Origin of the sequence: Cupriavidus sp. BIC8F (genome assembly GCF_032465815.1) — a bacterium.
Taxonomy (GTDB): Bacteria; Pseudomonadota; Gammaproteobacteria; order Burkholderiales; family Burkholderiaceae; genus Cupriavidus; species Cupriavidus necator.
On sequence record NZ_CP136097.1, the window covers coordinates 229,027 to 286,178 of the forward strand.

Annotated in this window: 48 protein-coding genes and 10 pseudogenes (1 of these 58 running past the window's edge); 26 read left to right on the forward strand and 32 right to left on the reverse strand. The window is 62.5% G+C overall.

All coding sequences use genetic code 11. The features are described 5' to 3' along the window. Positions 1-400 precede the first annotated feature (400 nt). The 3 genes and pseudogenes from RS901_RS37595 to RS901_RS37605 form a co-directional block, all read left to right on the forward strand. The gene (locus RS901_RS37595) at positions 401-928 is read left to right on the forward strand and encodes a helix-turn-helix domain-containing protein (protein ID WP_316155128.1); all 528 of its coding nucleotides are present in this window, start codon (positions 401-403) and stop codon (positions 926-928) included. Further along, a complete protein-coding gene (locus RS901_RS37600; protein ID WP_316155129.1) occupies positions 883-1,401 on the forward strand; it encodes an IS630 family transposase in 519 nt (172 codons plus the stop codon). Before RS901_RS37595 ends, RS901_RS37600 begins: the two co-directional genes overlap by 46 nt. A gap of 15 nt (positions 1,402-1,416) precedes the next feature. After that, positions 1,417-1,899 (forward strand): annotated as a pseudogene (locus tag RS901_RS37605) (reverse transcriptase domain-containing protein); the annotation flags it as partial. Here the strand turns inward: RS901_RS37605 and RS901_RS37610 are convergent. Beyond that, a complete protein-coding gene (locus tag RS901_RS37610) occupies positions 1,816-3,567 on the reverse strand; it encodes a recombinase family protein (protein ID WP_316157681.1) in 1,752 nt (583 codons plus the stop codon). The pseudogene RS901_RS37605 and the gene RS901_RS37610 sit on opposite strands and share 84 nt — an antisense overlap. A gap of 97 nt (positions 3,568-3,664) precedes the next feature. Here RS901_RS37610 and RS901_RS39015 point away from each other — a divergent pair, with 97 nt between their 5' ends. Together RS901_RS39015 and RS901_RS37615 are read left to right on the forward strand one after the other, a co-directional pair. Continuing rightward, the gene (locus RS901_RS39015) at positions 3,665-4,480 is read left to right on the forward strand and encodes a reverse transcriptase domain-containing protein (RefSeq protein ID WP_410054266.1); all 816 of its coding nucleotides are present in this window, start codon (positions 3,665-3,667) and stop codon (positions 4,478-4,480) included. Positions 4,481-4,594: 114 nt separating this feature from the next. Beyond that, on the forward strand, positions 4,595-5,860 hold the full coding sequence (locus RS901_RS37615; RefSeq protein WP_316154236.1) for an IS256 family transposase: 1,266 nt from the start codon (positions 4,595-4,597) through the stop codon (positions 5,858-5,860). On the opposite strand, the gene RS901_RS37620 is transcribed toward RS901_RS37615, so the two are convergent. Continuing rightward, positions 5,839-6,258, reverse strand: coding sequence for a hypothetical protein (locus tag RS901_RS37620; RefSeq protein ID WP_316157682.1), 420 nt, complete (start codon positions 6,256-6,258; stop codon positions 5,839-5,841). The two genes, RS901_RS37615 and RS901_RS37620, sit on opposite strands and share 22 nt — an antisense overlap. Before the next feature lie 485 nt (positions 6,259-6,743). Between RS901_RS37620 and RS901_RS37625 the strand changes: the two are divergent. Next, positions 6,744-6,980: pseudogene (locus RS901_RS37625) on the forward strand (IS110 family transposase); the annotation flags it as partial. 285 nt (positions 6,981-7,265) lie between these two features. On the opposite strand, the pseudogene RS901_RS37630 reads toward RS901_RS37625, so the two are convergent. Continuing rightward, positions 7,266-8,593 (reverse strand): annotated as a pseudogene (locus tag RS901_RS37630) (IS3 family transposase); the annotation flags it as partial. Positions 8,594-8,731: 138 nt separating this feature from the next. On the opposite strand from RS901_RS37630, the gene RS901_RS37635 reads away from it, so the two are divergent. The 3 genes and pseudogenes from RS901_RS37635 to RS901_RS37645 all read left to right on the forward strand — a co-directional run. After that, on the forward strand, positions 8,732-9,271 hold the full coding sequence (locus RS901_RS37635) for a group II intron maturase-specific domain-containing protein (protein ID WP_316157683.1): 540 nt from the start codon (positions 8,732-8,734) through the stop codon (positions 9,269-9,271). 431 nt (positions 9,272-9,702) lie between these two features. Further along, positions 9,703-10,965: an IS110 family transposase gene (locus tag RS901_RS37640; RefSeq protein ID WP_425476464.1), complete on the forward strand. Its 1,263-nt coding sequence runs from the start codon at positions 9,703-9,705 to the stop codon at positions 10,963-10,965. Positions 10,966-11,204: 239 nt separating this feature from the next. After that, a pseudogene (locus RS901_RS37645) lies at positions 11,205-11,714 on the forward strand (IS3 family transposase); the annotation flags it as partial. A gap of 312 nt (positions 11,715-12,026) precedes the next feature. On the opposite strand, the gene RS901_RS37650 reads toward RS901_RS37645, so the two are convergent. From RS901_RS37650 to RS901_RS37660, 3 genes are read right to left on the reverse strand one after another with little or no spacing between them, the layout of a single operon-like run. After that, positions 12,027-12,719, reverse strand: a complete 693-nt coding sequence (locus RS901_RS37650) for an IS6 family transposase (protein WP_316149632.1) — start codon at positions 12,717-12,719, stop codon at positions 12,027-12,029. A gap of 48 nt (positions 12,720-12,767) precedes the next feature. Beyond that, complete coding sequence (locus tag RS901_RS37655; protein WP_316157684.1) at positions 12,768-14,333, reverse strand: recombinase family protein; 1,566 nt, start codon at positions 14,331-14,333, stop codon at positions 12,768-12,770. Then, positions 14,323-14,490, reverse strand: coding sequence for a hypothetical protein (locus RS901_RS37660; RefSeq protein WP_316157685.1), 168 nt, complete (start codon positions 14,488-14,490; stop codon positions 14,323-14,325). The genes RS901_RS37655 and RS901_RS37660 overlap by 11 nt, the downstream gene beginning before the upstream one ends. A 318-nt stretch (positions 14,491-14,808) precedes the next feature. Between RS901_RS37660 and RS901_RS37665 the strand changes: the two are divergent. Beyond that, positions 14,809-15,258 (forward strand): annotated as a pseudogene (locus tag RS901_RS37665) (reverse transcriptase domain-containing protein); the annotation flags it as partial. Between the two features lie 390 nt (positions 15,259-15,648). Here RS901_RS37665 and RS901_RS37670 read toward each other — a convergent pair. The 8 genes and pseudogenes from RS901_RS37670 to RS901_RS37705 all read right to left on the reverse strand — a co-directional run. Continuing rightward, complete coding sequence (locus RS901_RS37670; RefSeq protein WP_316157686.1) at positions 15,649-16,758, reverse strand: S-(hydroxymethyl)glutathione dehydrogenase/class III alcohol dehydrogenase; 1,110 nt, start codon at positions 16,756-16,758, stop codon at positions 15,649-15,651. Positions 16,759-16,814: 56 nt separating this feature from the next. Next, positions 16,815-17,090 (reverse strand): formaldehyde-responsive transcriptional repressor FrmR, encoded by a 276-nt coding sequence (gene frmR / locus RS901_RS37675; RefSeq protein ID WP_316157687.1) that lies wholly within the window; start codon positions 17,088-17,090, stop codon positions 16,815-16,817. A gap of 393 nt (positions 17,091-17,483) precedes the next feature. Further along, on the reverse strand, positions 17,484-18,053 hold the full coding sequence (locus tag RS901_RS37680) for a methyl-accepting chemotaxis protein (protein WP_410054267.1): 570 nt from the start codon (positions 18,051-18,053) through the stop codon (positions 17,484-17,486). Beyond that, positions 17,939-18,703, reverse strand: a complete 765-nt coding sequence (locus tag RS901_RS37685; RefSeq protein WP_316157689.1) for a HAMP domain-containing protein — start codon at positions 18,701-18,703, stop codon at positions 17,939-17,941. The genes RS901_RS37680 and RS901_RS37685 overlap by 115 nt, the downstream gene beginning before the upstream one ends. A 56-nt stretch (positions 18,704-18,759) precedes the next feature. Continuing rightward, positions 18,760-19,638: a phosphoribulokinase gene (locus tag RS901_RS37690; RefSeq protein ID WP_316157690.1), complete on the reverse strand. Its 879-nt coding sequence runs from the start codon at positions 19,636-19,638 to the stop codon at positions 18,760-18,762. An 11-nt stretch (positions 19,639-19,649) separates the two neighbouring features. After that, positions 19,650-20,741: pseudogene (locus tag RS901_RS37695) on the reverse strand (class 1 fructose-bisphosphatase). A gap of 51 nt (positions 20,742-20,792) precedes the next feature. Further along, positions 20,793-20,951, reverse strand: a pseudogene (locus tag RS901_RS37700) (ribulose-phosphate 3-epimerase); the annotation flags it as partial. 227 nt (positions 20,952-21,178) lie between these two features. Then, positions 21,179-21,910: pseudogene (locus tag RS901_RS37705) on the reverse strand (IS630 family transposase); the annotation flags it as partial. Between the two features lie 287 nt (positions 21,911-22,197). On the opposite strand from RS901_RS37705, the gene RS901_RS37710 reads away from it, so the two are divergent. The 3 genes and pseudogenes from RS901_RS37710 to RS901_RS37720 all read left to right on the forward strand — a co-directional run. Next, complete coding sequence (locus RS901_RS37710) at positions 22,198-22,377, forward strand: hypothetical protein (RefSeq protein WP_316149314.1); 180 nt, start codon at positions 22,198-22,200, stop codon at positions 22,375-22,377. Positions 22,378-22,390: 13 nt separating this feature from the next. Next, positions 22,391-24,007, forward strand: a complete 1,617-nt coding sequence (locus RS901_RS37715) for an IS66 family transposase (RefSeq protein WP_316149312.1) — start codon at positions 22,391-22,393, stop codon at positions 24,005-24,007. 86 nt (positions 24,008-24,093) lie between these two features. Next, a pseudogene (locus tag RS901_RS37720) lies at positions 24,094-24,393 on the forward strand (Tn3 family transposase); the annotation flags it as partial. Positions 24,394-24,502: 109 nt separating this feature from the next. On the opposite strand, the pseudogene RS901_RS37725 reads toward RS901_RS37720, so the two are convergent. The 4 genes and pseudogenes from RS901_RS37725 to RS901_RS37740 all read right to left on the reverse strand — a co-directional run. Continuing rightward, positions 24,503-25,165 (reverse strand): annotated as a pseudogene (locus tag RS901_RS37725) (DUF4158 domain-containing protein); the annotation flags it as partial. Positions 25,166-25,189: 24 nt separating this feature from the next. After that, complete coding sequence (locus tag RS901_RS37730; protein WP_316150588.1) at positions 25,190-26,158, reverse strand: IS1595 family transposase; 969 nt, start codon at positions 26,156-26,158, stop codon at positions 25,190-25,192. Between the two features lie 269 nt (positions 26,159-26,427). Beyond that, positions 26,428-27,246, reverse strand: coding sequence for a c-type cytochrome (locus RS901_RS37735; protein ID WP_410054268.1), 819 nt, complete (start codon positions 27,244-27,246; stop codon positions 26,428-26,430). Positions 27,247-27,367: 121 nt separating this feature from the next. Next, on the reverse strand, positions 27,368-28,633 hold the full coding sequence (locus RS901_RS37740) for an IS256 family transposase (protein ID WP_316154236.1): 1,266 nt from the start codon (positions 28,631-28,633) through the stop codon (positions 27,368-27,370). Between the two features lie 175 nt (positions 28,634-28,808). On the opposite strand from RS901_RS37740, the gene RS901_RS39020 reads away from it, so the two are divergent. The 3 genes from RS901_RS39020 to RS901_RS37750 all read left to right on the forward strand — a co-directional run bounded on the left by RS901_RS39020 (position 28,809) and on the right by RS901_RS37750 (position 30,780). Then, entirely contained in the window at positions 28,809-29,291 is a 483-nt protein-coding gene (locus tag RS901_RS39020) for a FlhC family transcriptional regulator (protein ID WP_410054273.1), read from the forward strand. A 96-nt stretch (positions 29,292-29,387) separates the two neighbouring features. Continuing rightward, complete coding sequence (locus RS901_RS37745; RefSeq protein ID WP_316157693.1) at positions 29,388-29,717, forward strand: hypothetical protein; 330 nt, start codon at positions 29,388-29,390, stop codon at positions 29,715-29,717. Between the two features lie 232 nt (positions 29,718-29,949). Next, positions 29,950-30,780 (forward strand): hypothetical protein, encoded by an 831-nt coding sequence (locus RS901_RS37750; protein WP_316157694.1) that lies wholly within the window; start codon positions 29,950-29,952, stop codon positions 30,778-30,780. Positions 30,781-30,827: 47 nt separating this feature from the next. On the opposite strand, the gene RS901_RS37755 is transcribed toward RS901_RS37750, so the two are convergent. The 5 genes from RS901_RS37755 to RS901_RS37775 all read right to left on the reverse strand — a co-directional run bounded on the left by RS901_RS37755 (position 30,828) and on the right by RS901_RS37775 (position 36,734). Next, the gene (locus tag RS901_RS37755; RefSeq protein ID WP_316157695.1) at positions 30,828-32,114 is read right to left on the reverse strand and encodes an adhesin; all 1,287 of its coding nucleotides are present in this window, start codon (positions 32,112-32,114) and stop codon (positions 30,828-30,830) included. A 166-nt stretch (positions 32,115-32,280) separates the two neighbouring features. Continuing rightward, entirely contained in the window at positions 32,281-32,919 is a 639-nt protein-coding gene (locus RS901_RS37760; protein WP_316157696.1) for a type 4 pilus major pilin, read from the reverse strand. Between the two features lie 61 nt (positions 32,920-32,980). Further along, positions 32,981-34,201 carry a pilus assembly protein TadE gene (locus RS901_RS37765; protein WP_316157697.1) on the reverse strand — a complete coding sequence of 407 codons (1,221 nt, stop codon included), beginning with the start codon at positions 34,199-34,201 and terminating at the stop codon, positions 32,981-32,983. After that, the gene (locus tag RS901_RS37770) at positions 34,198-36,042 is read right to left on the reverse strand and encodes an ATPase, T2SS/T4P/T4SS family (protein WP_316157698.1); all 1,845 of its coding nucleotides are present in this window, start codon (positions 36,040-36,042) and stop codon (positions 34,198-34,200) included. The genes RS901_RS37765 and RS901_RS37770 overlap by 4 nt, the downstream gene beginning before the upstream one ends. A gap of 8 nt (positions 36,043-36,050) precedes the next feature. After that, entirely contained in the window at positions 36,051-36,734 is a 684-nt protein-coding gene (locus RS901_RS37775; RefSeq protein ID WP_316157699.1) for a hypothetical protein, read from the reverse strand. A gap of 67 nt (positions 36,735-36,801) precedes the next feature. Between RS901_RS37775 and RS901_RS37780 the strand changes: the two genes are divergently transcribed. Next, positions 36,802-38,031, forward strand: a complete 1,230-nt coding sequence (locus RS901_RS37780; protein ID WP_316149395.1) for an ISAzo13 family transposase — start codon at positions 36,802-36,804, stop codon at positions 38,029-38,031. A gap of 30 nt (positions 38,032-38,061) precedes the next feature. Here RS901_RS37780 and RS901_RS37785 read toward each other — a convergent pair whose 3' ends face one another. The 9 genes from RS901_RS37785 to RS901_RS37825 all read right to left on the reverse strand — a co-directional run bounded on the left by RS901_RS37785 (position 38,062) and on the right by RS901_RS37825 (position 47,311). Next, positions 38,062-39,405: an ATPase gene (locus RS901_RS37785; RefSeq protein ID WP_316157700.1), complete on the reverse strand. Its 1,344-nt coding sequence runs from the start codon at positions 39,403-39,405 to the stop codon at positions 38,062-38,064. After that, positions 39,402-41,210, reverse strand: a complete 1,809-nt coding sequence (locus tag RS901_RS37790; RefSeq protein WP_316157701.1) for a protein PilN — start codon at positions 41,208-41,210, stop codon at positions 39,402-39,404. Before RS901_RS37790 ends, RS901_RS37785 begins: the two co-directional genes overlap by 4 nt. A gap of 11 nt (positions 41,211-41,221) precedes the next feature. Beyond that, positions 41,222-41,848, reverse strand: a complete 627-nt coding sequence (locus tag RS901_RS37795) for a toxin co-regulated pilus biosynthesis Q family protein (protein ID WP_316157702.1) — start codon at positions 41,846-41,848, stop codon at positions 41,222-41,224. A gap of 34 nt (positions 41,849-41,882) precedes the next feature. Next, on the reverse strand, positions 41,883-42,332 hold the full coding sequence (locus RS901_RS37800) for a lytic transglycosylase domain-containing protein (protein ID WP_316157703.1): 450 nt from the start codon (positions 42,330-42,332) through the stop codon (positions 41,883-41,885). Further along, entirely contained in the window at positions 42,329-43,633 is a 1,305-nt protein-coding gene (locus tag RS901_RS37805; protein WP_316157704.1) for a pilus assembly protein PilL, read from the reverse strand. The genes RS901_RS37800 and RS901_RS37805 overlap by 4 nt, the downstream gene beginning before the upstream one ends. Next, complete coding sequence (locus RS901_RS37810) at positions 43,630-44,397, reverse strand: transglycosylase SLT domain-containing protein (RefSeq protein WP_316157852.1); 768 nt, start codon at positions 44,395-44,397, stop codon at positions 43,630-43,632. The genes RS901_RS37805 and RS901_RS37810 overlap by 4 nt, the downstream gene beginning before the upstream one ends. Positions 44,398-44,440: 43 nt before the next feature. Continuing rightward, positions 44,441-45,673: a TrbI/VirB10 family protein gene (locus RS901_RS37815; RefSeq protein ID WP_316157705.1), complete on the reverse strand. Its 1,233-nt coding sequence runs from the start codon at positions 45,671-45,673 to the stop codon at positions 44,441-44,443. Positions 45,674-45,699: 26 nt separating this feature from the next. Next, positions 45,700-46,530, reverse strand: a complete 831-nt coding sequence (locus RS901_RS37820; RefSeq protein WP_316157853.1) for a TrbG/VirB9 family P-type conjugative transfer protein — start codon at positions 46,528-46,530, stop codon at positions 45,700-45,702. Positions 46,531-46,606: 76 nt separating this feature from the next. Further along, complete coding sequence (locus RS901_RS37825) at positions 46,607-47,311, reverse strand: type IV secretion system protein (protein ID WP_316157706.1); 705 nt, start codon at positions 47,309-47,311, stop codon at positions 46,607-46,609. A 539-nt stretch (positions 47,312-47,850) separates the two neighbouring features. On the opposite strand from RS901_RS37825, the gene RS901_RS37830 reads away from it, so the two are divergent. The 9 genes in view from RS901_RS37830 to RS901_RS37870 are tightly spaced (at most 45 nt apart) and all read left to right on the forward strand, a layout consistent with a single transcriptional unit that may run on beyond the window. Continuing rightward, positions 47,851-48,900 (forward strand): CpaF family protein, encoded by a 1,050-nt coding sequence (locus RS901_RS37830; protein ID WP_316157707.1) that lies wholly within the window; start codon positions 47,851-47,853, stop codon positions 48,898-48,900. 45 nt (positions 48,901-48,945) lie between these two features. Further along, the gene (locus tag RS901_RS37835; RefSeq protein WP_316157854.1) at positions 48,946-49,269 is read left to right on the forward strand and encodes a TrbC/VirB2 family protein; all 324 of its coding nucleotides are present in this window, start codon (positions 48,946-48,948) and stop codon (positions 49,267-49,269) included. 2 nt (positions 49,270-49,271) lie between these two features. Further along, positions 49,272-49,601, forward strand: coding sequence for a conjugal transfer protein (locus RS901_RS37840; protein ID WP_316157708.1), 330 nt, complete (start codon positions 49,272-49,274; stop codon positions 49,599-49,601). Further along, positions 49,595-52,039 carry a conjugal transfer protein gene (locus RS901_RS37845; RefSeq protein ID WP_316157709.1) on the forward strand — a complete coding sequence of 815 codons (2,445 nt, stop codon included), beginning with the start codon at positions 49,595-49,597 and terminating at the stop codon, positions 52,037-52,039. The genes RS901_RS37840 and RS901_RS37845 overlap by 7 nt, the downstream gene beginning before the upstream one ends. A 45-nt stretch (positions 52,040-52,084) precedes the next feature. Then, the gene (locus RS901_RS37850; RefSeq protein WP_316157710.1) at positions 52,085-52,849 is read left to right on the forward strand and encodes a conjugal transfer protein TrbJ; all 765 of its coding nucleotides are present in this window, start codon (positions 52,085-52,087) and stop codon (positions 52,847-52,849) included. 1 nt (position 52,850) lies between these two features. Continuing rightward, positions 52,851-53,852 (forward strand): type IV secretion system protein, encoded by a 1,002-nt coding sequence (locus tag RS901_RS37855; protein WP_316157711.1) that lies wholly within the window; start codon positions 52,851-52,853, stop codon positions 53,850-53,852. Positions 53,853-53,863: 11 nt separating this feature from the next. After that, positions 53,864-55,129, forward strand: coding sequence for a TraI domain-containing protein (locus tag RS901_RS37860; protein ID WP_316157712.1), 1,266 nt, complete (start codon positions 53,864-53,866; stop codon positions 55,127-55,129). A 4-nt stretch (positions 55,130-55,133) separates the two neighbouring features. After that, the gene (gene traD, locus RS901_RS37865; protein ID WP_316157713.1) at positions 55,134-56,990 is read left to right on the forward strand and encodes a conjugative transfer system coupling protein TraD; all 1,857 of its coding nucleotides are present in this window, start codon (positions 55,134-55,136) and stop codon (positions 56,988-56,990) included. An 8-nt stretch (positions 56,991-56,998) separates the two neighbouring features. Further along, positions 56,999-57,152, forward strand: partial view of a hypothetical protein gene (locus RS901_RS37870; RefSeq protein ID WP_316157714.1) — the beginning only. It continues 353 nt past the right edge of the window; 154 of the gene's 507 nt are visible here — the first part of the coding sequence; the start codon lies at positions 56,999-57,001; its stop codon lies off the right edge, out of view.

Consider the following 57,152-nt stretch of genomic DNA (forward strand, 5'->3'; position numbering starts at 1 on the left):
CATCCGGCATAGAGATGGCGCGACCGTCCTGCAGGCATGGATACGGAACTTGGGAACCTGTCGTCTCGATGCTAAGGGAGAAACTCAAGCGGAGAACCCGTGAGAGCCAGAGTACCAATGCGAGGCACAGGGGCGGAGTCATGCGTAGTAGCGTTGAAAGGGTTGTAATGACCTCTGGAGCGAAGGCATGACCTTGTCTGGCGAAGATCATAGAACAACCGCGTCGCGGGAGGATTCCAGGGTCGACGCCAAGTCGTTCGAGATACCCAAGCGGTTGATCTGGGAAGCCTGGAAGCGCGTGGCCGCCAATCAAGGAGGGCCGGGCGTGGACAGGGAAAGTAAGCGGTTCACAAGAAATACCTCTATAATATCGAATCAAATAAGAACTGCGACATAGACGATGTCCGTATTGAAGCCGCTGAAACTGACGAAGGAACAACGTACTGAGCTTGAAGCACTGGCGAGAAGCCGCCGTGATGGAAGAACACGAGACAGGTCGCGGACAATTCTGATGTTTAGCGATGGCGTGCCTGCCAAGGAGATAGCCAAGCGACAGGAGTTGACGTTGGAGGCGGTATACGAGAGGCGCTATCGTTGGTTGGAAAAAGGCATGGCAGCGCTGTCAGACGCGCCGCGCAGCGGTGCCCCATCCAAGCTGTCGACGGAGCACGTTGAACAGTTGAAGGCATGGGCGACGCAGGAAGCGCTGACTGTTCCGGAACTGCTCTCACGACTCGAAGAGAAGTTCGGGGTTCGGGTTCATCGCAATACGCTGACAGCAGCTCTCAAGCGAGCGGGGCTGGTATGGAAGCGAACCCGGCATAGTTTAAAAAAAAGCGGGATGAGCAGCGATTCCGACAAGCCCAATCTGAAATCGGGGAGTTGGTCGAGCAAGCTAAGCGTGGCGAAATCGAGCTCGCCTACGTAGACGAAGCTGGCTTCGCGCAAGCGCAGCCGAATCGAAGTGCTTGGACACCAGTCGGGCAGCAGCACATGATTGAAGCCCGGCGCGGTAAGCGCCTGAACGTGGTCGGAGCACTGCTTTCCTCAGGAGGACTGTTTGCAGTGAAGTTGTGGGAGACGATGACCTCGATGCTGTTCGTTGGATTCCTCGGCCTACTGGTCGAACACGTCGGCAAGCCGCTGACCGTGATTCTCGACAATGCCTCGGTCCACACGGCACGCGCACTTCGGCCTTATCTCTGGCTGCTACGAAGGAAAGGTTTGACGTTGTACTTCCTGCCACCGTACAGCCCGGAGCTCAATCGCATTGAGAAGCTTTGGCACAAGATGAAATACGAGTGGCTGGCCTTCAAGGCCCGCGACGCCAAAACCCTAGAAGCTGATGTCGACGTAATCCTTCAGGGATTCGGTACAGACTACAGATTGACTTTTTGTTGAACGCTTATTGAATTATTCCGAAATCGCTTGGCGAGAAATCTATACGCCCTGTGGAATCGAATGAGTTCGGGGAGTTATTTTCCTCAGCCGGTCAAAGAGGTGCTGATTCCGAAGGGGGACGGGTTTCGCCCTCTCGGGGTGCCGACTATCACGGACCGCGTGGCTCAGATGGCGGTAAAGTTAATGGTTGAGCCGAGAATCGATGCGATATTTCATTCATCATCGTTCGGTTATCGTCCTAACAAGTCGGCGAAGCAAGCTGTGGCGCAAGCGAGAAGAAACTGTTGGCGCTACGACTGGGTAGTCGATATTGACTTGAAATCCTTCTTTGACACAATCGACCACGGGCTTCTGTGGCGTGCGGTAGAAAAGCACGTCACGGAGCCATGGGCACGGCTCTACATTAGACGCTGGCTAGAGAGTCCGGTACAGAAGCAAACCGGGGAGTTGGTTGGTCGGGATCGAGGTACTCCGCAAGGCGGGGTGATTACGCCGCTTACAACGTTGCATACTTTTCACTCCGTCGTCTGAATCATTCGAATTTTCGCTGTCAAAAGCCCCAGGCTGTGGGTCAACCCTGAACACAACGACGATTTCATCCTTGTGGATTTCGACGCGCTTGACCAGACCCAATACGATTCTGCGCTTCGTCTCAAGATCAATCGTGTCCAGTTTTTCGGTGACAGCGCCTGCAAATTCCTCGAGCCGATTAATGACCAGAAACAGCTCGCTTTGCACCGCGCCTTGCTGCCTCGATTCAAGGATCTGCTGGTCAATCTGCTCAAGCCGATTCCTCAACTGCTGCATCTTCGGTTCGAAGTCGGACTTATCGAGGATGCCGTCCGCATAGCTGTCGATCAGCCGGGACTTGCCCTTTTCTAGCTGAAGCCGCTGCTTTTCTAGGTTGCTTGTGTCGAAGGCACTCTTCTCGTTGCGCTCCATCATATCCAGTCGACGCTCGTATTCGCTCTTCAAGCGTTCTGGATGCTTGAGCAATTCCACAACCTGCTGCCATACCAGCTCATCGAGCCTGTCTGTTCGTACCTGCAGATTGTCACAGATGCGGTGGCCGCCGAAACGGTAGGCATCGGTCCCAACACAGCGGTAATAGGCGTAGTCCCGCTGATGCCCCTTAGCCGCAGCCTTGCTCACCTTCTTTGCGTAATAGGCGTAATGGCACTGGCCGCATACCGTCAACCCTTGCAGCAGGCGTAGCGGTGCACTCTCGCGCCTCTGGCGCGCCAGCTTGCGGTTCTCGGCAAGCTGTTCCTGAGCCGCCTGGAACAGCGCCTCGCTGACGATGGCCGGTACTGGGATCTCGATCCAATTCGGCGGTTCGGTGCGTGTTGTCGAGTACGGCTTTCTGGGCACGTCGGCACTGTGGCGCTGTGCACGCACGCGGACCTGCAGGTGATCGCGCGACTGCGTCTTGCCGAACGCGGCTCGCCCCATGTACGCAGGATTGCGCAATATGCCCCACACCACACTACGGTCCCAGTACGGCTTGCCCGACGCCGTCACGGTACCCGACTCGGCGAGACGGCGTACCACGTCCCCTATGCTCAGGCGGTCCATCCCTACCCACTGGAAAATCGCCCGGACCGTTGCAGCCTGGGGCAACTCGATAACGTACCGGGCCGGCGTTCCGTCGAGTTGCCGGCGAATGTAGCGGTAGCCGTAGGGCGCGCCGGACAGGACATTGACACTGCCGCGTTTTGCGCCGTGAAGCTTGCCACGACGGTGACGCTCGGCGATCTTTGCCCGTTCGTATTCTGCGATCATGCCCTGCATCTGCAATAGCAGCGACTCTTCCGGCGTCGTACCGATCGCGTGATTGAGGAACACCACCTGGACACCGCAGGCTGAGAACTCTTCCATCAGCAGCGCCTGGTGCGCATATTTGCGCGCCAGCCGGTCCGGTGACAGGATGTACAGCTGATCGATCGCACCGAGCGCGGCACAGTCCCTGAGCCGCTCCAATTGTGGCCTGATCAGCGTCGCACCGCTCACGCCAGCGTCAAGGAAACACATGTCGTCGACGATCTGCGCGCCGTCAGCTGAAATACGCTCCTTCAGTGCAGCGATCTGGCTTTCAATGGTGCCGCGCTTGTTTTGCTGTTCGGAGGATACCCGCGCGTAGAGCGCAACCATCGCAGCTTTGCTCATCGTCTACCTCGCTTGATGGTCGCTTGCTTGGACTCTGCAGACCGCGTAGCGGACGGCTGTGCCGTCGCGCGTGCTTCGATCGGACTGATCTGCTCGTATGCCTTTTGCAACTGCTCTTGGGCATAGCGGTTCGGCTCGAAAGCCAGACGCACGCTCCACTTTTTACGTCTTCGGGTCATCGCTGCACCTGCCTGTCAGCGGGAGCGACCGTCTCAAGGACAAGATCCACATTGACGTCAGCACAGCTTCTGGACCAGGGCGCCAGACACTCCCTCGAAATGCGCAGGCCCAATTTTATCCGGCAGTTTGCTCTATTGTTGGTGGCGTAATCAGTCCGTTGTTGGCCAACCTCTTTCTTCACTATGCGTTTGATCGATGGGTCCAGACTGAGCATCCGGAGGTGCCGTTTGAACGGTATGCCGACGATGTGGTCTGTCATTGCAAAACGAAGCAGCAGGCGGAAAAGTTCCTGTCTGTCCTGAGGGAACGGCTCACCGCTTGTGGGCTTTCGCTACACCCGGAGAAGACACGCTTGGTTTATTGCAAAGATGGACGACGCCGAGAGGAACATACCCACACTAAGTTCGACTTCCTTGGATTCAGCTTTCACGCTCGGACGGTACAAGACCGAGAGGGAAACTTGTTCACGGGATTCGGACCTGCGGTAAGTCAAAAGGCGCTAACGCGAATGTCTCAGGCCATCAGAAGCATGAGTCTCAATCGAAGTACCTCATTGACGCTGCCCGAACTGGCGCGGCGCATAAACCCAATGGTACGGGGATGGGTGAATTACTACGGTGCCTTCTATCCGGAGCCGCTAAAACGGTTCTTGATCAGAATAGACTTACGGCTTGGTGGGTGGGCGCGAAACAAGTATAAGAAGCTGAGAGGACACAAACGACGAGCGAGCTAAAGTCGAAAGTGGTGTACGGCGGGGGATTTGAGGCGCGGAGTCGAGGGCGGTGGAGCTTTTCGCTGAGAATCTGATTGTCGAGATCGGAAACCAGCACAAAAAAAGTCCACCACCATGAGCAAGGATAAGGGTAAAGAAGCAGTCGGTCTATCGGAAATCGGGCTTGGGCTCGAGGAGTTGATCAGGCGCGGGGCCCGGCGGGTCATCCAGGAGGCGATCGAAGTGGAACTGGCAGAGCTGCTTGAGCAGTTCAGTAACGTCAAGACGTTGAGCGGGCAGCGCGCCGTGGTTCGCAATGGCTACCTCCCGGAGCGGGAGGTGCTGACGGGCGCCGGACCGATTGCCGTGAAGGTGCCCAAGGTGCGCGACCGGTCCGGTTCCGGCGTGAAGTTCAACTCGGCGATCGTGCCGCCGTATGTGAGGAAGTCGCCGCGGGTGAGTGCGGCGCTGCCCTGGCTGTACCTGAAGGGAGTCTCGACAGGCGACATGAGCGAGGCGCTGTCGGTGCTGCTGGGCGAGGATGCCAAAGGGCTATCGGCCAACGTGGTGAGCCGATTGAAGGCGCAGTGGGCAGACGAGCATGCGAGTTGGAATCAGCGTGATTTGTCAGCGGCGCGGTATGTGTATTGGTGGGTGGACGGCATCCATACGGGTCTGCGCAGCGAAGGCTCGGACGGGCAATGCCTGCTGGTGATCATCGGCGTTACGCCCGACGGCAGGAAGGAGCGCGTGGCGATCGGTGACGGCTATCGGGAATCGAAGGCATCGTGGGTGGAAGTCCTGCTGGACCTGAAATCCCGCGGCTTGCAGGCTGGCCCGCTGGCGGCGGTCGGCGATGGCGCCATGGGATTCTGGGCTGCCCTGGAAGAGGTGTTCCCGGCCACGCGTACCCAGCGTTGCTGGTTCCACAAGATGGGCAATGTCCTGAACGCCTTGCCAAAATCCCAGCATGGCCGCGCCAAGGCAGATCTGCAGGCGATTTGGATGGCAGCCACCAGGGCCGATGCCGATGCCGCCTTCGATCGCTTTGTAACGATCTACGGCGCCAAGTATCCCAAGGCCACCGGCGTGCTCACCAAAGATCGAGACAGCCTGCTGACGTTCTACGACTTCCCGGCCGAGCACTGGCAGCACATCCGCACGACCAATGCGATTGAATCAACCTTCGCGACCGTGCGTCACCGCACGACGCGCACGCGCAATTGCGTGTCCCGAGCGACCTTCCTTGGCCTGGCCTTCAAGCTGATCGAGGAAGCCGAGAAAACCTGGCGCCGCATCAACGGTGCCGAACACATCGAACTGCTCTTGAAGGGCGTTCCCTTCAAGGACGGAACTCCGGCGCATGACAATCCGCCGGTTCAGCAGAAACTCGCCGCCTGACAGCCGGCCACGATCAGCCCTCGTACACCAGATTTGACAATATCTCCATCGATTCTCGGCTCAACCATTAACTTTACCGCCATCTGAGCCACGCGGTCCGTGATAGTCGGCACCCCGAGAGGGCGAAACCCGTCCCCCTTCGGAATCAGCACCTCTTTGACCGGCTGAGGAAAATAACTCCCCGAACTCATTCGATTCCACAGGGCGTATAGATTTCTCGCCAAGCGATTTCGGAATAATTCAATACTTTCCCTGTCCACGCCCGGCCCTCCTTGATTGGCGGCCACGCGCTTCCAGGCTTCCCAGATCAACCGCTTGGGTATCTCGAACGACTTGGCGTCGACCCTGGAATCCTCCCGCGACGCGGTTGTTCTATGATCTTCGCCAGACAAGGTCATGCCTTCGCTCCAGAGGTCATTACAACCCTTTCAACGCTACTACGCATGACTCCGCCCCTGTGCCTCGCATTGGTACTCTGGCTCTCACGGGTTCTCCGCTTGAGTTTCTCCCTTAGCATCGAGACGACAGGTTCCCAAGTTCCGTATCCATGCCTGCAGGAAGGTCGCGCCATCTCTATGCCGGATGCCGTCAGACCCACTTCCAGGTCGCCGTCTGACTGATCCCGAGGAGATGTCGAATCCTCGGTTTTGACATCATTGCAATTATCGACACTTCTTCGATGGTTCACTTTCGTTCGCCTCCTTCCTGCCTACCTGACGAGATTCATCTCGCCTTTTCCCTAGACGCTCACCACAACCGCTCTTAACGGAAGCAGCTCTGGGTGGTTTGGTATCACCGCCTGATCGGCGAAACCGAGGGGCCTACCCTCATCACGGATACAGCATGTACGGCGACAAACTGTCGCTTTCCTTCTTGGCACACCGACACCTATCTGAGAACCTTGCTCATCCACGGGGCACGATCCGCAGTGACGGCGTTTCAGAGCAAGCCGGATCAGCGCAGCAATCCCTGGTTGCAAAAGCTCCTGGGACGACGGAACCTTAACGTCGCTGCCGTCGCTCTGGCGAACAAGAACGCACGAATCGTCTGGGCGCTGCTCGCGCGTGACCGAGAGTACAAGTCAGACTTCTCATATGCCAAGGCTACTGCCCCCGCGTAGCTGCGACTAAGTGGTGTGCATCCGATCAACCTATAGTCCGGAGACAAATAACACACTCCCACAGATTGCTCAGGCAACACGCAGATTGATGGCAAGACAGGTCAGACCGTGACCGGCAGAGCCCGACTGGTACAACGAACTCCGAGTTCACGTGGTTGATGGGGCGTCGGTCAGCGGATTCCATCAGGGATCGCGGGCATGAGCCCGAACGAAATCCGGATACATGGCTGCAATCTACTTTTTAGCCATCGACCTCGCGCAGCGCTTGGCAAACCGGGGGCGTCCATACATGTACCAGTGGACGAAGTGGGCCGCCCACGTACGCGCCGTGGCCAAATCGGCAAAGCCTGTAGATGGGAACTCCGGCCTGTACTTGGCCGTGCGGAACAGGCTCTCGACGAAGGCATTGTCGTCGCTCACGCGCGGACGCGAGTACGAAGGCTTGACCCCCAGCCAGTGCAGCATCGCCAGCACCGTGGTGGCCTTGAGCGTGGCGCCGTTATCGCCATGCAGCACCGGCTTGGCCGCCATGGCATGGATGCCCTCAGCCAGCGCCGTACGCTTGACCAGATGCGCCGCGTGGTCGGCGTCGTCGCGATCATGGACCTCGAAGCCCACGATCTTTCGGCTGTAGACGTCCAGGATCAGGTACAGATAAAACCAGCGCCCGGCGACCTCGGCCGGTAAATAGGTCATGTCCCAACACCACAGTTGGCGCGGCCCCGTGGCCACGTGCGTGGTGGGTGGGCGGCTTTGGCGCGGTGCCTTGGCGCGTCCTCGATGCCGGGTCTGCCCATGGGCGCGCAGCACCCGACCAAAGCTCGATTCGCTGGCCAGATACACCCCCTCATCGGCCAGCATGGGCACAATGCGCGCCGGCGGCATGTCGGCGAAGCGCGGCTCGTTGGCCACAGCCAGAATGCGCTCTCGCTCCTCGATGCTCAGCGCATGCGCGGGCGTAGGCCGCTCGGCCCCGGGGCGGCGGTCGCCGACCACCAAGCCATCGTGGGCTTTCCAGCGTTGCAGCGTGCGCACGGTTATGCCAGTTAGCTCGCAGGCCAAGCGCAGGCGAGCACCGGCTGCGTGAGCCGTTTCGATATGGCGGACCATCGTTTGGCGATCTTCCAGGCCGATCATGCGTCCTCGTCCTTGTCCTTCGGGAAGATCCCCTCGAGCTTTTTTGAGAGTATCAACAGGGCGGCGGCTTCGGCCAGCGCCTTCTCCTTGCGGCGCAGCTCGCGCTCGAGTTCCTTGATGCGGCGCTGATCGGCCTTTGTCTCACGATGGGTGGCGCGCGCATCCTCCGGCTCAGCCAGCGCCTGCGTGGCGGCAGTGCGCCACTGCTCCAACTCCTGCGGATATACACCGTTCTCACGGCACCAGGCGTTCTTGCTGGCCTCGTCCAGCGCAGCCGTCGCCAGCACCGCCTCAAACCTGGCCGCCGCTGTCCATGCCCGCTCGCGAGCGGGCATGGACAAAGCGTCCGCACGCCAGCGCTCCAGCGTCGCCACTGACACGCCCAATTCCCTTGAAACCACTTCAACCGCCGCACTCTCCGGCGGTAACAACCGCGCTACTGCGCGGTCCCTAAACGCTTGTCCGTATCGAGCCACTGCCATCCCTCATCGCCCCCAAGTTCGGATTCTATCGGGGCGACATCTATTCTGCCGCGGGGGGAGCGGGCCAAGGAAGCCACCCGAAACGGTAAGTACACCTACGTCGAGTATGCCCGTTTCGCTGACGATCTGGTCGTGCTGATCGATGCCCATCCGCGCCATGCGTGGTTGCTGGGGGCGGTGAGCAAGCGACTGAGGGAAGAGTTTGCCAAGCTACAGGTCGAGGTCAATGAAGAGAAGAGTCGCACTGTCGATCTAAGCTGCGGGGAGAGCTTCGGCTTTCTGGGGTTCGACTTCCGTCGACTTCGCAGTTTCAGGAGGCGGGTGTGGCGAGCGCACTATACGCCGAAGTTGAAGAAACGGACGGCGCTATTGCGCAAGCTCAAGGAGGTATTCCGGCGATACCAGTCGCAACCGGTGCATCGGGTGGTCCAACTGATCAATCCCGTGTTGCGGGGCTGGGTGAATTACTTCGCCGTTGGGGACTCCGACGAGTGCTTCGGCTTCGTCAAGGACTGGGTGGAAAAGAAGATCAGGCGGCATATGGGGCGATCCCGGAATAGACGGGGTTTCGGCTGGAAGCGGTGGAGTAGGAGTTGGTTGTATGAGGAACTGAAGCTGTTTAACAGCTATCGGGTTCGTCGTACGGTCGCACCGAAAGCGCGCCCGGCATGATAGGTCACATAAATCTTGACATGAAGCAAGCAGGGGAGCGTAGTGCGGGCAAACCGCATGCTGCGTTCGACGTGGCGGGAGCTGGAAACGTGACCATGGTTTGCCGGATTGCGGGCCATCGCGAAAGCGGTGGAATCACCACCGGCGCCTACCGGTGCGCGCGCCAGTTCTCGATATAGGGAAGCTGTCTCGCATTCGGTGATACTGGTCACAGCCGGCAGGTAGCTGCCGGCGAAGGCGGGACATGCACCCGTGGGCTACGAATAAGTTTTCGTAACGTACTGACGTTTCTAGGGTCAGCTTCGAGTCCTCGGGTGCGCCTGCGTTCGAACGAATACTCAGGGTTCGCCGTCGCACCGGCTTGCTATATCGCCTTCGCTGAACGCAGGCATGCACGTCCCTTCACGTAATCTACCACTGCGGAGGTCCACATGTCACCGCTAATGGAGCAGCCATTCACGGCCTGGGTCGGTATCGACTGGGCCGACACAAAGCACGATATCTGCGTGCAAGCGGCGGGCGACACCCGACACGAGTCTGGCTGTATTGCGCATCAGGTCGAGGCGATCGATGAATGGGCAAACGCGTTGCACCGCCGCTTCGGCGGCCCGATTGCGGTGGCCCTTGAACTGGCGAAGGGGCCGATCGTCGCCGCGCTGCAGAAGTATGACTTCCTCGTGCTATTTCCCATCAACCCGGCGACCCTGGCCAAGTATCGCGAGGCGTTCCAGCCCAGTGGCGCTAAGGATGATCCAGCCGATGCAGAACTGGCGCTGGACCTGCTGGTGCGCCATCCGGAGCGTTTCAGTCCTCTCAGGCCGCAGAGTGCTGCGATGCGCTCGCTGACGAGCCTGGTTGAGCGGCGCCGGCAGCTGGTTGGCGACCAGACCCGGCTGACCAACCGGCTGTGCGACACGCTCAAGCAGTACTACCCGCAGGCGCTGGAATGGTTCGATGACCGGGGCACGGTGCTGTTCTGCGACTTTCTCGACCGCTGGCCGACGCTGCGGTCAGTCAGGCAGGCGCGCACGCCGACGTTGGAGACATTCTTCCATGCTCACCACTGCCGCAGCACAAGGCGGATCAGCGCGCGCCTGGCGTCCATCCGCGGCGCGACGGCGCTGACTGACGACCCGGCCATCATCGGCCCGTGCCGCTTGCACGTGCTGGCACTGGTCGCACAGCTGCGCGCTGTGCTGGCTGCGATCGTGCAGTTCGATCGGGAGATTGCGCGGGTAGCATGCACGCTGCCTGACTACGCGCTGTTCGAGACCCTGCCCGGTGCTGGCCCTCAGCTTGCCCCGCGCCTGCTTGCTGCTTTCGGTGAGCAGCGGGAGCGTTTCAGGAGTGCAGATGAATTGCAGAAGTACGCGGGTATTGCCCCGGTGACTGAGCGGAGCGGGAAGAAGAGCTGGGTTCACTGGCGCCTGCAGTGTCCGAAATTCCTGCGGCAGACCTTCGTTGAGTGGGCTGCCCAGACCATCCCTCGGTCATTCTGGGCGGGTACCTACTACCAGCAGCAGCGCGCGAAGGGCAGCTCACACCACGTCGCGGTGCGAGCACTTGCATTCAAGTGGATCCGCATCCTGTACCGATGCTGGCAGACGCGCACACCGTACAACGAGACGGTCTACCTGAAAGCCCTGGGCAAGCGCAGTTCGTCGCTTCTCGGCAAGCTCGGTCTGTCCGGATAAGAGGGAGCTCTTGCTGCTTTATCTAATTGGGGCAAGCCGCGCAGCGGCGCGTCAGGCCGAAGGCGAAGCTCGCGGGGAGCCGGTGGGCAACGATGGAACCGCCGTCAGGCGGCTGTCCACAGCTTTGCGCTGTGGGCAGCGTCGTTGTCCACGGGCGGACGCGGAAGAAACAAAAGAACTTGACAGACCAACTCAGGGCATGACCCTACCTGTGAGGGCCTGGCGGGGAAGTTCCGCCGGGCTACTCGACTCTGGGGAGACAAAGAGGACGATTGATCAACGTCCCGGATCGCCTGTTATGTATATCGTTGATCCGCGAGGCAGCGCAGTCCGGCTGCCGGTTGGAGAAGGCTTGCAAAGAACTGGGCCTGAGCCTGCGCACGTTCCAGCGCTGGGTGGGTGACGGCGACGCGGTGCCGGCCGATCGCCGCACGACGACCGTGCGGCCGGAACCGGGCAACAAACTGAGCGACGCCGAACGGCAACAGATTCTTGAGGTTGCCATCAGTGAGGAGTTTGCCAGCCTGCCGCCCAGCCAGATCGTGCCGGGTCTGGCCGACCGCGGCGTGTACCTCGCGTCGGAGTCGAGCTTTTACCGTGTGCTGCGCAGCGTTTCGCAGCAGCACCACCGGGGTCGTGCGCGCCAACCCTCGGCTCGGGTGGTGACCAGTCATTGTGCGACGGCGCCGAACCAGGTCTGGTCGTGGGACATCACGTGGCTGCCGTCGGCGGTCAAGGGGCGGTATTACGTATCCGCCCGAAAATCCCCGTAGTAGCGAGCCTTCCCGATTTCGCGGAAACTCGGATACCGTCGAGGGGGCGTGGTCGGCGGCGATCTCGATTCGCGGATGCGCGGCGATGGCGCCAAGTTGAGAGGACGGTGCGCGTGACGATGGGCTATCGCCGCGGTGCTTCCCGGGCGTCGCAGAAAAAGCTCAGGGTGTCGTCATGCTTGATCTTGACGTGCCATTCTCCGACACAGTATTTGGCGTCCGAGAACTTCTCCGGTTCTGTCGCGGTAAGCGGGTTGAGGTGTGACGCGCCCTCTGCTGTGCTGCGGCTTATGCAGCCAGGGAGTAGAACTGCTCAGCAGCGGACGGATTGCTCCCCTGGGGGCTCTGCATCTGGCCCTTGGCGATCATGTGCATCAGCTCGATGCCGCCCAGCAGGATGCGGGCGCAGCGAAAATCCTTGAACCCCAGCATCGGCCGGGTCAGGCGCTTGATGGCCCGGTGGTCCTGCTCGACGACGTTGTTCAGGTATTTGACTTGCCGAACGGCGATGGGCGTTTCCTGCCCGGCGTTGAGGTCATGCAGTGCCGCCAGGTTAGCGGGACTGCCGTCGATCGTGACCGTGTCGGGCTGACCGTGCTGCGCGATGGCCCGCTCGAAAAAGCGCCGCGCCGCGGCCTTGTCGCGCTTGGCACACAGCAGGAAGTCGATGGTGTGACCCGCCTTGTCGACGGCCCGGTACAAGTACTTCCACTGGCCGCGCACCAGGATGTAGGTCTCGTCCATTCTCCAACTCTTGCCCACCGGGCGCTTGTGCCGGCGGAAGATCCTGTTCAGTGCCGGCAGCAGTTTCAACGCCCAGCGGTGCACAGTCGAATGGTCCACCGAGATGCCACGCTCGGCCATCATCTGTTCAAGATGACGCAGGCTCAGCGGGTAGGCCACGTACCAGCGCACGCAGGTCAGCATCACCTCCAGCGGGTAATGCAGACGTTTCAGTACCTTCGCGATTTCCGGATTCATGGCCGATCACACATGCTGAATTTCACACTTGGCAATTCTACCGAAGGCTTACTGCAACAGAACCGTGCGAAGCAATTGCTTCCTGTCGCGCAGTGTGAGGGTCGGCGCGTCCCACAACTGTTTGAGGTCTTTACCGATAGCAAGCAGACTCTTGCGCTGTTCAGTGCTCAGCGTGCATGGATGAAGCTGTTCACGCCGAGCAAGTTCTGCCTGAGCCTGTTCGAGCTCACGCAACTGCTGCTCCCACTGCGCTTCGAGACCGCGTGCCACCAGGCGGTTCTCGGGGTCGACGGCGTGGTACCGCCGTTCAGCGCGCTGTGCCTCGTAGTGGGCTCGTTCAACGTTCAGTCGCCACTGTGCAAGCGCCGCGTCGTGATCGGCCTCGAGGTGTTCGGCCGCACGCACGGCTGCTGCGATGCCGGCCGGCTCCACGGCTTGCAAAAAGGCCTGCGCAACGGCGGCATCGATTTGCAGGCCCCCAACGTTGAGGCAGAAGACGCCGCGGCCATTCTCGATTCCTTTGTTGGAGCAATGGTACCCGGGCGTCTGATTGGTTCCGCGATAGTGCGTCTTGAGTCGCCGACCGCAGTGACCACAGCAGGCCAGGCCTTGCAGCAAGGCGGCGCCTTCTCTCACAGCGCCTCCGACCTGATGAGGCCGGGGCTTGGTATTGGCCCCCAGGCGCATTTGATTGGCTTCATAGGTCATCCAATCGAGATATCCTTCGTGGTGGTCCCGGATGAGCACGGCCCATTGCGACTGGGGCAGCCGGCGCAATCGGGTCTTGAGCACGCCATGTTCATCGACGTAGCGCTCTTGCCGGGTCTTGCCGTAGCAGTAGGCGCCAGCATAAACCGGATTGGTGAGGGCATTGTAGATGGCGGTATAGGTCGGGGCGACCCAGCGGATCTGCGCGGTGTGATTGAGCTGCAGCGGGAATGACAGATTCTCGGCGCGGAACCACAGCCAGACGCGGCGGGCAGAGCCGAGCTCGCTAAAACGCTCGAACACGGTGCGCAGCGCACCGACGACGGCTTCATCCGGATGCAGCCTGACTTCGCCGTCGGCCTCACCCCACACCAGTCTGGTGGGCAGGCCGCGGCGCAACTCGCCGCGGGCAGCCTTGTTGCGGATGCCGCCGTCCAGACGCGCGCGTAGGATGTGCAGTTCGGCTTCGCTCATGGTGCCCTTCAGGCCGAGCAACAGGCGGTCGTTGAACAGCGCCGGGTTATACACGCCGTCAGCATCGCCGATGAGCGTATCGGTCATGCTGCACAGGTCCAGCAGGCGGTACCAGTCGGAATTATTGCGCGCCAGGCGGGAGACCTCCAGTCCGAGAATAATGCCGACGTGCCCGAGCGCGACTTCGGCCGTCATGCGGGCGAACCCGCCACGGTGCGCGGCGCTGGCGCCCGAGAGGCCCAGATCCTCGTCGACCACGCTGACCTGCTGCGCGGGCCAACCGAGGGCGGTGGCTCGTTGTGCGAGCGCGTACTGGCGCTGCGTCGATTCGCGATTGTGCTCGACTTGGCTGGCGCTGGACTGACGGATGTAGACGAAGGCGGTGCGCTGCAAATGGCTGGGGCCGATCTTGTTGGAGGTGTCAATCATCATTGTTCTCCCGGGGCAGCGGGTTGTTGTAGCTCACGAGCTTCGCAATCGCCTGGGCGAGGCCGTTGATCACCGCCTCGCGTGTCGTTGGATCGAGTTGTTCCCACAGGCTGTCGTCGCCGGACGGCAGATCCGCAAGGGGTAGGTTCAGTTGCATCATTGCTCTCCTGTTCCGTGTGGCGCAGCAAAGCGTCAATGATGAGGCGAGCGTGGAGCAGGTCGGCAATCGAGCCCAGCGCGTCGGATCTTGGGGCCCCGGTACCTGTGGGAACGCTGCCGGAGGCGGCAGGGAAATCGGTCCAGTCGGCGGGAATCAGCCCACGTGATTGGTCGGGAAGCGTCAGCAGAAGGTGCAATCTGCCGGCCCGTTGCCGTCGGCTGATGACCTGGAGGCGCCGGCCCTCAAACGGGTGGCCGGATCGTGTGATGACAACGGATTCAGGAACGTGGTGGAGAGGGGTAGTCTGTGGTGGTTTCCTTCGACACGGTCGACCACGGGTGGATGATGCGGTTTCTTGAGCACCGAATTGCGGATAAGCGCCTGCTGCGGCTGATCCGCAAGTGGCTGGCGGCCGGCGTCATCGAGAACGGGGCGAAGACGGAAATACAGGTAGGTACGCCACAGGGGGCGGTGATTTCACCGCTGCTCGCGAACATCTACCTGCACTACGTTTTTGACTGATGGCTCCATCGATGGCGTCGCCGCGACGCTAAGGGTGACGTGATCGTCGTGCGCTATGCTGACGATAGCGTCGTGGGCTTCGAGGCCGAGGCTGACGCCTCGCGATTCCTGGAGGCCTTGAAGGCGCGATTCGCCCAGTTCGGGTTGTCGCTCAACGAGCAGAAGACGCGAGTGTTGCAGTTTGGTCGCTACGCGGCCAGCCAACGCAAGCGCGCCGGCCTGGGCCGGCCGCAGACGTTTGACTTCTACTTGGCGCGCACGCGTCTCTCCGGACCAACATCCGGATTCGGTGTGGGGCGCGACATCGGTTGGACTCGAGGTCTATGTGGCCGGTGCCGCGCCTGTTTCTTCGGCAATCGCCTTTCTACCACGACTGTCTACACGCGCCGCGACGCAGGGCGCGTCTCCAGTCGCCCTTCGGGCTCCCTTCGACGCGCCCTGCGTCAACTTCCTTCCCATCCTTATCCCGGTACCCCAAGGCAGACCTGTGCCAAATCGAGTCGTTGGCGCACGCGACATCGCCGATCTTTGACGCCGCCAGATTTGTGCAGATTTACATCACCATCGACACATGATGGTTCTCCCTTTGAATTAATTTGGGATGGCACGGCTTAACGCCGCGCCATGCGATGGTTCTCAGTAGTGAATAACCGTGCGGATCGACTTACCCTCGTGCATCAGGTCGAAGGCCTTGTTGATGTCTTCGAGACCCATGGTGTGGGTGACGAAGGGGGCGAGATCGATCTCGCCTTTCATTGCGTCCTCCACCATGCCGGGAAGCTGGGTACGTCCCTTGACACCCCCGAAGGCGGAGCCTTTCCAGACACGGCCGGTAACCAGCTGGAACGGACGGGTGGAGATTTCTTTCCCCGCACCGGCGACGCCGATCACAATCGATTGCCCCCACCCACGGTGAGCGGCTTCCAGGGCGGAACGCATGACGTTGACGTTGCCGATGCACTCGAAGGTGTGGTCGACACCCCATTCGGTCATTTCGATGAGGACCTGCTGAATCGGCTTGTCATAGTCGTTGGGGTTGAGGCAGTCGGTTGCACCGAACGAACGGGCCAGGTCGAACTTGGCCGGATTGGTATCGATGGCGATGATGCGACCTGCCTTAGCCTGACGTGCACCCTGAATCACGGCGAGACCGATACCGCCGAGGCCGAAGACGGCCACCGAGTCACCCGGCTGCACCTTGGCGGTGTTGTGAACTGCACCAATGCCGGTCGTGACGCCGCAACCGAGCAGGCAGACGTGCTCGTGGTTCGCTTGCGGATTGATCTTCGCTAGTGAGATCTCGGCGACCACGGTGTATTCGCTGAAGGTCGAGCAGCCCATGTAGTGGAAAAGCGGCTGTCCGTTGTAGGAGAAGCGAGTCGTTCCGTCGGGCATCAGCCCCTTGCCCTGGGTGGCGCGTACAGCCACGCACAGGTTGGTTTTGCCGGACTTGCAGAAGAGGCACTCGCCGCATTCAGCGGTATAGAGCGGGATCACGTGGTCCCCCGGCTTGACGCTGGTGACGCCCTCACCGACCTCAACCACTACCCCGGCGCCTTCATGGCCGAGCACTGCCGGGAACACACCTTCTGGATCATCGCCGGACAGAGTGAAGGCGTCGGTATGACAAACGCCCGTGTGCGTGATCTTTACGAGAACCTCGCCTTTACGTGGTGGCTCAACGTCGATCTCGACGATTTCCAGCGGCTTTCCGGGCCCGAAGGCAACAGCTGCACGTGATTTCATGATTTCGTTTCCTTTCCTAAATTAAATCCCCTGACCGAACGCCACCTTGGCGCTGACTAACGGAGATAGGACCGAACGATAGAGATGGTTTCGTCAATCGATTTCTTCTGCGAATCACTCCTAACCTCACTGTTGGGAAACTCCTCCCTCAGATAGCTTTCAAGGACCGCCGCCATCAAACCGTTGACCGCGCCGCGGACCGCAGCGAGTTGCTGAAGAACCGCCGCGCATTCAGCACCTTCTTCAAGTGCCTGCTCAAGCGCCGCAGCTTGCCCTCTGATGCGTCTAACGCGCGTCAGTGCTTGTTTCTTCTCCTTGGGACTGTATGGCATCGGATACCTTCTCTCGTGGTGACTGAGATCATACTATACTACCCCATAGTATCAGAAAGTGCGTAAAAGTTAGGGCGACCGTTTGTGCTGCGGAACCGTTGACCACGTCAATACGGTTCCTATTCGATGCGCTTACCGAAGACACGGGCGCTTCGCATCCGGCCAAGGGCAGATCCTCGGGCCTCCGCCGTCAAGCGGTGTCGCGGGAAAAGCCCCGCAATCATTTGATGCTCGTCAGCGATGGATTGCAGTACCGAGGCTACGGTGCGAAGACATGCATCACCGGCCTGATGCCCGCAGGTATCGGGCCTGAAACCGCAGCCGGCACCGGCCCGGACGGCCCCGGCGCAGTCCCCTCCAACAGGAACGGCGCCTGCAGCCTGATTCAGGGCATCAGGCCAGCCGGAACACTTCCACCGCCTGGCGCAGTTCCTGCGCCTGGTGATAGAGACTTTCGGCGGCCGCTGCGGCTTCCTCCACCAGCGCGGCGTTCTGCTGCATGACCGAATCCATCTCGGCCACGGCACCGCTCACCTGTGCCAGACCCTGCAACTGCTCGAGCGATGCCACGCTGATATCGCCCATCAGTGCGGCGATGCCTTCCACACGCCGCACCATGTCGTCGATGGCCTCGCCGGCTTGTTCCACGGCTTCGGTGCCGGTCTTCAGCTCGGTCACGGTCCGTTCGATCAAATGCTTGATCTCGCCGGCCGCATTCGCGCTGCGCTGTGCCAGGCTACGCACCTCGCCGGCCACCACGGCGAACCCGCGGCCATGCTCGCCTGCGCGCGCCGCTTCCACGGCGGCGTTGAGCGCCAGGATATTGGTCTGGAACGCGATGCCGTCGATCATGCCGATGATGTCGACCACCTGCTGCGCATTGCGATGGATGTCGGCCATCGTTGCCACCACGCGGCCCACCGTGGTACTGCCGGCGCGCGCCGCATCGGCAGCGCTGACCACGGCCGCGTTGGCGTCGTGCGCGTTGTCGGCGTTTTGCTTGACCGTGGCTGAGAGCTCCTCGATGCTCGCCACGGTCCGCTCGAGGCTGCCCGCCTGCGATGCAGTTCGCGCGGACAGGTCGGCGTTGCCGCTGGCGATCTGGCTCGGCTGCCGGCGATGGCGCTGACGCTGCCGCACACCTTGTCGACGATTTCGGTCAAGCCTTGGCCAACGCCGTCGATCGCACGCATTAGCTGCCCGATTTCATCGTTGCGCGGGGTATCGAGCCGCGCCGTAAGGTCGCCCGATGCCAGGCGCCCGGCTGCATCGGCGGCCTGCGCCAGCGGCTGGCTGACCATGCGACGCAGCAGCCACCAGAACGCTGCGGACACGGCCAGCGCAACCAGCAGGCCGCCGGCCAGGAAGCGGTTTCGGCTGGCCTCGAGTTCGTCGCGCAGCGACGCCGTCGGCACGCTGCCCGCAATCAGCCACTGCCATTCGGGATAGGTCACGAAGGCCGTGATGCGCTCGGCGGGCGCGCCGTTGCCGACTGCCACCTTGTTGATCATGGCACCGTCCTTCGCGGCATTCATGTCGCGCACCCATGTCTTGCCGTCGGCGTCCTTGGCGTCGATCTGCACCGTGTCTTCGTTGCCGAGCCGGTCCACCATGCGTTGGGGTGCGTTCATGTCTGATGTCCTTGAAGATTTCCTGCCAGCGCGGCGGTTTACAGGGCAGCGCGCTTGCGGCGCTCCATCATGCGCAGCACGAAGGGTGTGAAGATCAGCTGCATGGCCAGTTCCATCTTGCCGCCCGGCACCACGATGGTGTTGGCGCGCGACATGAAAGAGTCGTGGATCATGCTCAGCAGGTACTGGAAGTCGATGCCCTTCGGGTTGGCAAAGCGGATCACCACCATGCTTTCATCGGGCGCGGGGATCTCGCGCGAGATGAAGGGGTTGGAGGTGTCCACGCACGGCACGCGCTGGAAGTTCACATGGGTGCGCGAGAACTGCGGGCAGATGTAGTTCACGTAGTCCGGCATGCGGCGCAGGATGGTGTCGGTCACCGCCTCGGTCGAGTAGCCGCGCTGCTTCTTGTCGCGCCAGAGCTTCTGGATCCATTCCAGGTTGATCACGGGCACCACGCCGATCAGCAGGTTGGGATACTGGGCCACGTTGACCTCGTCGGTGACCACGCCGCCATGCAGGCCCTCGTAGAACAACAGGTCGGTGTCGGACGGCAAGGGCTCCCACGCGGTGAAGGTGCCGGGCTCTTGCCCGAACGGGGCGGCCTCCTCCACGCTGTGCAGGTAGTGCCGGTGCATGCCGGTGCCGGATTCCGCATAGGAGCGGAACAGGTTCTCCAGGTCGCCGAACAGGTTGTCCTCCGCGCCGAAGTGGCTGAAGTTCATATTGCCGGTGCGCTCGGCCTCTGCCATCTTGACCTTCATCTCGGCACGGTCGTAGCGGTGGAAGCTGTCGCCTTCGATCACCACTGACTTCACGCCTTCGCGGCGGAAGATGTTTTCAAAAGTACGGGTCACCGACGTGGTACCGGCACCGGAGGAGCCGGTGATAGCGATGATGGGATAACGTTCTGACATGGCCGGTCACCTCAGGCGGACGCGCGGAACAGGCTGCGCTCGTTGAACAGGGGATTGGGAAGGTCGGGATCGGACTGGTTGGTGTGGTAGTCCTCGATCCGCTCCACTTCATTGCGCGAACCGAAGATCACGCCGATGCGCTGGTGCAGCCCGCCCGGCGCCACCGACATCAGCGGCTGCCGGCCGGTGCTGGCGCGCCCGCCGGCCTGCTCCATCAGGAAGGCGATCGGGTTGGCCTCGTAGAGCAGGCGCAGGCGGCCCAGCTTGGCCGGGTCCTTGGTATCGCGCGGGTACATGAAGACCCCGCCACGCATCAGGATGCGATGCGCCTCGGCCACCATCGACGCGATACAGCGCATGTTGAAATCCTTGCCGCGCGGCCCGCTCTTGCCGGCCATGCACTCGGAGATATAGCGCGTGACCGGCGCTTCCCAGAAGCGGCTGTTGGAGGCGTTGATGGCAAATTCCTGGGTTTCGGCCGGCACGCGCAGGTTGGGGTGCGTCAGGAAGAATTCACCCAGGTTCGGATCGAGGGTGAAGCCGTTGACGCCATTGCCGACGGTCAGCACCAGCATGGTGGTGGGACCGTAGAGCGCGTAGCCGGCCGCCACCTGGGCGGTACCGGGTTGCAGGAAGTCCTGCTCGGTCACCGCGTCGGCGCCTTCGGGCGCGCGCAGCACCAGATGCTGCCGACCGAGACGTTGACATCGATGTTCGAGGAACCATCAAGCGGGTCGAACACCAGCAGGTACTTGCCGAGCGGGTAGCACGCGGGAATCTGATACGGCGCCTCCATTTCCTCCGAGGCCATGTCGGCCAGGTGGCCGCCCCACTCGTTGACGCGCAGGAAGGCCTCGTTGCTGAGCACGTCCAGCTTCTGCTGGATCTCGCCCTGCACGTTGATGGCCGCCTCGTCGCCATCGGCGCTGCCGGCGCGGCCATGCAGGCCGCCCAGCGCGCCGAAGGCCACCGCGCACGCGATCTCCTTGCAGGCCATGGCCACGTTGAGGATCCAGGCCATTGAAGCCACCGCTGGCGTCCGGATAGCGGCGGCGCTCCTCGATCAGGAACTGCGTCAGGGTCATCCTCTGGACTTCGGGCATGACAGGTCTCCCTTCTAATCGCTATGTGTTCTTGGGTGGCGCCGGTGCGCGCTACGCGTTGGTGGCGGCCTCGCGCAGGCGTCGCAGGATGGCCCGGTAGCCGCCGTCGGCATCCGGCGCGCCGAACACGGCACTGCCGGTGACGAAGGTGTCGGCGCCCGCGCGGGCGATCTCGGCAATGTTGTCGGCCTTGACGCCGCCGTCGATCTCCCCCCCGGCACGACGGCGTGTCGCGCGGCACTACGGACAAGCGTACGGATGACAGCCTGGCCGCGAGGGATACAGTTATTGTGGAACGGTGCAAGCTCAGTTTCGCAAGCCAGAATCGCCAGGTGCCTTGTGCCACCGGTACAGATGGCGCAAGGCGCGGGATCACAGTCATGGATAGATCCCAAGCATCGACGATCGGGAGCCCGCTCCGGGTACCGTGCCGGCCGCCGTCGTATGTACTTCTCAGTCAGCGTGGCGAACCAGCGTTCGACCTGATTGAGCCACGATGCGGATGTCAGCGTGAAATGAACATGGAAGCGTGGGTGTCGAGCGAACCAGTTCTTGATCGAAGGTGTCTTGTGCGTACCGTAGTTATCCATCACCAGATGCACCTCCAGATTTGCGGGCACGTTGGCGTCGATTGTGCGCAGGAACTGCAGGAATTCACTGCTGCGATGGGGACGATGCAATTCACCGATGACTTCGTCGGTGGCGATGTCCAGCGCAGCAAACAGCGTAGTGGTACCGTGGCGCATGTAGTCGTGAGTACGGCGCTCGGGAATGCCAGGCGCCAGCGGCAATATGGGCTGCGTGCGATCCAACGCCTGGATCTGGCTCTTCTCGTCCACGCACAACACCATCGCCTTGAGCGGATGATTCAGGTATAGACCAACGATGTCGCGAACTTTGTCGACGAACAACGGATCGCTCGAGAGTTTGAAGGTTTCCTGCCGATGTGGCTGCAGGCCAAAGGCTCGCCAGATTCGCGAGACGGCTGTCTGAGAAAGATCCATCTCCCGAGCCATCGTGCGCGTACTCCAATGCGTCGCTCCGCTGGGAACCGATTCCAGCGTCTTGGCGATTACAGCATCGACTCGCTCATCGTCAATCGTTCTGGGCGCGCCCGGGCGCGGCGCATCGAGCAGTCCATCGAGTCGATGTGCCACGTAGCGGGCACGAACAAATTTGCCAGGAGAGGGACGAACCGGCAACTAGGGGTAATCGTCCTTCGCGTGCGAATTTATACCGTTGAAGGGAAATGCTCCGCCATATCAATGACTTGTGATAACAGTCGGTAAGTGCTCAATAACCCGGGGCAAAGCGGCGTGGTGCTGGATGGTCTGTGGCTGGGTGATTGGGATAGGTATGGACACGAGGCTGTTGCCAGCTGCAGCGAGTTTTGCTTGTAAACGCGGGGTGGAGATGTTAACTTTCGCGGCGCCGTTACCACCACCGACGTTGCCGAATGACCATCTCCAAAAAATACACGCTGCCAGAGATCCCGCGAGAAGGAATGACGCCCAAGGAACTCGAGGTGCTGGCGTGGGTTGAGGAATTGGTCGAGATGGCCAATGGCCTGCAGCAGGAGAAGGAGCAACTGGAGCAGCAGCTTGCTGAGCTGAGAAGAGCTGCAAAGCGCGCGTAGAGCGACAGCGGCCGTGAAGAAAAAGCTTGTTGCACCGTACATTGCGGAGGCTGAGCGCACGCCGGCGGTGCTGAAGGTGCTGGCCTGGGGTGAAAGCCTCGTGGAGCTTGTCCATCGCCTAGTTGAGGAGAAGGGGCATGCGAACGACGAAGTCGCGGTGCTCAAGGGGGAGAAGAAGCGGCCGACGTTCAAGCCCAGCCGTATGCATGAGCAGGCTGGCAAAGCCAGCGACTCTGGTCCGCAGCATGGCAAGCCAGCCAGGCGACGCGGTTCGCCCTCCAGGAGCAAGACGGGGCAGTTGAAGATCGATCGCGAGCAAGTCATCCAGCCGAGCGAGCCGATCCCGCCAGGCTCGCGGTTCAAGGGCTACCGGGACTTCGTGGTACAGGACCTCGTGATCGGGACACACAATACGCGCTACCGGCTCGCACGGTGGCAGACGCCAGACGGTCAGGCACTGACCGGGCAGCTCCCCAAGGCCGTTGATGCCAGCCATTTTGGCGCGACCTTAGTCAGTTACGTGCTGTACCAGTACCACCATTGCCACATCACTCAGCCGCTGCTGTGCGAGCAACTGCGGGAATGGGGCATCGAGATTTCGTCCGGGCAGATGAATGCGCTGCTGCAGCAGGACAAGGAGCGATTCCATGACGAGAAAGACGGCCTGCTGTCGACGGGTCTGGCGCTCTCGGCATATGTGACGGTCGACGATACTGGCACGCGGCATCAGGGCCGCAACGGCTATGTCACCCACATCGGTAACGAGCACTTCGCCTGTTTCAAAAGCACGAACTCGAAGAGTCGGATCAATTTCCTCGAGCTGCTCGCAGCGGGACATGGCTACCCGATCAACGACGAGGCCATCGCCTACATGAAGAGGCGGGAACTGCCGCAGGCGTTCCTGGATGTGCTGCGTCAGCACGAGCGCGCGAGCTTTGCCGATCAGAGTGCGTGGCTATCTCACCTGGACAGCCTGGGCATGGACGTTGCCCGTCATCGGACCATCGCCACCGAAGGGGCGTTACTGGGTTGCCTGAAGCGGCGAGGCATCGCCCAGGATCTGGCCATCATCAGCGATGATGCGGGACAGTTCAATGTGCTGGTTCACGGGCTATGCTGGGTACACGCCGAGCGTCTCGTGCACAAGCTGCTGCCGCTCAATGACCTGCACCGCGAGGATATTGCCCGCGTGCGCGCAGACATCTGGTCGTTCTATGCGGATCTGAAGGAATACAAGCTGCATCCGACGAGCCAACGCAAATGCGAACTGCAAGAACGATTTGACGCGGTCTTCATCCAGAAGACCCGCTACGCGACGCTTGACCGCTTGCTCAGGCGCATTCACAAGAACAAGTCCGAGTTGCTGCTGGTGCTGGAACGCCCCGAAGTGCCACTGCATACAAATGGCAGTGAACGGGACATTCGCGATCAAGTGAAAAAGCAGAAGATCAGTGGCGGCACACGCAGCGAACTCGGTCGTCAATGCCGTGACACCTTCTCGAGCCTGAAGAAGACCTGTCGGAAGCTGGGAATCTCCTTCTGGAATTACCTGACCGACCGCATCTCATACACCAATCACATTCCCCTGCTGCCGCACATCCTCGAGCAGCGCCTCGCTATCTCTGCATGAGCAGCAGGCTCATCTTTGCCCCGGGTTATTGAGCACTTACGAGGTGAATGCTAGCGGATATAGCGGCTACCGCTGGCGGTATTGGCGATCGGCAACAGCAGTTGTGGAATGACTGCTCACGCCTGATCGCGAACGCGATCATCCACTACAACACAGCGCTTCTTTCTCGCGTGTACGAGCAGAAACATGCCGCCGGTGACCACGCTGCCATGGATCTGATCGCCGGCATGTCGCCAGTCGCCTGGCAGCACGTGAACCTGTTCGGCGCCTTCGATTTCGGCCAGACCGGGACGTCTGTCGACATTGATGCCCTGGCTGCCTACTACGAAGATCCGGCGTACTGGGCCCGGATCCAGCAAACCGCTCCAGAAGCCGACGAACGCTGAATTGCCACGACACATATCGCCGAGCGCAGGCTTGGCAGCCAGCCGCGCAGCCCTCGCTGCCAGATCACGCCGCACCCCGCAAAGCGCAAAGCCTTGCAAGGGCAGGCGGGAGATTTTCACTTTTCGGGGGATGGGCAGAAATAGCCATGTTGTTGTAAAGGGTCTGGCGATTGGCGAATTCACGGACGAGAAGCTTGTCCAGCCGCTGCTGCTCCTCTTCCGACAAGCGTCGTGCGACGCGCCGGAACAACGCGGTTTGCGTGCGCGTGTGAATCTGCTCCGCAATGCTGTCCAGGGTGGAGAACGCTGGCAGTTCGACCTGGCGCAGGACCAGCGCATCGATGGTGGCGTTGATGATATCCACCGGCTGATCCATGGTTTCCGCAGCCGCGCGCGCGGCGCGGATTGTCACCTCATTGGCGTCCGTGCCGATGTAGGGCTGCACCCCAAGGAATTCGCGCACTGCCGTGTAATGCCGGAATTGCGTGGGGGAAAGCCTGCGATCGTAGCCAAAGGGCGTACCGGAATCGAGTCCAGCGCTAGCGCGCATGTGGTCGACCACGGCAGTCGGGATGGTGTCCAGATTGGGAAAGTAGTGCAGTTGCTGAAAGACTTTCAGCAGGACCAGCAAGCCTAGTCGAGAACTCTGGCCTCGGGTAGAGCGGCTGGCCCAGTCCAGTTCCTCCGCATCAGGCGTGTAACACGCCTGCAGCTCCTTGGTGGAGAAGACCTTCGGGAAACGCGGGTAGGCGGTACGCTCGATGGTGGCCATACAGGATCTCGGGCGCTGTTCAGATTAAACGTTGATGACCTGCTTGCCGAGGGCTGACGCGATGACTTCGTCGGCGGAAACGCCTTCCTGGTTCCAACTCATCAGCCGTTGCCAAGCCAGGTAGTTCGGCAAGTACTTGGTGGCCACGCCCCTGAGTTGGCGCTGTATCCACGACTTGAGCCGTTCGTGATAGTTGTTGGCGGACTGGACGTGATAGACCTTGTCGAGCACAGGGCCGTGATAGCTGGCGACGAACGACTTGGTCTGCACGCCGAGGGTGCGCTGCAGATGAAGAAAGGCGGAGTGTCCGTCCGTGCAGAGGATGGTCTCGCCCGGCGTTACGGCGTCCTTGAGCGCGTCAGTTACCTCGGCGCCGGTCAGCCGGCCGAGCACCTTGTCGGCCGTCTGGGCCTGCCCGCGAGCGCGGCCTACAAGGACGGGAACCCAGTCCTTGCTTTTCCGGCCACGTCCTTCCGCCTTGCCGCCTCGTTTCCGCGAGGGTCTGGTGAGCTTCCTGGACCCTTTCTGTGACTCTCGGAAGTAGGTCTCGTCGACTTCGAGGATGCCGCTGATACCCTTCGGTTGATGCGCGACAACCTCACTCAGGAAGCGATGGCGCCACCGAAAGGCTCTGTCCAACGTTAGGCCAACCTCGTCCGCTGCTTCCCGCACCGTGAGGCCATTTTTCATGCATTGCGCGTACGCGTCGAACCGTTCCTTGTCGCGCAGCCGCGAGAGCGGCGTCCCGGATGCAGCGTTGAACGTCTTTCCGCAATCGCGGCACAGGAAGCGCTGCAGACCGTTCTGGACGCCGTTCCGGACCACCTTCTCACTGCCGCATCGGCGGCATACACATGGCCGCGCAGCCTCGATGGCCTGATAGCTGGCGCGCTCCGTATGCTCCGTAGTAAGCGCGCTTCGTACCTGCTCCAACTGGCCGGCGGTGAGCTTGGTCACCGACTCCAGGAATCTCTTCAACTGGCGGGCGTTCATCGACTGCTCTCGTCATATCAACGACCAAAGTCTAGCAGCTATCCACGCTTAACCTGAACAGCGCCGGATCTCGGCAATCGCTGAAGGGCCAGCCAGTCTAACTATCGCAGCTACGGAAATCTAGCCACCGTTTATGCTGCTGAGGAAGGCTTGTGATAGCGGATTGTCCGTATCTTGGCATGCCTTTAAGTTTCGCTTCTCGCCGGATGCGTGGTCATGATGTAGCGCAATCCCATATGAAATGGCGACGCTGGTGCGCCCCCTCGTGGCTAGCGTGCATCCTTTGGCCTGTCGCCCTTGGGCCAGTCTTTCACCCTTGCGGCGTAATCGGGTCTCGGCTGCTGGGTGAAGTAGGCGGCAACGTCGACTGCGTCCTGGGCTGAAAGCGTTCCGCCCTGGCCAAGCGGCATGTTGTGTTTCACGAACGCGGCCGCCGTGTACATGCGTGCCATTCCGGCGCCCACATTGAACGAATCCTTGCCCCAGACCGGAGGGAAGACATAGCCCCCTGCCGGATTTCTGGTGCCCTGGCCTTCGGCGCCGTGGCAGGATGCGCATTGCGCGGTGTAGAGCGCCTTGCCATGGACCGGGTCTGGCGCCAGGGAGGTATCAATTTTTTCGAAACCTCGACCAGTGACGTTAGTGCCGGTCGGGACGCCCGTGGACAGCCACTTCATATAGGCCATGATGGCGTTCATTTCCGCCGAGTCGAATGGCAGCGGCTTGCCGTTCATTGAGCGCTGGAAGCAGTCATTGACGCGTTCCTGCAGCGAAATGACCTTGCCGCTGCGCGAGCGGTATTCCGGGAATGCGCCGGCGAGGCCTACCCACGGCGATGCATAAGCGGTGGTCCCAGCATTGAGGTGACAGCTCGTGCAGTTCAATCCGTTGCCAACATTTTTCGGAAGTTGCTTGTGGGTATCCGTCAGCAACTCCTTGCCACGCTTGATGGCATCTCCCATCGGTCCCTTGGGAATCGAAGCCTTGTCGGGCACGGGCATGGGCACGCCTGGCGATTGCGCGAGCGCCGCCACACTGGTCGCTGCCAGCAGGGCCATGGCCAGCGCACGCAACTTGATTTTATTCACGGATGTCTCCTCGGAGAGGGCTGTATCGATTATTTGTAATTTGGTTGCTCGCATTCAGGCGGCCAATGCGACTTTGAGATATTGTCAAATCTGGTGTACGAGGGCTGATCGTGGCCGGCTGTCAGGCGGCGAGTTTCTGCTGAACCGGCGGATTGTCATGCGCCGGAGTTCCGTCCTTGAAGGGAACGCCCTTCAAGAGCAGTTCGATGTGTTCGGCACCGTTGATGCGGCGCCAGGTTTTCTCGGCTTCCTCGATCAGCTTGAAGGCCAGGCCAAGGAAGGTCGCTCGGGACACGCAATTGCGCGTGCGCGTCGTGCGGTGACGCACGGTCGCGAAGGTTGATTCAATCGCATTGGTCGTGCGGATGTGCTGCCAGTGCTCGGCCGGGAAGTCGTAGAACGTCAGCAGGCTGTCTCGATCTTTGGTGAGCACGCCGGTGGCCTTGGGATACTTGGCGCCGTAGATCGTTACAAAGCGATCGAAGGCGGCATCGGCATCGGCCCTGGTGGCTGCCATCCAAATCGCCTGCAGATCTGCCTTGGCGCGGCCATGCTGGGATTTTGGCAAGGCGTTCAGGACATTGCCCATCTTGTGGAACCAGCAACGCTGGGTACGCGTGGCCGGGAACACCTCTTCCAGGGCAGCCCAGAATCCCATGGCGCCATCGCCGACCGCCGCCAGCGGGCCAGCCTGCAAGCCGCGGGATTTCAGGTCCAGCAGGACTTCCACCCACGATGCCTTCGATTCCCGATAGCCGTCACCGATCGCCACGCGCTCCTTCCTGCCGTCGGGCGTAACGCCGATGATCACCAGCAGGCATTGCCCGTCCGAGCCTTCGCTGCGCAGACCCGTATGGATGCCGTCCACCCACCAATACACATACCGCGCCGCTGACAAATCACGCTGATTCCAACTCGCATGCTCGTCTGCCCACTGCGCCTTCAATCGGCTCACCACGTTGGCCGATAGCCCTTTGGCATCCTCGCCCAGCAGCACCGACAGCGCCTCGCTCATGTCGCCTGTCGAGACTCCCTTCAGGTACAGCCAGGGCAGCGCCGCACTCACCCGCGGCGACTTCCTCACATACGGCGGCACGATCGCCGAGTTGAACTTCACGCCGGAACCGGACCGGTCGCGCACCTTGGGCACCTTCACGGCAATCGGTCCGGCGCCCGTCAGCACCTCCCGCTCCGGGAGGTAGCCATTGCGAACCACGGCGCGCTGCCCGCTCAACGTCTTGACGTTACTGAACTGCTCAAGCAGCTCTGCCAGTTCCACTTCGATCGCCTCCTGGATGACCCGCCGGGCCCCGCGCCTGATCAACTCCTCGAGCCCAAGCCCGATTTCCGATAGACCGACTGCTTCTTTACCCTTATCCTTGCTCATGGTGGTGGACTTTTTTTGTGCTGGTTTCCGATCTCGACAATCAGATTCTCAGCGAAAAGCTCCACCGCCCTCGACTCCGCGCCTCAAATCCCCCGCCGTACACCACTTTCGACTTTAGCTCCGTCTTCGGTTGGAGCGCTTGCAGTCTGACGTCTATTGCCGAATGCTCACGGCGATGGGCTGCCGAGCCTCCAGTGTCGCCTCGCTCCTATCGATCAATCCGGCAAAGGCAAGAAAGATCTATCTGGGGCATCATGGGGCGTCCTCGCCTTGTGGCCAGATGCCAAGCTCCATCGCGTGGCATTTTGAGTCGTCAACCGCGCGGGTCCAGTCCACGCTCTTCCTTTGGCTCTACCGGATCTGCGTGAAAGAGGGGGCTAATGTCCCAGAGGCACTCATCGCGGCCTATAACGTCACGGAGCAAGCGTTCGACGTGGACCTTAGGCTCACCGCGGACCGCGCTAGTTATCTGGCGCGAACGATGGCCGAGGAGTCGGAGTTGTCCCTCGCAGCATGCCGGAGTTGCGGTACCGACTACCTTATCGCCAACAGCGCACCGCGTATTGAGCTGAGTCGGTCGTACTCCTGTCCAGCTTGTTCCGGCACCTTGAGCAGCGCGCCTTGGCGCCGCCGCAACCGTGGCGGCGAATCAAGTTAGGCTATTAAAGCTATTCTGCCCCCCCTCGAAATGGCACGTTATACTTGCGGCCCTTCGAGATCTGTCCCAACGCAAAACAAGAAAAGGGGAGGTACCTTGGACTACGGATTTTGGTGTTTCCGTGCACTGTGCATGGGCTTCACGGCCTATCTCGCCCACAAGCGCGGCAAGAATCCCTGGCTATGGGGCGCGATGGCCTACCCGCTGTTTCTGTTTGCGCCACTGGTGCTGCTCTTTGTCACGCGTCAGAAGGCGCGTTCGCTGCAACAGTACCTGGCCCAGTACCCCCATTGCCGCACCGGGCGCGGCATGGCTTGTGCCTTCTGCAATTCCGGCAGTATCCGGCTCTGGCGCCGCGGCGGTCTGCTGTCCAATCGAGATCAGCATTTTTGCAATCACTGCGGCTCATACCTGTACGACAGCTAGCGCCTGCGGCTCCACTGCTACCGAAGCAGAGTGACCGGACTTGACACGCTGCCTCAAGTTCCGTGGCCGTGCCGCCGTTATTTCAGTCTGCCTTGATTGTCGCGCTTTCGGCTGGCCGAACGGCCGGCTATCTGCCCGCGCCGCGCCCTTGACTTTGGCGGAAGGTCGGTAGGATGAAATTACTCGCTCCGACGTGAGCGCGCCAACCTGATCCCTTGAAGGAAACACAAAAATGAAAAAAGCTTTGAAGCTTGGTCTGTCCGCGATCTCTTTCGCCTCGCTGCTCGCGCTTGCCGCCTGCGGTGGGGGCGGCGGCGGCGACGGAGCACCGGCCGGTACCCCGGCCACGACGCCGCCCCCCGCCCCCACGCCAACGATCACAGTGCAAGGTTCAGCGCCGACGGTGAGCGCGGACCCGCTGGCAGTGGTGTTCGTTCCCCAAACGGAAACGTCCACTCGGTCTGTCCTGCAATCGATCGCGTCCAACGCGTTCCCCGCACAGTTCCAGAAGGCACCGAATGACGGCGCTTATACCCAACTTGGCATCGACGCGAACAGCCTCATTACGCTCAATGGTGGCACCGTAGCTGACGTGGCCGGCAATGGGGAATTCGCCATCGGACGCTGGACGAACGGCTCGAATAGCATCGGAAGTATCAGTGCGAATCAAGGCGCTCACTACGCCGTTGGCAAGCCGCTGGCCCTCCAGCGAGTCCTCGGTCCAAGCCAAACGTTGGCTTGCACGATACTTGCGAGCACTAGCCCGACCGCCGTGTCTGGTAACTTCACTCCCGGAAAGGTGAACAGCGCCTCTGCCGTGATTGATCTGAACGGCCCTGGTCTTACAACCATTTCGCTTGACGTGGCAATTGGATCAGACAGCCACGCCACCGCAACTGTCAGCGGCACGACCCTGAATGGGGTAACGCAGTCGTCTGGCGTCCTTCATCATGTACAAACCATGGGATCCAGCCAATCCGCGCCTCTGCTAGCTTTTGGCTACGCAATGCCTACACCGACCAGCGGCGATGTCACGGGGGTCGTCATCCTGAAGTGCCAATAATGGCGCTAACGAAGTAAAGAGGCCAGGCCTGGCCTCTTTACTTTTGTTCAGCCGCCGCCATCGTTGCACGACCCTCCCGACGGCGAAAACATGTCTTTGCTTGTGCCATTTCCATAGACAACCCGCCACCACAAGCCAAAATCGCTGTTGTAGCAGTTGCTCACAAACTGGATATCAACAACCCCCGCGGCTCCTGCAGCATTACGCCAGACCCCATTCTGGCAGGAAAGGATCCTCCCATTCGGATCGCTGCGTATGGCCCCTTGCGGATCGCCACAGCCCCAACCTTCCCACACTTGCTGGCCGCCGCCGCTGGATGGGACAACAGCTCCGGCTGCATATAAGTAGCCTGAGGAAACTACTGAGCCGCCGGAGGTCACGTTTCCAGTAGCCGAAACTTGATTACCGGACAACCAGCCCGCTGCTGCCACATTTCCGCTCGACTGCACGTAGTTGCCGTAGACACCATTCCCTGATACGTTGGCGTTCGCCCGCAGGTCCCCATTCGATTGCACATAGTTACCATACACGCCATTGGCAGAAACATTGGCTCCCGCCACGACATTTCCGCTCGCGGTAACCGCCCCTCCAGCTCCCACGTTGCCTGCTGCGGATACAGAACCGTTCGACTGGAAGTTCCCCACCCGATTCATCGCCTGGTTGTTGGCATCCATCGGGCCGGTCAGGTTCAGCGAGCCATCGCGCTTGTAGAACTGATTCATGCTTTGCGCGAGCAGCGAGGTATTGCCAACGCGCATCATCAGCACACCGGCCTGGTTGCCAGGAAGCGGATTCGGCGCAGACCAACTTGCTGCCATGCCGGTAATGACGCCCGGACTTTCGGCATAGGAAACCCCAGAATCGACGCCCGCGGTGACAATCGCGCCGCTCAGCTGGTCGGTACGCACGCTGCCCGACGAATCCCGGTAGGCCGTCGTGGAGTACATGACCCCAGGGATCGTGCAGTTGGTCAGCCCTGCGCTGCAATTGGTCGGCGTCAGATCCACCTTGAATGACAACCCAAGCGGGCTCACATCGCTAAATCCGATCGGCAGCAGCTGCAGGTTAATCAGATCCTGGATGGTCGGATGCAGTGGGCTCGCTACGGGCGCCGTCACACTCCCCGCCGTGATCACTGTCGGGCCGGCAGGGCTGGCCGCGAGCACCGTCATGTTGTCGAACACATAGGTGTTGACCGCGCTGGCTACGTTGGCCATGTACTGGCCCGTGCCCATCGCCAGCGCATCATCAACCAAGCTGGTGGTGTTGTGGATCATTACCGCCATCCCGGCGGCGGCGATTGTGAGTTGGAATGCAGCTTCCGTCAGGAACATGGCGACCTCCACATAGGGAAACGCCCAGCCAGAGGCCGGGCGCGGGTTGTACTGGAACTTTGCCTCAAATCAGGCTGCTACCGATCAGCGAAAGCTCACGAATTTGCTATCTCTTTTGAAGGCAGCGGCCACTATGAGGTCATCGGCGCCCGGCCGGGGGCCAGCATCAGGCGATGTACAGGTCAATCGTGTTGCTGCCACCCGAACAGGAAACCTTGGTCGGATCGACAGAGCCGCCAACGGCTTTGATAGTGGTGCCGTTGACGACGATCTTGCCGGCGCTTCCCTGGTACGAGGCAACGATAGAGATGCAGGCGGCGTCAGGCTGCTGCGGAACCGTCCATTGAATCGAGTCGTTGGCGCTCAGCAACTGGCCTGGCGCCACCGTCAACGTGCCACCGCCCGGCTGCAGGAGCACCGTCGTGCCGGACACCGTCATGGTCGTCAGATCTTTGAACACGCCGTTACTAATGAGCGCCCCGATGCTCACCTTGTTGTACTGGCCGCGATAGCTCGTCTTCACCTTTCCAACCACGCCGTTTAGCTCCGTTGTCAGTTGCTGCACTTGCGAGTCAGTCTGGTTGCGCGAGAACAGCACCAGAATCGCCACCAGCGCGATACCGGCCAGCAGCAGGTAGAAGCCGTATTCGTCCAGCACGCCCCCGCCCCACTGCCTGCGTGTGCGGCGGTTGCGCTGGCCGGCCGGCGCGGTCTTGGGATTCATCAGGGCTGGCTGGCCAGCGGTGGCGGGCGCGGCGTGCAGGGCGGCTTGATCGGCGGTCAGGGTCTTGGTTGCTTCGGTCATTACAGGTTCTCCAGGAAGTATCGTAGTAATAAGGGGTTGTCAGGGCTGGGTGGAATGGACGTCAGGGTTGCGTAGACGGTGCCGCCTGCCGCTTGCCGGCCATGCCAGCCAGTTGCGTGCGCACCTTCATTTCCTGAGCCATGAAGGCAGGCATGAAGGCCAGGCCGGTGATCAGGATGATGAGTACGATCGTCGCGCGACGATTGAACTGCGCGGCGCGCTGTAGCATCAGCTTGGGCGTCGTCACCAGCAGGTCATCGGCGACCGTATGCAGCATCTTGGAGAGGTCGCTCTCGTACTCTGCGATGTCCTGAATCCGGTAGCTCGTGTCGCGGTCAAAGAGGCCCGTGTCGAATACCTTGCCGCCCTCGTTGGGGTTGTATTCGAGGTTTAACTCCATGCGCTCGATGTGGTGCGACAGGTACGGGTAGGCGTTGGCACGCATCAGCGTGAGGCCGTCCGACAGGCTGCGCAGGTCACCCCCGAAGCGCTTCGTGACGGCCGAGAGCCCCGCCAGGAACTGGGCACTTTGGAAGCGACGGAAGAAGTCGAACACCAACACTTTCCGATCCAGCCAAGCGCGATGGCGGCCGACATAGCTCTTGAGCGCCCGCAACACCCACACGCAAGCTCCGACTTCGAGGAGGACGACCAGCCAGCCCCAGTGCCGCAGGAAGGTCGTGGTGTTGTGGAAGGTCTTGCCGATCGGCCCGTATTGGCTCACGTCCAGCATGCTGCGGAACGACTCATCGACCTTGGGCCCAACGAGGAAGGCCATGGCCGCCAGATACGCGTGCAGGATGACCAATGTCATCACGACGCCCGCGAGGGTCAGTGCGATCCCCGCCCGCGCCTCGCCAAGTGCGGTCAGGTTGCGTGCCAGCGTTTCCAGGCCTTCACGAATGTCGCCGCCGTCTTCGGCCACGGCCAGGATCGGGATGTCCTCATCCGGCACCGTGCCACGGAAGATCTCGGTCAGGCGCGAGCGCTGCATCTGACCGTCGATGCCCTCGGAGCGTGAGAGCCAGTGCGCGGCCAGGATTCCCAATGGCTCGCTGGCGCGGCGTGCCGCGTCCTTGGCAAAATGATTCGCGATTGGCTCGCCAGGCATGTGCTGGATGCGCTTGGCGAGGTCGTAGTAATACGTGGCCCGCATCCCGCGGAACCGGTACTTGGCCCAAAAGAGCTTGTCGGCAAACACGCGGTCGCCGGCGTGCAGGACGGGCGTGCCGACCTTGCGCGAGAACACGCCGACGAAGCGTTTGATCAAGTTCTGCATCATGCGTGAATTCCCTTTGCGTTGGTAGCACGCGCCAGCTCACGCTGGCGCCGGGCCTCGTAGGCGTCCAGCGACGTGAGCTTCTCTGCCTCGCGCGGATCGACGATGCCGGCGAACACCTTGTACATGGCGACCTCGAACACGGTCTTGCCGGTGCTGTCGGGCGCGTCGAAGCCCAACTTGCGTTTGCTGCGCTGGTAGGCGGCCAACTCGATGTTCTTGGCGTCGCGCATATAGCTCAGATCCAGCTCGTCGGGCTCGAACATCTCGGCCACCACCGTGCGACCGCGTGCCCCGTTCAGATCCGGCAGGTTGGGTCGGCGGCACAGGTCGCAGCCTTGCGGGTTACGCAGCCGGATGCCTTCCACGTCGAACCGGAAGAGCCGCTCGATTTGCCTGAGCTTGTCGGCGCCAAGCACGCGCTTCATGTCCGCGCCGCACAGTCCGCAGGTGCAGGTCTTGGGCAGCAGCGCCTGGTAGACGTAGAGGTTCACGAAGCCGGGCGTGGCCAGCACGCTGCGCGGGATGCGCAATTCGCCGTCCGAGAGCCGGTCTGGCGCCGTGAGCGCGCTGGGTGCGTGCACGGTGGTCAGGGCCCGCAGGCCGGCGCCGGCCACGTCGCGGAATAGCCCCGCCGATTCTTGGTCGCGCAACTCGCCGACCATCACGAAATGCGGGTTCATCCGCTTGATTTGGCGCTTGGCGGCAATGAACGGATCCTCGTCGCGGTTGGCCCCGTCCAGCGTGCGCGACACAGAGAAGTGATGCGTGCCTTCGGCCAGCAGCTCCACCGGATCCTCGATCGCCATCTTGTTCATCCACGCCGGCAGGCGCTGCATGATCGCGTGCGCGGTGGTGGTCTTGCCCGAGCCGACGACGCCAACCAGCACGGTGCCGCCGCCCAGTTGCATCGTGTTGCGATCCAGCAACTGTGCCTGTTGCTCGAAGTAGCCCAGGTCGTGCACGAAGTCGACGCGCTTCGTCGCCACCTCCTCCCGGTGCATCCGCATGACCGTCACGTGGCCGGTCGCGCTCTGCATCGAGGCCCAGCGAAACACCACCGGCTGGCCGTCGATCTTGGCCCGGATGCTGGTTTGCTGCGGCAGCACCCGGCTGAAGACGCCCTGCGAGCCGCCCTTGCCCTTCTGCCAGACGTGGGAGAGCGTATCCAGCATCATCCCCGTCTCCATGCGGAATTCGGGCGGCGTGACCAGATAGCCGTCGATGGCCAGGCGCACCTGCGAATAGCCGCCCTGGTCTTCGACCTCCCAGTGCAAATCAGACGCCCCCTCGCGCAGCGCGAAGCGGCCGACCGCATCGAAGTTCTGCCAAAGCGCGCTAGCCGGGCGGCGACCCGCGCCGACGTCCAGCCTGTCGCCGCCACCAGTCGGCTCGACACTGCCGCGCGAGAGCGCGACCATCACCTGTGCCGCGGCCAGGTGCATCACAGGCGTTGCCGGGTCGAAGCGAAGGCGCAACTGGCGCAGGATCTCCTCGGTCACGTCCGAGTTCGCCATGTCCAGCGTGAGGATCAGGGCGAACCGACCCCGGCCCTCGGCGCTGGCCGCGGCCTCGACGAGCACGGGGCAGATGACGTGGCGCAGCGACGGCGCCATGTCGAGCTCGTCATATAGCGTGCGCACGAACTCCGGCAGGTCGTCGACCGTCGCGATCTCGGCGGCGCAGACCTCGCTCGCCCGCGGCACCAGCGTTGGCGCAGTCCGTCCACCCGGTGCGCCGGGCGTCCCCGGCACGAAGGCTGCCGCGCCGCCTGTCAGGACCGTGACACCGGAGCCGCCGCTGGAGAAGCCGTCGGCTTTCTCGCGTTTGCTGAAGAGTCCCATGGCCGCGCTCAGCGTTGCGCCATCGTGGCTGAAGGCGATGCAGAAGCCGTCGGCGCACCCATTGGCGAAAGCGGGGAAGGCGGCAGGCTGGGCAGCGGCATGGGCACCGGGGCGGCGCCCGGCACCGGGCCCATCGACGGCAACGGGAAGAACGGCGGCGTGCTTTGCGCCGAAGCTGCGCCCGGGGTCGGCAGCGGGCTGGAGCGAGCAGCCCCGGCGCCGCCCCGCTGCGGCATATCCACCAGCACCGCCGCATCCTCCTGCACAACCGGCGCAAATACACGAGCCTTGCCGCGCGCGAGTGTGGTACCGCTTTCGGTGATGGCCAACACCGTATAGCCACGCCACTTGGCGCCAACCTTGGCCGGGTATACCTGGTCGCCCCAGCGCACGTAGCTGCGCAGGGTCATCGCACCGCCCGCTCCACGCCCGTCCACGCCATAGAGGGCGATGGTCTGCGGGGCGCGCTCGACCGCGGACTTGACCGCCGCGCCAGCCGGAGCGGCCGACACCGCGGCGGGCGGCGCATTCTTGTCCAGTTCCTGCTGGAGCTTTTGCAGCGCCACTTTGGCGTCGGCATCGATCAGCTTCTGGGTGAGCGACTTGTCATCGTCGGCCAGTGCCGGGCCAGCCACCAGCAAGGCGAGTGCGGCGACAGCGGCGGCGCGGATCGGGAACGGGGTTGCACGCATGGGAGGGTCCTTAGGACCCTAGCAAAAATAACTTGAACAGTTGTCCTCGCGTCTATACGATGCGCACATGGATATCAGCGAGGCAGTCGAAGCGAAGTTTCGGGCCCTGCAGGCGCGCCTTGATGAGGCGACGTTGCGCCTATGGGCCGCCGCCGAAGCGCGCAGCCTGGGGCGTGGGGGCGTGAGTCTGGTGGCCAAAGCGATAGGCATCTCGCGCACCACGATCTATGCGGGACTGGCCGAACTCGAAGCGGCCGGTGGAGCGACGCGGGACATGACGGCCAAGCGCATTCGTGCCCCGGGAGGCGGGCGCAAGAGGCTAACTGAGCTCGATGCGAGGTTGTTGGAGCACCTGGATGCACTGGTGGAGCCGACCAGCCGGGGTGACCCGATGTCAGCACTACGATGGACGTGCAAGAGCACCACCCGTCTGGCCGAAGAGCTCAACCGGCTGGGGCATCGCGTGAGTCAGCGCACGATCTGCGATCTGCTGACGCAGACGGGCTACAGCTTGCAATCGGTGCGCAAGACACGCGAAGGCGCGCAGCACCCCGACCGCGACGCGCAGTTCCACTACATCGCCGACAAGGTGGCGCAGTATCAGCGCCAGCGTCAGCCGGTCATCTCGGTGGACACGAAAAAGAAGGAGCTGATCGGCGATTTCAAGAACGCTGGCCGCGAATGGCAGCCCAAGGGCCAACCCGAGCAGGCGCGTGTGCACGATTTCATCGACGATGAACTGGGCAAGGTTGCCCCGTATGGCGTCTATGATGTGACGGCCAACGAGGGCTGGGTCAGCGTGGGCATCAACCACGACACCGCCGAGTTCGCGGTTCAAAGCATCCGTCGCTGGTGGCTGGAGATGGGCCGTCCGTTGTATCCGAAAGCCAGGCGACTGCTGGTCACCGCCGACTGCGGTGGCAGCAACGGGTATCGTGTGCGGCTGTGGCGGGTGCAGTTGCAGCGACTGGCCGACGAACTCGGTTTCGCTGTGCAGGTGTGCCACTTTCCGCCGGGTACGAGCAAGTGGAACAAGATCGAGCATCGCCTGTTCTGCCATATCACGAACAACTGGCGCGGCCGACCGCTGTTGACGCGTCAGGTGGTAGTGAACCTCATCGGCAGCGTGAGTACCGCTGAAGGGCTGAAAGTGCGTGCGGAACTGGACGAGAACATGTACGACGCAGGTATCAAGGTCAGCGACGCCGAACTCGCTGCCGTGGCCATTGAGCGCGACGAATTTCATGGCGAGTGGAACTACCGCATCAAACCTCGAACATCTCGTCGCAAGACGTAATTGTTCAAGTTATTTTTGCTAGGATCCTTATCAGTCGCGGGCGAACGCATCGCCCTTGACCGTCAACATGAATTTCGATTGCTTGAGATCCGGCGCAGCGTCCAGATTCACCACGAGGTCGATCGCCTTGACTGTGACGTTAGGCGGGAAAGCCGCGAACTCGGTCACATTGCGCAGCGGACCGGAGATTTCCCACGGGGCCGACAGCACTGGGTGAAGGAGCGACGCCGGTCCTTCGGGGGGCACCGTGCCAAAGATCGACAGATTCTTCAGCTCCGCCTTGGTGGCCACCGGGCGCAGCGTCTGCAACTGGGAGCCGAAGCCCACCCGCAGCGCCATCGCCTTGGTCGGCTGTTCCAGCACCGCACCGAGATTGCGCGCCTCACCCACCGCCACCTGCGCACTCACTACCGCCCTGGTGTCGTTGGCCTGAAAGACCGGCGGCCCGAAGGCATCCGGCAGCGCCACCACAAAGGTCTGGTTGGTCAGGCCTTTCGCGCCCTGCCGAATCTCAAAGGTCAGGGCGCAGTTGGCCTTGGGCATCACCACATCGGCACAGTTGATGCTGGCGAGCGACCAGCCCCCGACCTGCAGCGGCACATCGTTGGCGAACCACTGCACCCAGGCGGGCAGCGCGACGCCGGCAAGCGCCACCGGCCCGGCGGCACGCGCGGTCAGATCGTCCGCATAGCGCTCAGCCGGTGTCTTCTGTGGCGGCGGCGGATGCAGACGGCGTTGGTAAGCGTCGTACTCGGCTTTGCCATACGGCCAGCCCACCGCCGCCGCAGCCGCCAGCACCGCCAGCGTCAGGACCCGCTTGCGTTGGCTCGTGGTGCGGGGCTTCTTGAGCAGCGCGGCCGGCCCGGCATGTGCCACCAGCATGTCCAGCGTGTACGGCACGTGCGTGACGTGGCGCTCGGGCGGCAGCAACGGCAACAACTCGGGCGCGTTGCCCACCAACTTGAACTCGCCGTCGCACTTGGCCGGGAAGTCCGACGCCAGCTGGGCGAGCGTCTTCTCGTCGCGCACCACCTGGTCAAAGCCAACGCGCGGGCGCCCCTTCACGATGCCGCAGACGAGATACACCGGCGCCTGTCCGGGCGCTTCCAGCCGGAACACGAAGAGCGCATTGGGCACCAGTTCCGGCACGCGGGCGATGGACGACGCACCCGAGTACAGCTTGTCCTTGATCTTCGCCTGCGCGTCGGCCCTATCCAGATAACCCATGTGCAGCGCCTGGTCGTCGTGCCAGATCCGCGTCGCCCTCACCTCGCGCGCAATGTCCGCCGCAAGAGCCGAGGGGGCATCGCTGCCCGTCAGCGTGCGCCACTGCATGCCGAAGACGAGCTTCTTGCCGTGGATGTCGAGAATCATTGCGCCTCGCCCTGGTCCTGCACCATCACGGTCGCCAGCACCAGCGTGAAGGTGCGCGACTTGCTGGCCGTGAGCGACCCGCCGAGGATGGTCGGCAGGTACTCGCCCAGGGTACGGTGGGAAAACTGCGAATCGGTCTGATCAAATGCCGTCACGATCACGGTCTGGCCGTTACGTACGATCAGGTCCTGCGCTGGGATCCCCTTCGCCACAATCTTCGGCACCTGCACAGACTGCTGATTGTTGCCCGAGCCAGAGGTAAAGGTCTCGATCGGACCATCCAGCGCCGACTGGTCAAAGGCGAGCGTGAGGTTCACGTCGTCGCGAGTGTTCGCGTCTGGGAACAGGGTGAGCTTGAAACCAACGGTGCCGGTCGAGGTGGTAATGCCGGGAATGCCACCGGTGCCACCAACCGTCGTCGAGGCTGGCGTCGTCGACGACACATAGGTGAACTGCCTGCGGTTGTTGTATTGAGCGCCGTGGCGATTGCGCAGCGCCATCGGGATCGTGACGGAGGTCGTGACCGTGCCGTACTGCTTGAGCGCGTTGACGATCGCCTGCGTGCCATTCCACCCGCCCGACGTGATCCCCAGGCCAAAGCTGCCGGCGTTGGACGACACAAGCGATGCGGGCGAGAGCGCCGTGAACGTGAAGCTCGGAATGTGCTCCAGCGCCTTGGTAAGCACCGCGTTCCAGTCCGCGCCGGCTTCACCATTGTCAGTAACCGTGAAGTCGATGGTCTGGAACTTCACGTACACCATGCGCGAGTAGATGGCAATTTGCTTGCGCACGATCTCGTCGGCCGCCTCGACCGCTTCCTTGGTGTCCTTGAGGGTCAGGATGCCGGTGGCCGGGTTGAGCTCGGCGCGGCCGACCATGGTCAGTGCAGGCTCGATGCTCTTGCGGATGCCGTCCATGTCGTCCAGCTCCTTGGCCTCAGACTTTACGGCTGCATCGATCTGCGTAGCCTGCCCGCCGCCGCCCACGTTGGCGTTACCGCTGCCCTGCGCGCTCTGCTTGAACTCGGTGGTGAAGGAACTGGTACCCGCCTTCATCGGCAACTGCCACATCTTGGTGGTGAGCCGGTAGAAGTGAATCACGCCCTTGGAGGCGTTGTACTCCCAGTTGATCCCCAGGCGCGTCGCGATCAGGTCGAGCATGTTCGCCAGCGGCATCTTCTCGCTGTTCTTGAACTCGACGTTGAGCGCCGTCTCGATCAGCGGAGTGGCCTGACTGGCGGCAGCTGGGCTGGCGCCGCCGGCAAGCAGCGCCCCCGGCAGCGGGCCATTCGTGGCGGGCGCTGGGCCCAGGCCCGTCGTAGTAAGCGGATTGGCGCTGGCGGGGCCGTTCTGGCCCTGGCTGCGCAACTGGCCCCCCGCCTGCGTCATCAGGCTGCGCGGCATCAGCAGATTGGCAGGCAGATACACGTCGGACTCGATCTTGACCGGAATACCAGTCGCCATCGTGATGCGCTGCGCAGCGACGGCCAGCGGCATCACGCGCTCGGGGAACATGACCCAGGTATCGACGTTGTTGCGCAGCGCGAGCGGCAGGGTCACGTTGCGCGCAGTCGGCACGGGCTTGCCCACCAGATACGGCTTCGCGACTTCCTGCTCGGCTTCGACGGCGGTGCGATCGCGGCGCATCTGCGCATACAGGCTCTCTGTACGGGCCATCTGTTCTGCGCGTGCGTCGGCGCCGGCCTGGCGTATGTCCCGCTGTAGCTGCGGTGACACGCAACCGGCCAGAGTCGAGCACACCAGCACCGCGCCGGCGGTCGGGCGAAAGAGTCGGTTCATTTTCATGGGATATCGGCTCACTGGCTGAGGTCGCACTTGGTGGTCAGCTTCACGACCCGAACGACGTTGTTGGAGTAAAAGCACGGCTTGATGATGTAGTCCGTCATCTCGGTGGAGGACAGCACGCGGCGCACGGCGGCCTTGAAGTCCCCATCGAACACGTCACTCCCAACGATCGGCACGTCCCTTTCCAACTCCCACGGCGCGGCGCTCCAGCCGGCGCGCGACGCCCAAGTCTCGACCAGCTGACGGAAATTACCGTCGACCGGCGACACCACCCACGTGCTTGGCGCGGTGGGCAGCGCGGCGGTGGTGGCCGGCATCGGGGCCGCGGGCGGGGCGGCGATGGACGCCGGCGTGGACGAGACAGACGCGGCCGCAATGTCCGTGGCCGGCGTCGCGATCACCGTAGCCGGCGCTGCCGTGGCAGCCTTGACACGCTTGGCATTGGCGGCGAGCAGCTGCCAGCCGGCGCCTGCCAGCGGCGCGGTCGGCTCGAAATGGCCGGTGGCATCGACGCCAAACGGCGACGCGCTGGCGGACGTGCTGGCAGGGACAGCGGCATGCGCCACGGCACACAGGGACAGCGCGCTCGCCGCGACGAGGGTCCGGCTCAACCGGGCAGGAGAAAGAGGCTGGAACATGGTGTCGTACCTTCTGGAATCGGGATGCTTGTCGTTACTTGGGCTGCGTGCTGAGCAGGCTCTGATAGATGCGGTTCGCGTACCGGATCCGCTTGTCGGGGGCACCGGCGTTGTAGCAACCCACGCCAGCCCAGGTCGCGCCCACGCGGTCAAGACACTCGCGCAGGATCCACGCGCCCACATAGGCGCTCACACACGGCTCGAAGAGCTTGGCGCGCGTGATGCCATAGCGGGCCAAGCGCGGCAAATGCACCGAGTTGATCTGCATGAGGCCGATGTCCTCAGTGCCGTTTGTGTTTCGGTTGACCTGGTCGGCGCGCATCCCCGACTCATGCCGGGCGATGGCGCGCAGCAGCACGGGGCTGAGTTGGTGGTAGGCCGCGGCGTCGTCCAGGCAATCAGCGCGGGCTTTGCCGCTCACGAACGCCGAGGCGGCCGCGCACAGCGTGAAGGCGGCGACGCCAGCGGCAAGGCGACGGATCATTGCGTCACCGCCCGTTCATAGAAGCGCACTTCCGGCACACGATCGACCTGCACCACGTTGCCATCGGCCACTACCGTCAGATGCGCCGAAATGCCGTTGAACTTGTAGTAGCGATCCTTGTGCTCGCCACTGCCGCGCCGGCTTTCATTGAAGACTGAAATGCTGCCCATCGACTTGTCGAAGCTCAAGTACGTCGCACCGTCCTTCTCGAACACACGCGAGAGACCCGCCTCGTTCTGTTGCGCAAAGAGGTAGTGAATGCCCGGCACACGGGCCACTTCCACGGCCTTGCCGTCGCCGCGCACGGTGAAGCGGTCGACGGTGGCCAGCGACAGCGTCTTGTCCTCGTCGCGCCACTCAGTGGAGAGTCGTTTGCCCTCCGCATCCTGGAACAGCAGCTCGCCTGGCTTCTGGTCGAAGCGAATCTCGATGCGGCCCGCCTTGGTGTCGCGGATCGCATTGGCGTCGAAGGCAGTGGCGAGCGTCGACGGCTCGGCGGCAATGCCAGCGGTCGGCGCTGGCGCCGCGGCGGGGGATGTGGCGGGCGAAGCGGTAGCCGATGCCAGGACGGACTTCGGCACCACTTCGGCGGCCACCGGTGCGGGCGCGGCGGCCAGCAACGAGGCGACCGGGGCATCGGCGCGTCGACGGCTATCCACCGCAAAGGCCTTCGGCGCGGTGGCGCGCAGGGCCACGTGCCGACGCTCGAAGTCCACTTCGGCGTATAGGTTGCGTAGCTCAAGGACGCGTCCAAGCGCCTGCAGCCAGTTCTCACCGGCGGCACTTTGCAGCGACACGTCTGCGGTGAGCGCGATGTCCTTCTGTGCCGAGCCCGACCAGCCGGCCGGCGCGAGCGACTTCACCATCGCGGCGAGCGGCATTGCCGACCGCCCGGCGCGCACCAGCGCAAGATCACGATGCTGGCCGATCAGGGCGATGCGCCCCGAGAAGCCGGCGAGACTCCCCGGCAGATCGCCCACCGGGTTGGCCGGCTCACTGGTGAAGCCGTTGGCGCGCTTCCAGCGGGCGACGACACTCTGGCCGTTCACGCTGTAGCGCACCACGTCCGGCACCCCATCGATGACCCAGTATGGACCGTTCTGCTGTGCGCCGTCGGCCGACACGAGCTGCCCGGCACGCGGCTGGATATAGGTAGACTGGCCGTCGTTGAAAATCAGCGCTGGGCGCTCGCCGGCGCGTGCCACTACCTGATAGTCAAAATCGAGCGGGTCGGTATCCGCCGCGACGGCAGCGCCGCTCGCCGCCAGGGCCAGCACGGAGATCAGAAGCGGCTTCATCATGGTTGAGGGGCCTTCAGTCGCTGGAAGTGGGTCATGAATCGGGCAAAGTACGGCCCGCCGCGCGCCGGATCGGCGCTGTGGTACCAGGCCACCGCCTTCATCGGTGAGCCGCTGCGTTGCAGGTTGTCCGTGAGAATCGCTTCGGCGGCGCGGATATTGGTCGCGGGGCTCAGGGCATCCCACGCCGACGCGAAGCGCTTGCCGTGGTAACACCAGTTGATCTGCATGATCCCGACGTCGAAGTCGCAGCGCTTGGCGGCCAGGAGCTGTTCGATCGCCGCGTGCGCATCCTCGCGGGTGGCGAAGAACATGCCGCGGCCGGCGACGTTGAGCGTCCACGGCCACGGACGGCCGCGATAGGCCGATTCGTTCATGGCGATGCCCATCAGGATGCGGGGATCTACCTTTTCGCTCATCTGCGCGAAGGCTTCGGTCTTGGGCGCGCAGGCCCAGCCACCACGACGCTCGACTAGAGCCACCTGTGCGCCATCGTCCAGGCGCTCCGGGCGCAGCCAGCCGTCGCGTGCCAGCAGCGCGACGAGCGGCACGGCTTGCCCTTGCCCCAGCACGACAGGGGCGTGGCCTGCTCCCATGCGCAGCGTCGCGCCAATCCACCGCGCGGACCAGCCGAGGAACGGGTCCAGACCGCAGAAGAGCACCGGCATTCCCGGCAGCGTGACAACGCGTGCACCCGCCGCGTCACGCACGACCAGCGCCGTGGGACTCACCATCGCTTCGATGGTCTGCGCGCCCGCGCCGCCCATGGCGAGTGCCAGCAAGATTGCGACAGCATGCTTAGTCCCCCGCCTAGTCACGATAGGGCTCCAGCACGATGTCGTGCTTGACCTGTACCAGTAGCTTCTGGCCGGGCTTGGTGGTGATGGTCGGACGGATGTTCTGATTGCGGTTCAGGATCGTCTGCGCGGTTTGCGCAGCGACCTGCCCCGCCGTATTGCCATAGGTGGTCAGGCCATTTGGACCGACCGTCGTGGCCGTGGCGGTGTCGTTAAAGCGCTGCTCCAGCACGCCGATGATCAACGCGCCAGCAAAGATCTTGAAGAAATGGTTGTTGACGTCGCCGCTGATGCCGGCGTAACCATTGGGGTCGGCGCCACCCATGCCCAACAGTGGTACCCACTTGCCGTTGGGCAACTGCATGCGCACGAAGGCCGCGAGGATGCGCTCCTGCCCAATGGCAATGTCGCTGCTGTACGTGCCAACCAGCGTGGCGCCGGCCGGGATCGCCTTGCAGGTGCCATTCACCGTGTCGTACACGTCGTTGGTAACGGTCGCACGGAACTCGCCCGGCTTGTCAGAATTGAGGCCACCGACGAAGGTGGCGGGAATCACGAAACCCTGGCTCACCGTACACGGGGCGAGCTTGCCGGCGAACCCGGTACGGGTAAAGCTCGTGGCCGCCGCACCGCGCAGGAATTGCGTGTCGCTCGATGTGTTGCCGCCCTCGGACCCAGCCACGCCGGGCATGCCCGCAGCGCCGCCAGCGCCACCCGGCCCGTTCATGCCTCCCACTGCGGCCAGCTGCCGGGCGCGCATCTGCGCCGGATCGACCACGCCGGAGAGATCCGGCTGGCGCTTGACGTCGCGCCGCATGGCCTTGCCGTCCGACTTGAAGATCGGTGAAGTCATGACGGTATCCATGTCGTTCGCCTGCTTCAGCTCAGCGGTGGGCGCCCCGGCTGTCGCGGGTTGCACGAAATCCTTCGCGGTCATCACCGGCGCCTTGGCCGGCTCCGGCCTGGTCGCCTCGGCCGCCTGCTGCGCCGCCTGTTTGCGCGCCTCATCCTGCTGCTGCCGAATGAGCTGATCCAGCCCGCCGTTGTCGGGCGTGCTGGTGCGCTCCTGCAGCTTCTTGGCCTTCTTCTCCTCGGCCTGCTTGGCCAGATCCGACTCCATGTTGCTCTGGTAGAAATACCCAAGCGTGCCCACCAGCACCGCCGCCACCACGCCAAGCGTGGTGACGATATTGCGCGGCACCTTGCCGCTGATCAGGCGCTCCTTGGCGTCGGATACGTCAGTCACAGACTGCTTCACAATGTGCGCCTCACTCAGAACAGACCGAGAAAGCGGCGCTTGCCACGTAGCACCCTGACTTCGGTGTCGCCCGAGCGCAGCGCGATCTCGTCGGCCAGTCGCTGCATCACGAGAAACTCGCCCCGGCGGATGAAGTTCGCCACCACGTAGTCGCTGCCGTCCTTGTACAGCGCGACCGGCCAGTCCGCGCCCCGGGGAATGCGCATCCAGATGGCGGTGCCGTCATCGAACACCGTCTCCGGCTTGAACCCGGCGCTACCGTCCACCCGGTAGTCAAAGTTCAGTTTGTCCGGAGAGACTGCAACGGTATCCGGCGCCGACGTTGCCAGCTCCCGCTCGGCCGCGCCTGGGCCATGCTCCGCCCGCGCCTTTGCCTTCGCGCCGAACGGCTCTTGCACGCGGAAGCGCACCTTCTGGTAGAAGATCCCGCCCAGCGGCGAGGACACCAGCGTGAACTCGTAGCTGCGCTTGTTGGTATTGACTGACAGCGTGTTGACCAGCCCCGGGCCGCTCGGCTTCACATACAGATGGTTCGCACCATCCGTCTCGAAGCTCCAGCGGATGTTCTCGCCCCACGCCGGATCGCCCACAATCTGTTCGTCGGGCGCAAACTCGATGGTGGTCACCTTCAGCGGCGCTGTCAGCACGCGAAAGATCTGATCGGCGCTGTAGGGGAACACCACCAGGCGCGAGTCGCCGGGCAAGGCGACGGGCTCGACCCCGCCGTTGAACGGGTTCATCGGGTTCATGGCGTCAGCCATATCGCCAATCCCGAGCGCGGGCAGGGGCGGGGGCGCCTTGCGCGAGGCCTTGTCGGCCGAGAAGCCGGGGCCCGCCGACAGCATCAGGCACATGGCCGCAGTCAGGCCAACGACGGAGAAACGGGAACGCAGGGATTGGGACATGGCATAGGTAGCCGACTCAGGCGGCAGACTTCTGGATGCTGAAGAACACGGGGTAGATGCCAAATGGGTTGGCGGTCAGTACCGCGTCGCTCTTCGGGGGATCGATCTGATAGCGGAAGGTCATGGCGTAGCGCTGCTTGCGCGGCTTCGCCCCCTCGTCTCGGGTGGAGGTGACGAACTCCACCGCAACCGTGTTGTCCGGCAGCAGGGCGATGTTGGTGACCTGCACTTCGCGTACCAGCGACGGGCTTTGCGCGATGGCTCGGAACGGCGCGTCCTCCGACAGCCAGTCTTCGAACTGCTTGCGGGCCGCGCCCACCATCTGCTTCTTGACGCTGTTGATGTTCTGGAAAATGCGCGAGTCTTCGATCTCGGTGGTGAGCACCGGCTCGATGGTGAACATGCGCATCACCACGTCTTTGAAGGCAACCTGGATTTCCAACGCCTTGGGCTGGTAGGCCTCCAGCTCTCGCGCCACCGGCTTGCCATTGGCGTCGGCCGACACACCCACCACGCGCACGACTGGATCGGGCGGCTGGCGCGTCATGACAGCCGCTACGGCCACCAACGCGGCGACGAGCGTTGCCAGCTTCCAGTGATTGCGCTCGACCAGCACGCGCGCCGTGCGGTCGAACAGGAACTGCGTGACGTCCTCACCCGCATACATGCCGGGTGCTGGCGAGAGGACCTTCTTGGAATTGCGGCGTGAGAACAGTGGCATACGGCACCCGTTTGGATGCCGCTAATTGAACCAGTGAATCAGGCCAAGTTAAGATGCGAAAGCTATACGATTATTGACAGCTTTCCGCGAAGCCCACGTTATTGGGAGTGCGACCGTGGCAAAAATGGCAAGTGCGTTTCGGCACGAAGTGTCGCGAGTCTGAGGTGCCACTCAACCATAACGAGCCACGAAGCCGGTCCTTCGACCGCCGCCCTGCACGCGCATGCTCGGAAGCTGTCCTGCGTGGTGACGCAGCGCCTTGGGCCAGGAAAATTCCGCTTTGACCACCGGTCGATCCTGAGAAAGCTCACACTTTCGTATCGTCTTTCCCAGAATCCCAGTCCAACCGGTTGGACTGGGCCACGCGTGCGCCCGCATATTCCACTTCACCCGGCCAGTTCACATGAGGTCGGACTGTCCGGCCTTGAGGTTCATGGTCGCGAATCGATGCGAGGTCACGATGCCACCCCGTAGAAAGCTCACGAAAATCGCATAGCTTTCGGCCGTCCGCGCACACGTCGAACGAGAACAATAGCGGCATGTCTGCTCCTGCCGCCCACCCCACCCTGCAATTCGACCAGCTCGAAGCGAGCGCGGTCGCGATGTTCTTCGAAGCGCTTGGCCCCATCAAGGCTTACGTCGAGGCTTCGGACATTGCCGAGGTGATGATCAACCATGCCGAAAGTATCTGGATCGAACGCCATGGCGAACTACGCCGGCTCGATATTCGACTCGATCCGGCCATGATCGAAGGCGCTGTGCGGGCGCTCGCCGCCTCGGTACAGAAGTCCGCCGTGCGCGGCACGGACCAGGGCATCATCAATGCCGGCTACCAAGGCATGCGGATAGCCGCCGTGATGCAGCCTACCGCCATCGACGGCAACGCACTCAGCATCCGCCGCCACCGCGAGCAGAACCTCTCTCTTTCCGACTACGTCGAGATGGGCGCCTTCTCTGCGCGCGTGGCCCGTAGTACCGCTGACCACAAGCCGATCTTCGATGGCCTGGTAGAGGATGAAGCGCTCAAGGCAGCGCTCAACCAATTGGTCGTGCAGCGCAAGAACATCCTGGTCGCCGGCGGCACGTCCTCGGGCAAGACCACCCTCCTCAACGCGCTGGTGGCCGAGATCCCCCACAGCGAGCGCGTGCTGTCCATCGAAGACACGATGGAACTGAAGATGACGGTGCCCAACAAGGTACGCCTGTTGTCGAACGCCGACACCCGCGTGACCACCCAGCAACTGGTCGCCCTATCACTGCGCTTTCGCCCCGACCGGATTCTCGTTGGCGAAGTGCGTGGCGGCGAGGCGTACGACCTGCTGCAGGCGCTCAACACCGGCCACGATGGCGGCATGGCATCGCTGCACGCCAACAACGCCCGCTCCGCCCTGTCACGGCTGGAGAGTCTGGCGATGCTCGGCGTCCCCGCCGGCTCCCGCTGGGAGCTGGACGACATGCGCAAGCTCATCGCCGAATGTTTCCACTACGTCCTGCACTTGCGCCGCACTGGCGAGATGCGGCACGTCTCGGAAATCCTGGAGATCCGGGGCTTCAAGAACAACGACTACGTCGTCAATCGCGTTTTCTAACTGGGAGTTCACCACACCATGCTTCGCTCCAATCCGCAACCGTGGATGCCGTCCAACACTATCTTGACCCGTTCCCAACACACAGCCCTGGTAATGGGCGCGGCACTGATGCTGTGCGCGCAGAGCGCCATGGCAGCCGACCTCGGGATCTTCAGCGGCCTGACCAATATGATCTGCTCGATCCAGGCACTGGTGAGCGGCCCCATCATTTTCGTGATCGGCGTGGTGGTCATCATTCTGGGCGCAATTGGTATCGCCAACTCTGAGTCGACCATCGTGAAGGTCGTCATGACGGCCATCGTCGGCATCGGCCTCGCGGCAGCCGCCATTCCGATCGCCAAGAACCTTGGCCTGACCCAGTACTGCTGATCATGCGCCAGCACGCCGTCAGCCGCTCGCTTTCCCTGCCGCGCATGCTCGGTGGCGCTGTGCGCGGGCTCGCGATCGCCAACGGAACCATCACCGCCCTCCTCTGCTATGCCACCTACACGGGCGGCTTCTGGACGGTGGCCGGCTTCTTCGTGCTTGGCCTGTGTGTCCACTTGTTCCTGCGCTGGCTCACCACCAGTGACCCATGGTGGAACCTCGTGCTGAATGTCTACAACCACTACGGCGACGTCTACGAGTCGGCCCCGTGGCACGGCAAGTTCAGCCCGCGCTTTCGCCGCCCCTACGGCTTTGATAGCGATCTGCCATGCTGAAACGCCGCCCCATGCAAGAAATCGCACCGTGGATGACGCTCGTCACCCCCGACCTCGTGCTGAACAAGGATGGCTCGCTGCTGGCGACGTTTGACTTCGATGGCATCGACGCGGACAGTCGCAACACGCTGGACGTGTCGGCCGCCCGTGACCAGCTCGATCAGGCCTGCCGCAGCTTCGACAGCCGCGTGACGGCATGGTGGCGATTACGCCACCGGCGCACTCGCGACTACATCGGCGGCACGTTTCCCGCCGCGTCCGACGCCCGGCTCGATGCGCTCAATCGAGAGCACATGTCCAGCGGCAAGTATTTCCACAACTCACATTCGCTCGCGCTTGCCTACACGCCGGAGAACGGCATCGACAAGGTGTTCGAGCGCATGGCCTATCACATGACGGTCGGCGGCAAGAACTTTGCCATCGCCGCCTTCGAAACCGCCAAGGACGTGTTGCTGGCCCGCAATGCCTTCGCCTTCGACTTGCAGCGCACCGAGGCTGACGCCAAGCGCTTCGAGTCGATGCTGGACGCCTTCACGGGCGGCGTGACCAAGCTCGGCCTCACCCGCCTGTCGATGCAGGACAGCCTGGCAGCGCTGCACCAGACGGCCAATCCGACCGTGCCACCACGCCGCGTCCGCTTTCCCGTCACGCTGCTGGATACACATCTGACCGAGTCGGAAGTGACCAGCGGCGCCGACAAGCTGTTCTTCGAATCAGCGCACGGCAAACGCTTCGCCGCCGTGGTGGCCGTCAAGGAATGGATGGGTTTCCAGGAAGCCGCGCTCGACGTGCTCACGCAGATCGACGCGGAACTGGACATCTGCATCCTCTATCGGTTCCTTGATACCCACAAGGCCACCGATTACATCGAGAAGATCCGCCGCTTCTACAAGATGGCGAGCTTCAACCTCTGGTCGATCGTCAAGCAGATGGCGGCGAAGGAGGAAGCGCAGAACGATGAGGGCCGCGAGCAGCTGGCCGCCGAAGCGGGCGACGCGCTGCGCCGCCTGACCGCCGAGGGGCAGCAGCACGGCTTCGTCAATATTTCGGTGATCGTCTACGGCGACACCGAAGCCGAATGCGAGGATGCCGTGAGCGAGGTGGTGGGTGCCATCACCAACGCGGGTTTCGGCCCGATCCGGGAGAAGGCCAACCTGCTGCCGGCCTGGAACAGCACCCTGCCCGGCCGTTGGGACAAGCAGCGCCGGCTCCAGTTCGTCGAGACGCCGGCCGTGTCTGACATTGCTCCATTGCGCTCAGTGCGCCCCGGGCCTACCCGCAACAACTGGCTCACCAACCTGTCTGGCGTCGAGACGCCACCGCTCACGTACCTGCCGACCCGCCACCGGACGGCACAGCGGGTCGACATGCACCAGCCGGGTGGCAATGGCCACCTGCTAGTGCTCGGCCCCATTGGGGCCGGTAAGTCGGTCATGCTCAACTTCCTTGTCACGCAGGCGGGCCGCCAGCGGGCGCGCCGCATCCGCTTCGACAAGGACCGCTCGACACGAATCCCTACGCTGCTCGCCGGCGGCAAGTTTGTCGACGTCACGGGACGCTTCCAGGCGGCCACGCAGACCAATCCGCTGTCCTTGCTCACGGATGCCGCCAACTTCGCGTACGTCACGGACTGGTTGGTGCTAGCGATCGAGGACGATGACTTCCGTTGCACGCCGCAGCAGCGTACTGACCTCTTTCAGGCCGTGCAGATCCTCGCGCGCTTTCCGCGCGAGCGGTGGACGCTGTCCAACCTCTGCACGCAGCTCCACGCCACGCTGCGTGAGCGCCTGCAAATCTGGGTGAAGGGCGGGCAGTACGGGCACTTCTTCGACCACGTCGAGGACGCCTTCGAGGTGAGCGACGACCTGTCGATCGAGATGGGCGACCTGTTCACCAATTTCCCGCGCGCTGCCGCCCTCTTCATGGACTATGCGTTCTACCGCATTAGCCAGTCCATGGGAATCCGCTACACCATCATCGAGGTGGAGGAGGCGGGCCTCTTCTTTACCAACCCACGCTTCTATGCCCGATTGGAAACGTGGATCGTCACGATCCGAAAGCTCAACGGCGCGATCTGGATGGCGACGCAGTCACTCCAGCAGGTTGCCCGGGTGGCGGACTTCGAAATCCTCAAGGACAACATCGCCAACGTCATCTACCTGCCCAACAACCAAGCCATCACGAGCAAGGAGCTGTACTGCGATGTGTTCGGCCTCACGCTCGACCAGGTGAAGATGATTGCCGAGGCGGTGCCCAACCGCGACTACTACTGGACCACCAAGACTCAGAGCCGAATGCTGCAGACGGCGTTCGGCAAGGAAATGGTCGCGATGCTGCGCTCCGACGGCTATGCGCAGGAAGTGCTCGACCGCCATCACGCGTCCGGACTACCGGACTGGCAAGACCGCTACGTGCGCGAAGTGCTGACGCGCGGCTAGTCCATGGCGTCCCGAATTCCCCATCTCACACTCAGAAACCTTCCCATGAACAATGTGCTTGCAGGCGTGCTGGCTTCGGCAGCGTTGACCGCCTCCTCGCTGGCCCACGCCGGCGGCTGGCCAGTATTCGACGCGGCCAACTTCATCAAAAACACCATGACCGCCGCCCAGGCGCTCAAGACCGAGATCTACGAGAACACGAACATCGTCTACCAGAACAAGATGATGCTCAATCAGCTCCAGCAGGCGGTGGGGCTGGATTCCGTCGCCATGACCACGCAGGCGATGGGCATCCAAGAGGACATCCAAAAGCACCAGCGCTACGGACAGGTGATGCGGGAGCTGTACGGTAGCCTCGCCAGTAACGCCGACTTTCTCTCAAACGTCCAAGGCCTGGTGGCGTCATCGAGCAAGACACCTGACCAGTGGTTCCGCGACCAGCGTACCTTGCTCGAAACCGGCGACAAGACTGCCAAGCGGCTATTCGGGCTAGGCCAGGACGTGACCAAAAATAACGAGAAGCTCGCTCAACGCCGCCGCGATCTGCAGGAGGACCTGAACATGAACCAAACGGCGCAGGCCACCGCCCAGCTCACCAACCAGATGCTGGACGTAATGGCCGGGCAGAACGCCGACCTCTTGCAACTGATCGGTGCGAAGACCCAGGCGGACGCGGTGAAGGACCAGAAGGTGAACGCGGATACTGCCGAGAAGACGGCGGCGGCCGAACAACTGGCTCGACAGCAGGCGGACGAGCTTCAGAAGCTGCGCCAACAGGTCTTCAACCGCGGCACCCTGTCGGGGAAGTGAGATGGCATACCTCGCGCCCCTGCGGCTTCTGCTGTGCGCCATTCTTGTCGCACTTTCCCTGGTTTCTGGGCCAGCGACGGCACAACCGAGCGACGAGTCTTCGAACATTGCTTCAACCCTAACGCCGGCTGCCGGTTCAACGGGAGAGGCTCTGTCTTCGACGGTCAGGGAGTTGCTTGCACTGCGTGATGGGCTTCTCGACAGCGGGATCGCCATTAGCCGAACCACGGCTCCTGAAGCCGGTAAATTCGCATGGGCCCTCACCGTCCTCACCCTGGTGATCGCCGGCTTTCGATTCACAGCGCATCGCAATCCCGTTGGCGCGTGGGTGGAGTTCATTGAATCGCTCACGGTTCTTGGCATCTTCGCCGCGATGTACCTCAGCTTCGATAGCTTCGGCACTGGAATCTTCAAGTGGTTCGATCAGCTTGCGCGCAGCATGAGTGGAGGGAACTACGACACCGGCTCGTTGCTTGCGTACACCGCCGGCAAGTTCCTCGATTCCTTCTTCAAGGCGTTTCGGGTAGCCGCCTGGTACGACAAGCTCGACGTAATCTTCTCCTGCCTCGGGTTGCTCATCGCCTTTGCTCTGACCGCCGCTGCGTCCATCGTTTACACCTACTTCGTGATGATCGGTCAGCTCCAGGCCGCTGTTGGGCTTGCGATCGGCCTGATCGCCGTCTCCCTTGGATTCTCGGAGTACACGCGAAAGTACTTCTGGGCGTGGCTCGACTTCATGCTCACCGCTTCGATGTATGTGGTTACCGCTGCGATCATCGCGAATCTGGTCGCGGCCTCAACAGGCGAAACCATCCAGAAGGTCGCCGACATTGGTACCAGCACGGCTGCCGCGGGATGGAAAGCGACCTCACTGTCGGTCCTGGTCCTGTTGATCTCGTTTGAGATTCCAAAGCTTGCCGGCTCGCTCTTCGGTACCGGTGGCGGCGTCTCTGGCGGCGCAGCAATGGGACTGGCAAAGGGTGCATGGAAGCTCGGAAAGTGAGGGAAGTGAAGATGAATAAGCACGTTCCGCAAGATGCGTCCACTCTGCTGGCGTCCCACGCGCAGCGCATTGCTCTGATTCGCCAGTATGCCAACGAGGCCAACCCTGCTGACTTTGATGCGAAATGGCTAGTCGTGTTGCGCGCCTGTGCAAGCTGGTTCTCCACCATGCCGCTACAGCCAGAACAGCACGCTGAGCCGGGTGGCGCGTTCCGCGCAACAGTCGAAGTGGCCTATTTTGCAATGCGCCTCTCTGGTGGACAGAAATTCGCCGCGGACCAGCCGTCGGAGCGTCGCCGGCGCTTGGAGCCCCAGTATCTGTATGCGCTGTTTCTGGCCGCGTGCTGTTCCTGGCTCGACGAACCCTGCCGGCACTTCCACTTCGTGCGGGAGGATACGGGCGAGCAGTGGCTGCCGGCCGCGCACGGCGCCTTTCACACCTGGCTCGCGGGTAATGCCTACCGCGTGATCCGGCTGGAGGCGCCGCTGCCAGTGGAGCGCATGCGCAGCGCCCTGTTGGCGCGCTCGATCCTTGGCACCGAATCGCTGTCGTGGCTGGACGGCCCGGTGTTGTCGGAGTTGTTCGGTGCGATCAACCCGGCCCCGATGCCCACAGGCTTCGAGGCGCAGTTGCACAAGATCGTGCGGCAGGCGGTCGCCGCGGCCCGCGACTACGAGCAAAAGGCGCGGCGCGCGGTGTTCGCCCCGGATACCACCGTGCCGCCCTCGGCCGAACAGCTTGCTGCGGAGGCGAACCCAGGCGCGCCGGCGGCCGGCGGCACGCGCAGCCCTGCCGCACCGAAGCCTGAGCCGGTCGCACCGACACCCAGCGCGGCCGCAGGTGCAGCGGCGCTTTTCCAGGCCCCCGTCGCCCCCGCCGAACCTGTGGTGGCCACGGCTCTCGCCACTCATGCGGAGACCGCGGCGCCATCGGCGCCGGCTACCCCCGCACCCGCGGCCATCGATGCCGCCGCCATTGGCCGGGCACGCCGCGACGCGCCGGATCCATTCATGGCGCTGCTGGGCGGCTCGCGCATGATGAGCGAGTTCTTCCGCGCGCTTGCCCAGGACGTCACCGCCGGCAAGATCAAGGTGGTGTGGGCCGAGAAGGGGCTCGTGCTGCCCAAGAAGATGCTTGGCAACTATGGCATCGCCAGCGACACGCTGATCGAGAACCTGCGCAAGCTCTCGCTCCTGTACGCCATGCAGGGCACCGACCTGATCCTGGCGGAGCGTATCGGCACGCTGATCCTGCCCCGCCCGAACACCCCGGCCTGAACCTATGGTTAAGTACATCAACCACTTCCGCCCGATGTTCGAGGTCTGCGCCACCGCGGGTTGGGCGCTGGCCCTGGTGCTGATCGCCGCCTCGGGCATGCCGCACGCCGGCTACTTCGCCGCGCTCTGCGTTGGCATGCTTCTACTACGCGGCTCGCAGGTATGGCGGGCCCTGGCCTTTCGCATGGCCATCTCGACCAAGTGGCTCGCCAAGATCCGCATCGACCGGTTGCTCACCGCGAGCGCGACGCTGCGCAAAAGCGACGATGCCATGTACCTCGGCACTGGCTTCGAATGGACGCAGAAGCACTGCCAGATCGCGCACGACATCCTGCGGATGCCGGCCTCCGAAATCCCCGGCCTGCCGCGCTGGCTGCCCACAAAGATTGCACGGGCCGTCGAAGCGCGGTTCGCGCCGCCCCAAAGCATCCGCGACCACACCCCGCAGGGCCAGTCCTGGATCCACGGCATGGAGCCGAAGAAGGCCCCCGTCCCCCTGCACTACAAGGCGCTGGGCGGACATACGGCCGTGGGTGGTACCACCGGCGCCGGCAAGACCCGTACTTACGAAATCATTGCGACCCAGGTGATCCACAACGCCGAAGACGTGCTGATCATCATTGACCCCAAGAATGACCGCGACCTCAAAGATCGTGTCAAGAAGGAATGCGAGCGCACCGGCCGCAAGTTCCTGTACTGGAAGCAGGCCGCGCCGTCCGAGTCGATCCGCCTCAACCCGCTGGAGAACTGGTCGCAGCCCTCCGAGATCCCGAGCCGCATCGCCCAGCTGATGGAAGAAGGCCCGTTCCGCGACTTCGCCTTCCTCTTCATCGACCGGGCGGTCAAGGGCGAGCTGTACGTAGGCGACAAGCCCAACCTGCGCTCGATCCTCAACTACGCGCAGTCCGGCATCAACAGCCTGCTCGAGCGCTGCCTCAAGCGTTTTTTCCCCGAATCCGGTATGGCCGACTGGGAGGATGAGGTCAACGGCTTCATGCAGAAGCTCGGGCAAAAGAGCGACGCGACGCTCCTCGACGGCATGGTGCAGCTCTACCTGCAGCGCTTCGCCAACGTCGGGCGCGCTCACGAATCAATTGACGGCCTGGTCTCGACCTTCACGCATGACCGCGAGCATTACATGCGCATCATCGCCTCCGCGCTGCCTCTGCTGCAGATGCTGGCCACCGGCGAGACCGGCCTGATGCTCGCGCCCAAGGCCGATGACTTCGAGGACGACCGAGAAATCTGGGACATCGACAAGATCATCAGGCAGAAGGCCGTGCTGTGCGTCGGGCTCGACTCCATGTCCAACAGCATTGTCGCCAAGGCCATCGCCTCGATGATCCTGTCCGACATCGCATCGGTCGCAGGCACGATCTACAATTTCTACGACAAGCCGCCCGGTGTCGTCCTCATCATCGACGAGGTGGCCGAGGCCATCAACGAGCAGGTGATCCAGATCCTGAACAAGGGGCGCGGGGCGGGCTTTAAGGCCTTTGTTGCCTTCCAGAGCCGGTCCGATTTGGAGGCAAAACTCGGTAATGCAGCAAAAATGCTGCAGGTCTTGGCGAACCTCAACAACCAGATCATCTTACGATTGGAAGACACCGACACGGCGCAGTGGTTCTCCGACAAGGTGGGCGAAACCGGCATCACCAACATCGTCCAGTCGAGCACCACCAGCACCGACAGTGAGGCTCACGTGGGCGAATTCAGCGGATCGGTGTCCCGTTCCCGGCAACTGGAGAAAGTGCCCCTGATCCCGGTGCGCCTGATTACACAGCTCCCCAATTTGCAATATTTCCTGCGGGTTTCCGGTGGCGCCGTCTACCAGGGCCGCATTCCCATCATCGAAGGATAAGTTCGCACATGACCAGCCTGTTTCGCCAGGTCGTCAAAGAGCACAAGCTCTCGGCCAAACTGTCGCCCGTCTTCATCTGCTTCCCGGAGCTGGATGACGTCTGCACCCGCCTCGTGGACTTCATCGGCCTGCACTTCATCGTGCGCGACGAGCCGCTGGTGA

Excerpts from the sequence above, each read along its gene's own strand:
- RS901_RS37685 (WP_316157689.1), bottom strand. The coding sequence starts at position 18,703 with ATGGTGGACCGGCTCGGCAACGAAGACACGGTGCAGATCGACGCCAAG.
- RS901_RS37615 (WP_316154236.1), top strand. The coding sequence starts at position 4,595 with ATGAGCAAGGATAAGGGTAAAGAAGCAGTCGGTCTATCGGAAATCGGG.
- RS901_RS37765 (WP_316157697.1), bottom strand. The coding sequence starts at position 34,201 with ATGATGCAGAACTTGATCAAACGCTTCGTCGGCGTGTTCTCGCGCAAG.
- RS901_RS37670 (WP_316157686.1), bottom strand. The coding sequence starts at position 16,758 with ATGAAATCACGTGCAGCTGTTGCCTTCGGGCCCGGAAAGCCGCTGGAA.
- RS901_RS37650 (WP_316149632.1), bottom strand. The coding sequence starts at position 12,719 with ATGAATCCGGAAATCGCGAAGGTACTGAAACGTCTGCATTACCCGCTG.
- RS901_RS37770 (WP_316157698.1), bottom strand. The coding sequence starts at position 36,042 with ATGGGACTCTTCAGCAAACGCGAGAAAGCCGACGGCTTCTCCAGCGGC.
- RS901_RS37855 (WP_316157711.1), top strand. The coding sequence starts at position 52,851 with ATGGCATACCTCGCGCCCCTGCGGCTTCTGCTGTGCGCCATTCTTGTC.
- RS901_RS37730 (WP_316150588.1), bottom strand. The coding sequence starts at position 26,158 with ATGAACGCCCGCCAGTTGAAGAGATTCCTGGAGTCGGTGACCAAGCTC.
- RS901_RS37775 (WP_316157699.1), bottom strand. The coding sequence starts at position 36,734 with ATGCGTGCAACCCCGTTCCCGATCCGCGCCGCCGCTGTCGCCGCACTC.
- RS901_RS37690 (WP_316157690.1), bottom strand. The coding sequence starts at position 19,638 with ATGTCAGAACGTTATCCCATCATCGCTATCACCGGCTCCTCCGGTGCC.
- RS901_RS37655 (WP_316157684.1), bottom strand. The coding sequence starts at position 14,333 with ATGATGATTGACACCTCCAACAAGATCGGCCCCAGCCATTTGCAGCGC.
- RS901_RS37860 (WP_316157712.1), top strand. The coding sequence starts at position 53,864 with ATGAATAAGCACGTTCCGCAAGATGCGTCCACTCTGCTGGCGTCCCAC.
- RS901_RS37760 (WP_316157696.1), bottom strand. The coding sequence starts at position 32,919 with ATGACCGAAGCAACCAAGACCCTGACCGCCGATCAAGCCGCCCTGCAC.
- RS901_RS37755 (WP_316157695.1), bottom strand. The coding sequence starts at position 32,114 with ATGTTCCTGACGGAAGCTGCATTCCAACTCACAATCGCCGCCGCCGGG.
- RS901_RS37640 (WP_425476464.1), top strand. The coding sequence starts at position 9,703 with ATGTCACCGCTAATGGAGCAGCCATTCACGGCCTGGGTCGGTATCGAC.
- RS901_RS37785 (WP_316157700.1), bottom strand. The coding sequence starts at position 39,405 with ATGATTCTCGACATCCACGGCAAGAAGCTCGTCTTCGGCATGCAGTGG.
- RS901_RS37830 (WP_316157707.1), top strand. The coding sequence starts at position 47,851 with ATGTCTGCTCCTGCCGCCCACCCCACCCTGCAATTCGACCAGCTCGAA.
- frmR (WP_316157687.1), bottom strand. The coding sequence starts at position 17,090 with ATGCCATACAGTCCCAAGGAGAAGAAACAAGCACTGACGCGCGTTAGA.
- RS901_RS39015 (WP_410054266.1), top strand. The coding sequence starts at position 3,665 with ATGCCTTTTGCAACTGCTCTTGGGCATAGCGGTTCGGCTCGAAAGCCA.
- RS901_RS37790 (WP_316157701.1), bottom strand. The coding sequence starts at position 41,210 with ATGAAAATGAACCGACTCTTTCGCCCGACCGCCGGCGCGGTGCTGGTG.
- RS901_RS37810 (WP_316157852.1), bottom strand. The coding sequence starts at position 44,397 with ATGGGCGGCGCGGGCGCGCAGACCATCGAAGCGATGGTGAGTCCCACG.
- RS901_RS37595 (WP_316155128.1), top strand. The coding sequence starts at position 401 with ATGTCCGTATTGAAGCCGCTGAAACTGACGAAGGAACAACGTACTGAG.
- RS901_RS37850 (WP_316157710.1), top strand. The coding sequence starts at position 52,085 with ATGAACAATGTGCTTGCAGGCGTGCTGGCTTCGGCAGCGTTGACCGCC.
- RS901_RS37825 (WP_316157706.1), bottom strand. The coding sequence starts at position 47,311 with ATGCCACTGTTCTCACGCCGCAATTCCAAGAAGGTCCTCTCGCCAGCA.
- RS901_RS37780 (WP_316149395.1), top strand. The coding sequence starts at position 36,802 with ATGGATATCAGCGAGGCAGTCGAAGCGAAGTTTCGGGCCCTGCAGGCG.
- RS901_RS37800 (WP_316157703.1), bottom strand. The coding sequence starts at position 42,332 with ATGATCCGTCGCCTTGCCGCTGGCGTCGCCGCCTTCACGCTGTGCGCG.
- RS901_RS37835 (WP_316157854.1), top strand. The coding sequence starts at position 48,946 with ATGCCGTCCAACACTATCTTGACCCGTTCCCAACACACAGCCCTGGTA.
- RS901_RS37660 (WP_316157685.1), bottom strand. The coding sequence starts at position 14,490 with ATGATGCAACTGAACCTACCCCTTGCGGATCTGCCGTCCGGCGACGAC.
- RS901_RS37750 (WP_316157694.1), top strand. The coding sequence starts at position 29,950 with ATGAAAAAAGCTTTGAAGCTTGGTCTGTCCGCGATCTCTTTCGCCTCG.
- RS901_RS37840 (WP_316157708.1), top strand. The coding sequence starts at position 49,272 with ATGCGCCAGCACGCCGTCAGCCGCTCGCTTTCCCTGCCGCGCATGCTC.
- RS901_RS37820 (WP_316157853.1), bottom strand. The coding sequence starts at position 46,530 with ATGCTGTCGGCGGGCCCCGGCTTCTCGGCCGACAAGGCCTCGCGCAAG.
- RS901_RS37740 (WP_316154236.1), bottom strand. The coding sequence starts at position 28,633 with ATGAGCAAGGATAAGGGTAAAGAAGCAGTCGGTCTATCGGAAATCGGG.
- RS901_RS39020 (WP_410054273.1), top strand. The coding sequence starts at position 28,809 with ATGGGCTGCCGAGCCTCCAGTGTCGCCTCGCTCCTATCGATCAATCCG.
- RS901_RS37710 (WP_316149314.1), top strand. The coding sequence starts at position 22,198 with ATGACCATCTCCAAAAAATACACGCTGCCAGAGATCCCGCGAGAAGGA.
- RS901_RS37795 (WP_316157702.1), bottom strand. The coding sequence starts at position 41,848 with ATGTTCCAGCCTCTTTCTCCTGCCCGGTTGAGCCGGACCCTCGTCGCG.
- RS901_RS37805 (WP_316157704.1), bottom strand. The coding sequence starts at position 43,633 with ATGATGAAGCCGCTTCTGATCTCCGTGCTGGCCCTGGCGGCGAGCGGC.
- RS901_RS37620 (WP_316157682.1), bottom strand. The coding sequence starts at position 6,258 with ATGACCTTGTCTGGCGAAGATCATAGAACAACCGCGTCGCGGGAGGAT.
- traD (WP_316157713.1), top strand. The coding sequence starts at position 55,134 with ATGGTTAAGTACATCAACCACTTCCGCCCGATGTTCGAGGTCTGCGCC.
- RS901_RS37845 (WP_316157709.1), top strand. The coding sequence starts at position 49,595 with ATGCTGAAACGCCGCCCCATGCAAGAAATCGCACCGTGGATGACGCTC.
- RS901_RS37610 (WP_316157681.1), bottom strand. The coding sequence starts at position 3,567 with ATGAGCAAAGCTGCGATGGTTGCGCTCTACGCGCGGGTATCCTCCGAA.